52 protein-coding genes, 1 tRNA gene and 1 pseudogene are annotated in these 52,480 nt (G+C 43.0%); 52 read left to right on the forward strand and 2 right to left on the reverse strand.

Translation table 11 applies throughout. The features are described from left to right. Positions 1-36 precede the first annotated feature (36 nt). From HMPREF2832_RS00010 to purH, 19 genes are all read left to right on the forward strand, one after another. A tRNA-Ser gene (locus HMPREF2832_RS00010) sits at positions 37-124 on the forward strand. 62 nt (positions 125-186) lie between these two features. Continuing rightward, positions 187-1,005: a rod shape-determining protein MreC gene (gene mreC / locus HMPREF2832_RS00015; RefSeq protein ID WP_070505185.1), complete on the forward strand. Its 819-nt coding sequence runs from the start codon at positions 187-189 to the stop codon at positions 1,003-1,005. Position 1,006: 1 nt separating this feature from the next. Further along, positions 1,007-1,507, forward strand: a complete 501-nt coding sequence (gene mreD / locus HMPREF2832_RS00020; protein ID WP_070505186.1) for a rod shape-determining protein MreD — start codon at positions 1,007-1,009, stop codon at positions 1,505-1,507. A 93-nt stretch (positions 1,508-1,600) separates the two neighbouring features. Then, a complete protein-coding gene (gene pcsB, locus HMPREF2832_RS00025; RefSeq protein WP_070505187.1) occupies positions 1,601-2,842 on the forward strand; it encodes a peptidoglycan hydrolase PcsB in 1,242 nt (413 codons plus the stop codon). Positions 2,843-3,021: 179 nt separating this feature from the next. After that, on the forward strand, positions 3,022-3,996 hold the full coding sequence (locus tag HMPREF2832_RS00030; RefSeq protein ID WP_003002322.1) for a ribose-phosphate diphosphokinase: 975 nt from the start codon (positions 3,022-3,024) through the stop codon (positions 3,994-3,996). 48 nt (positions 3,997-4,044) lie between these two features. After that, positions 4,045-4,185, forward strand: coding sequence for a hypothetical protein (locus tag HMPREF2832_RS10370; RefSeq protein WP_164905866.1), 141 nt, complete (start codon positions 4,045-4,047; stop codon positions 4,183-4,185). 279 nt (positions 4,186-4,464) lie between these two features. Beyond that, positions 4,465-4,869, forward strand: coding sequence for an LPKTxAVK-anchored surface protein (locus HMPREF2832_RS00035; RefSeq protein ID WP_070505188.1), 405 nt, complete (start codon positions 4,465-4,467; stop codon positions 4,867-4,869). Positions 4,870-4,960: 91 nt separating this feature from the next. Further along, positions 4,961-5,818: a class B sortase, LPKTxAVK-specific gene (gene srtB, locus HMPREF2832_RS00040; protein WP_070505189.1), complete on the forward strand. Its 858-nt coding sequence runs from the start codon at positions 4,961-4,963 to the stop codon at positions 5,816-5,818. Positions 5,819-5,973: 155 nt separating this feature from the next. Next, positions 5,974-7,155, forward strand: coding sequence for a pyridoxal phosphate-dependent aminotransferase (locus tag HMPREF2832_RS00045; RefSeq protein WP_070505190.1), 1,182 nt, complete (start codon positions 5,974-5,976; stop codon positions 7,153-7,155). Then, a complete protein-coding gene (gene recO, locus HMPREF2832_RS00050) occupies positions 7,139-7,918 on the forward strand; it encodes a DNA repair protein RecO (RefSeq protein ID WP_070505191.1) in 780 nt (259 codons plus the stop codon). The genes HMPREF2832_RS00045 and recO overlap by 17 nt, the downstream gene beginning before the upstream one ends. Then, positions 7,915-8,910, forward strand: a complete 996-nt coding sequence (gene plsX / locus HMPREF2832_RS00055; RefSeq protein ID WP_049498195.1) for a phosphate acyltransferase PlsX — start codon at positions 7,915-7,917, stop codon at positions 8,908-8,910. The genes recO and plsX overlap by 4 nt, the downstream gene beginning before the upstream one ends. A gap of 3 nt (positions 8,911-8,913) precedes the next feature. After that, positions 8,914-9,162, forward strand: a complete 249-nt coding sequence (locus HMPREF2832_RS00060) for an acyl carrier protein (RefSeq protein ID WP_049498196.1) — start codon at positions 8,914-8,916, stop codon at positions 9,160-9,162. A 150-nt stretch (positions 9,163-9,312) separates the two neighbouring features. Continuing rightward, positions 9,313-10,020 carry a phosphoribosylaminoimidazolesuccinocarboxamide synthase gene (gene purC / locus HMPREF2832_RS00065; protein ID WP_049475212.1) on the forward strand — a complete coding sequence of 236 codons (708 nt, stop codon included), beginning with the start codon at positions 9,313-9,315 and terminating at the stop codon, positions 10,018-10,020. A gap of 55 nt (positions 10,021-10,075) precedes the next feature. Continuing rightward, positions 10,076-13,801 carry a phosphoribosylformylglycinamidine synthase gene (locus HMPREF2832_RS00070; RefSeq protein WP_070505192.1) on the forward strand — a complete coding sequence of 1,242 codons (3,726 nt, stop codon included), beginning with the start codon at positions 10,076-10,078 and terminating at the stop codon, positions 13,799-13,801. A gap of 12 nt (positions 13,802-13,813) precedes the next feature. Continuing rightward, positions 13,814-15,253, forward strand: a complete 1,440-nt coding sequence (purF, locus tag HMPREF2832_RS00075) for an amidophosphoribosyltransferase (RefSeq protein ID WP_070505193.1) — start codon at positions 13,814-13,816, stop codon at positions 15,251-15,253. Between the two features lie 29 nt (positions 15,254-15,282). Beyond that, on the forward strand, positions 15,283-16,305 hold the full coding sequence (gene purM, locus HMPREF2832_RS00080; RefSeq protein WP_186823056.1) for a phosphoribosylformylglycinamidine cyclo-ligase: 1,023 nt from the start codon (positions 15,283-15,285) through the stop codon (positions 16,303-16,305). A gap of 184 nt (positions 16,306-16,489) precedes the next feature. Next, on the forward strand, positions 16,490-17,038 hold the full coding sequence (purN, locus tag HMPREF2832_RS00085) for a phosphoribosylglycinamide formyltransferase (protein WP_070505195.1): 549 nt from the start codon (positions 16,490-16,492) through the stop codon (positions 17,036-17,038). A gap of 85 nt (positions 17,039-17,123) precedes the next feature. Further along, positions 17,124-17,546: a GNAT family N-acetyltransferase gene (locus tag HMPREF2832_RS00090; protein ID WP_261674206.1), complete on the forward strand. Its 423-nt coding sequence runs from the start codon at positions 17,124-17,126 to the stop codon at positions 17,544-17,546. A gap of 1 nt (position 17,547) precedes the next feature. Continuing rightward, the gene (purH, locus tag HMPREF2832_RS00095) at positions 17,548-19,095 is read left to right on the forward strand and encodes a bifunctional phosphoribosylaminoimidazolecarboxamide formyltransferase/IMP cyclohydrolase (protein ID WP_070505196.1); all 1,548 of its coding nucleotides are present in this window, start codon (positions 17,548-17,550) and stop codon (positions 19,093-19,095) included. Between the two features lie 53 nt (positions 19,096-19,148). Here the strand turns inward: purH and HMPREF2832_RS00100 are convergent, their stop codons facing one another. After that, positions 19,149-20,168, reverse strand: a complete 1,020-nt coding sequence (locus HMPREF2832_RS00100; RefSeq protein ID WP_070505197.1) for a GBS Bsp-like repeat-containing protein — start codon at positions 20,166-20,168, stop codon at positions 19,149-19,151. A 181-nt stretch (positions 20,169-20,349) separates the two neighbouring features. Here HMPREF2832_RS00100 and purD point away from each other — a divergent pair, with 181 nt between their 5' ends. The 6 genes from purD to purB all read left to right on the forward strand — a co-directional run bounded on the left by purD (position 20,350) and on the right by purB (position 25,957). Continuing rightward, complete coding sequence (purD, locus tag HMPREF2832_RS00105; RefSeq protein WP_070505198.1) at positions 20,350-21,615, forward strand: phosphoribosylamine--glycine ligase; 1,266 nt, start codon at positions 20,350-20,352, stop codon at positions 21,613-21,615. A 234-nt stretch (positions 21,616-21,849) separates the two neighbouring features. Continuing rightward, a complete protein-coding gene (gene purE, locus HMPREF2832_RS00110) occupies positions 21,850-22,338 on the forward strand; it encodes a 5-(carboxyamino)imidazole ribonucleotide mutase (protein ID WP_014633767.1) in 489 nt (162 codons plus the stop codon). Further along, positions 22,325-23,416, forward strand: a complete 1,092-nt coding sequence (gene purK / locus HMPREF2832_RS00115; protein ID WP_070505199.1) for a 5-(carboxyamino)imidazole ribonucleotide synthase — start codon at positions 22,325-22,327, stop codon at positions 23,414-23,416. The genes purE and purK overlap by 14 nt, the downstream gene beginning before the upstream one ends. Next, entirely contained in the window at positions 23,417-24,367 is a 951-nt protein-coding gene (locus HMPREF2832_RS00120) for a ketopantoate reductase family protein (RefSeq protein WP_070505200.1), read from the forward strand. Positions 24,368-24,376: 9 nt separating this feature from the next. Continuing rightward, the gene (locus tag HMPREF2832_RS00125) at positions 24,377-24,604 is read left to right on the forward strand and encodes a phosphoribosylaminoimidazole carboxylase (RefSeq protein ID WP_070505201.1); all 228 of its coding nucleotides are present in this window, start codon (positions 24,377-24,379) and stop codon (positions 24,602-24,604) included. Between the two features lie 54 nt (positions 24,605-24,658). Beyond that, positions 24,659-25,957: an adenylosuccinate lyase gene (purB, locus tag HMPREF2832_RS00130; RefSeq protein ID WP_003013885.1), complete on the forward strand. Its 1,299-nt coding sequence runs from the start codon at positions 24,659-24,661 to the stop codon at positions 25,955-25,957. 184 nt (positions 25,958-26,141) lie between these two features. On the opposite strand, the gene HMPREF2832_RS00135 is transcribed toward purB, so the two are convergent. Further along, complete coding sequence (locus HMPREF2832_RS00135; RefSeq protein ID WP_049498209.1) at positions 26,142-26,858, reverse strand: GntR family transcriptional regulator; 717 nt, start codon at positions 26,856-26,858, stop codon at positions 26,142-26,144. A 132-nt stretch (positions 26,859-26,990) separates the two neighbouring features. On the opposite strand from HMPREF2832_RS00135, the gene HMPREF2832_RS00140 reads away from it, so the two are divergent. From HMPREF2832_RS00140 to HMPREF2832_RS00265, 27 genes and pseudogenes are all read left to right on the forward strand, one after another. Then, positions 26,991-28,778 (forward strand): glycoside hydrolase family 35 protein, encoded by a 1,788-nt coding sequence (locus tag HMPREF2832_RS00140; protein ID WP_049498210.1) that lies wholly within the window; start codon positions 26,991-26,993, stop codon positions 28,776-28,778. After that, positions 28,775-29,251, forward strand: a complete 477-nt coding sequence (locus tag HMPREF2832_RS00145; protein ID WP_003009322.1) for a PTS sugar transporter subunit IIB — start codon at positions 28,775-28,777, stop codon at positions 29,249-29,251. The genes HMPREF2832_RS00140 and HMPREF2832_RS00145 overlap by 4 nt, the downstream gene beginning before the upstream one ends. 26 nt (positions 29,252-29,277) lie before the next feature. Continuing rightward, the gene (locus tag HMPREF2832_RS00150; RefSeq protein ID WP_003013827.1) at positions 29,278-30,192 is read left to right on the forward strand and encodes a PTS mannose/fructose/sorbose/N-acetylgalactosamine transporter subunit IIC; all 915 of its coding nucleotides are present in this window, start codon (positions 29,278-29,280) and stop codon (positions 30,190-30,192) included. Continuing rightward, entirely contained in the window at positions 30,179-31,000 is an 822-nt protein-coding gene (locus HMPREF2832_RS00155; protein WP_003002374.1) for a PTS system mannose/fructose/sorbose family transporter subunit IID, read from the forward strand. The genes HMPREF2832_RS00150 and HMPREF2832_RS00155 overlap by 14 nt, the downstream gene beginning before the upstream one ends. 11 nt (positions 31,001-31,011) lie before the next feature. Beyond that, the gene (locus HMPREF2832_RS00160; protein ID WP_003002366.1) at positions 31,012-31,416 is read left to right on the forward strand and encodes a PTS sugar transporter subunit IIA; all 405 of its coding nucleotides are present in this window, start codon (positions 31,012-31,014) and stop codon (positions 31,414-31,416) included. 83 nt (positions 31,417-31,499) lie between these two features. Beyond that, entirely contained in the window at positions 31,500-32,669 is a 1,170-nt protein-coding gene (locus HMPREF2832_RS00165) for an SIS domain-containing protein (protein ID WP_049498211.1), read from the forward strand. Positions 32,670-32,750: 81 nt separating this feature from the next. Beyond that, positions 32,751-33,791 carry an aldose epimerase family protein gene (locus HMPREF2832_RS00170; protein WP_049498212.1) on the forward strand — a complete coding sequence of 347 codons (1,041 nt, stop codon included), beginning with the start codon at positions 32,751-32,753 and terminating at the stop codon, positions 33,789-33,791. 420 nt (positions 33,792-34,211) lie between these two features. Further along, complete coding sequence (gene ruvB, locus HMPREF2832_RS00175; RefSeq protein WP_021154208.1) at positions 34,212-35,210, forward strand: Holliday junction branch migration DNA helicase RuvB; 999 nt, start codon at positions 34,212-34,214, stop codon at positions 35,208-35,210. Between the two features lie 6 nt (positions 35,211-35,216). Next, a complete protein-coding gene (locus HMPREF2832_RS00180) occupies positions 35,217-35,783 on the forward strand; it encodes a nucleotidyltransferase family protein (RefSeq protein ID WP_070505202.1) in 567 nt (188 codons plus the stop codon). A 173-nt stretch (positions 35,784-35,956) separates the two neighbouring features. After that, positions 35,957-36,382 carry a low molecular weight protein-tyrosine-phosphatase gene (locus tag HMPREF2832_RS00185; protein ID WP_070505203.1) on the forward strand — a complete coding sequence of 142 codons (426 nt, stop codon included), beginning with the start codon at positions 35,957-35,959 and terminating at the stop codon, positions 36,380-36,382. A gap of 28 nt (positions 36,383-36,410) precedes the next feature. Continuing rightward, positions 36,411-36,815, forward strand: coding sequence for an MORN repeat-containing protein (locus HMPREF2832_RS00190; protein WP_070505204.1), 405 nt, complete (start codon positions 36,411-36,413; stop codon positions 36,813-36,815). Then, positions 36,805-38,607 (forward strand): acyltransferase family protein, encoded by a 1,803-nt coding sequence (locus HMPREF2832_RS00195; RefSeq protein WP_070505205.1) that lies wholly within the window; start codon positions 36,805-36,807, stop codon positions 38,605-38,607. Before HMPREF2832_RS00190 ends, HMPREF2832_RS00195 begins: the two co-directional genes overlap by 11 nt. A 402-nt stretch (positions 38,608-39,009) precedes the next feature. Beyond that, on the forward strand, positions 39,010-41,661 hold the full coding sequence (gene adhE, locus HMPREF2832_RS00200) for a bifunctional acetaldehyde-CoA/alcohol dehydrogenase (RefSeq protein ID WP_070505206.1): 2,652 nt from the start codon (positions 39,010-39,012) through the stop codon (positions 41,659-41,661). Positions 41,662-41,974: 313 nt separating this feature from the next. Continuing rightward, positions 41,975-42,556 (forward strand): hypothetical protein, encoded by a 582-nt coding sequence (locus HMPREF2832_RS00205; RefSeq protein ID WP_014712637.1) that lies wholly within the window; start codon positions 41,975-41,977, stop codon positions 42,554-42,556. A gap of 13 nt (positions 42,557-42,569) precedes the next feature. Further along, on the forward strand, positions 42,570-42,875 hold the full coding sequence (locus HMPREF2832_RS00210; RefSeq protein WP_049498136.1) for a hypothetical protein: 306 nt from the start codon (positions 42,570-42,572) through the stop codon (positions 42,873-42,875). Further along, positions 42,875-43,198 carry a hypothetical protein gene (locus tag HMPREF2832_RS00215; protein WP_003009394.1) on the forward strand — a complete coding sequence of 108 codons (324 nt, stop codon included), beginning with the start codon at positions 42,875-42,877 and terminating at the stop codon, positions 43,196-43,198. Before HMPREF2832_RS00210 ends, HMPREF2832_RS00215 begins: the two co-directional genes overlap by 1 nt. Positions 43,199-43,405: 207 nt before the next feature. After that, positions 43,406-43,523 (forward strand): annotated as a pseudogene (locus tag HMPREF2832_RS10440) (alcohol dehydrogenase); the annotation flags it as partial. A 79-nt stretch (positions 43,524-43,602) separates the two neighbouring features. Continuing rightward, on the forward strand, positions 43,603-44,505 hold the full coding sequence (locus tag HMPREF2832_RS00220; protein WP_049498135.1) for a helix-turn-helix domain-containing protein: 903 nt from the start codon (positions 43,603-43,605) through the stop codon (positions 44,503-44,505). Positions 44,506-44,733: 228 nt separating this feature from the next. Then, a complete protein-coding gene (locus tag HMPREF2832_RS00225) occupies positions 44,734-45,120 on the forward strand; it encodes a hypothetical protein (RefSeq protein ID WP_049498134.1) in 387 nt (128 codons plus the stop codon). 170 nt (positions 45,121-45,290) lie between these two features. Further along, the gene (locus HMPREF2832_RS00230; RefSeq protein WP_049498133.1) at positions 45,291-45,989 is read left to right on the forward strand and encodes an N-acetylmannosamine-6-phosphate 2-epimerase; all 699 of its coding nucleotides are present in this window, start codon (positions 45,291-45,293) and stop codon (positions 45,987-45,989) included. Positions 45,990-46,128: 139 nt separating this feature from the next. Beyond that, positions 46,129-47,445, forward strand: a complete 1,317-nt coding sequence (locus HMPREF2832_RS00235; RefSeq protein ID WP_013904413.1) for an extracellular solute-binding protein — start codon at positions 46,129-46,131, stop codon at positions 47,443-47,445. Between the two features lie 182 nt (positions 47,446-47,627). Next, entirely contained in the window at positions 47,628-48,515 is an 888-nt protein-coding gene (locus HMPREF2832_RS00240; RefSeq protein ID WP_003009412.1) for a carbohydrate ABC transporter permease, read from the forward strand. Between the two features lie 15 nt (positions 48,516-48,530). Further along, positions 48,531-49,370, forward strand: a complete 840-nt coding sequence (locus HMPREF2832_RS00245) for a carbohydrate ABC transporter permease (protein ID WP_003002334.1) — start codon at positions 48,531-48,533, stop codon at positions 49,368-49,370. 74 nt (positions 49,371-49,444) lie between these two features. Continuing rightward, entirely contained in the window at positions 49,445-49,897 is a 453-nt protein-coding gene (locus HMPREF2832_RS00250) for a NanQ anomerase/TabA/YiaL family protein (RefSeq protein WP_070505207.1), read from the forward strand. A gap of 21 nt (positions 49,898-49,918) precedes the next feature. Beyond that, complete coding sequence (locus HMPREF2832_RS00255) at positions 49,919-50,566, forward strand: DUF624 domain-containing protein (protein WP_070505208.1); 648 nt, start codon at positions 49,919-49,921, stop codon at positions 50,564-50,566. A gap of 31 nt (positions 50,567-50,597) precedes the next feature. Further along, a complete protein-coding gene (locus tag HMPREF2832_RS00260; RefSeq protein WP_070505209.1) occupies positions 50,598-51,515 on the forward strand; it encodes a dihydrodipicolinate synthase family protein in 918 nt (305 codons plus the stop codon). 15 nt (positions 51,516-51,530) lie between these two features. Then, the gene (locus HMPREF2832_RS00265) at positions 51,531-52,418 is read left to right on the forward strand and encodes an ROK family protein (protein WP_070505210.1); all 888 of its coding nucleotides are present in this window, start codon (positions 51,531-51,533) and stop codon (positions 52,416-52,418) included. Positions 52,419-52,480: the final 62 nt, after the last annotated feature.

A 52,480-nucleotide genomic window follows, 5' to 3' on the forward strand; every position in this document is an offset into this window, starting at 1 on the left:
TGAGGTCGGTGGTTCGAGTCCACTCGTGCCCATTTTGGAGAATTACTCAAGAGGCTGAAGAGGACGGTTTGCTAAATCGTTAGGTCGGGTAACTGGCGCGGGGGTTCGAATCCCCCATTCTCCGTATAATTTCGAAGTTTGAGATAACGTCTCAAACTATTTTTTATATTTTTGAAGGTTTTTTCTATGTTCTTGAATCGTTTCTTAAAAGTTTTTAGTTTGGTGTTTGTTTTGACTGTTTCAGGAATTTTATTTCTATTCCCATCTGTTAGAAATGCTATTGTTTCAAAATCTTCTGATCTATTAGCTATTGTTGATAAGGCTGTATCGGTACCATTTGTTCTTGTTGAAACTAAGGCAAATGATTTTAAGAATTTATCTAAATTAAGTGATGAAAATCTTTCTTTGAAATCTCGTCTTTATCAAAATGATATTGATCAGTCAAAACTTAGTCGTTTGGAATCAGAAAATAAGGAATTGAAAGACTTGATGTCAATCAAAAATTCTTCATCTGGTTCTAAGCAATTTGTTAGTGAAATTATTGACCGTAATTATAGTTCTTGGGATCAGGAATTTGTTATTGATAAAGGTAGTTCCGATGGCATTTCTGATTCCATGTTTGTTCTATCATCAGGTGGCGTCATTGGTGTGGTAGAAAGTATAGAGAAAAATTCTAGCAAAGTGAAATTATTAGTCGAAGATACTATTTCTTCACAACACCTGACGTTTAAAATTGAGAGTCAAGGTCAATCTATTTTTGCTTTATTAAATGGTTATGACGAGAAGACAGGTGAGTTTCGGTTGTTGCAAATTGGAGATCCAGTTGAAATTAAAAAAGGATCACTGGTTTCAACAAGTGGCTTAGGGAAATACAAGAGTAGTGACTTACCTCTTGGTACTGTGACTTCTACTCAAAAGGCATCTGATCAGTTAGGGCAAGAAATTCGTGTAAAACCAAAGGCTAATTTAGATGTCAATCGTTATGTACTATTGATTGGAGAGTAGTGTGAAAGTCATACGTAAGTACCATTTTTTCCCTTTAATCTTATTCTTATCTTTATTTGTTGATGGGCAAATCTCTTTTCTTATTTCTCGTTTCAGTCCAAGCTCCTTTGAACCTACTTCATTTTTATTTCTATATGGTTTTATGTTATTGAGTCTCTATTTCTCTGAGATAGCTAGTATTTGGTGGGGAATCCTTTTTGGTTTTTGTTTTGATGTGTATTTTTTACACACTATAGGAATTGCTTTCCTTGTCTTTCCTTTATTACAGGTGATTTTTTATCGGTGTAATCAGATTATTTTGGTCAATCGATTGACTCGTTTTTTTACATTTTTATTAACGATTCTATTATTTCAGATTTTAACAAACCTTCTTTTGATTCTTTTTATCGGTATAAAATTTAACTGGATTACATTAATTATTTACCAAATGACGCCTAGTTTAATTTTGAATGTGCTTCTATTAATAGTATTACAGCCTTTACTTGAAAAGATTTATTTATAAACTCGAAATAAAAATGTAACAATAGCGTAATATAAATTTTCAAAAAATTTGTTATACTAGTTAGTGTCTTATTAGAAAGGGAAAATTTATCTAATGAAGAAAAAATTATTTGCCACAATCTTATTGAGTACAGTTGCTTTATCACAAGGTGCTGTCGTAGCTGGTGTATCAGCTGATTCAACAGATGATAAGATTGCTGCTCAGGATAACAAAATCAATAGTATTAATCAACAACAACAAAGTGCACAAGGTCAGGTAGATCAAATTCAAGGTCAAGTATCTGAAATTAAAAAACAACAAGAAAATCTTCAAGCTGAAAACGATCGTTTGAATGAAGAATCTGAACGATTGTCAGCTGAGATCGATGAGTTGTCAAAAAATATTGTTGCTCGTCAAGAATCACTTGCAAATCAAGCACGTAGCGCTCAAACAACTGGGACTGCAACAAGTTATATTAATGCGATTGTTAGCTCTGGATCTTTGACAGAAGCTATCTCACGTATTTCTGCTATGAATGAAATTGCAGATGCTAACAACAAAATGTTGCAAGAGCAAAAACGTGATAAAGAAGATATTGCACAAAAACAAAAAGAAAACAACGACGCTATCAATACTGTTATCGCAAACAAACAGCAATTAGAAGATGATGCGCAAGCTTTGTCAACAAAAGAAGCTGAGTTGAAAGTAGCACAATTAAACTTGGCTGCTGAAAAATCGACTGCTGAAAACGAAAAGAATGCTTTGTTGCAACAAAAAGCTGAAGCTGAAAAAGCAGCAGCAGCGGCGGCAGCAGCTGAAGCAGCTTACCGTGCAAAACAAAAAGAACAACAAGCAGCTGTAAAAGCTTCTGCGAATACAACTCTTCAAGCACAAGTTCAGGCAGCGGCTCAAACATCTGCTGCAACACCAGCGGCTGCACAAACTCAAGCAGCAGCTCAACCTGCTGTTCAAACTCAAGCAGTGGCTGCACCGGTAGCAACTACTTCTCGTCCAACTTATAGTACATCTGCATCATCTTATCCAGTTGGTGAATGTACATGGGGTGCGAAGACATTGGCTCCATGGGCTGGTGATTACTGGGGTAATGGTGGACAATGGGCAGCAAGTGCAGCAGCAGCAGGATTCCGTACAGGATCTCAACCACAAGTTGGTGCCATTGCATGTTGGAATGATGGTGGTTATGGACACGTAGCTGTAGTTACAGCCGTTCAATCTACAACAAGTATTCAAGTCTCTGAGTCTAATTATTTAGGTAATCGTAGTATTGGTAACTACCGTGGATGGTTTAATCCAGTTAATGCTCAAGGTACTGTTACTTATATCTATCCAAACTAAGAATAACATCGAAGTAGAACATTGGTTCTGCTTCTTTTTTTGAGAGAAAATAGGTAGTGATAGATTTTGTAATTTCCATAAATTAATATTTGAATATTTGATTAAAAAGCGATAAAATGATTACAGGAGAAATTTGTGCTGACTGTACAATATGGTTTTAGATTTTACTGGAGGAAATCATGTCATTTTCTGATTTAATGCTCTTTGCTTTGTCGTCAAATCAAGAATTGGCTCAACGTGTGTCTCGTGAAATGGGACTACCGCTTGGAAAGTCAACGGTTCGTCAATTTTCTGATGGAGAAATTCAGGTTAATATTGAAGAATCAATCCGTGGGAAAGATGTTTATATTTTGCAATCCACTAGCTCACCGGTTAACGATAATCTAATGGAAATTTTGATTATGGTAGATGCGTTGAAACGTGCTAGTGCGCAATCCATTAATGTGGTGATGCCATATTACGGCTATGCTCGTCAAGACCGGAAAGCTCGAGCTCGTGAACCAATCACTTCTAAGTTGGTAGCCAATATGCTTGAGGTTGCTGGAGTTGATCGTCTGTTGACAATTGATTTGCACGCCGCACAAATTCAAGGTTTCTTTGATATTCCTGTTGACCACTTGATGGGTGCGCCTTTGATCGCCGATTATTTTGAACGTCGCGGGATGATTGGGAAAGACTATGTTGTTGTCAGTCCAGACCATGGTGGTGTGACTCGTGCTCGGAAATTAGCTGAATTTTTGAAGACACCGATTGCGATTATTGATAAACGTCGAAGCGTCGATAAGATGAATACGAGTGAAGTGATGAATATCATTGGGAGTGTTGAAGGCAAGACTTGTATTTTGATTGATGATATGATTGATACAGCTGGTACAATCTGTCATGCCGCGGATGCCCTTGCAGAAGCAGGTGCTGTTGAAGTTTATGCGAGCTGTACTCACCCTGTTTTATCAGGCCCAGCGATGGACAACATCCAAAAATCAGCCATTAAGAAGTTGGTGGTATTGGATACGATTTATCTATCGGAGGATCGTTTGATTGATAAAATTGAGCAAATTTCGATTGCGAAACTTCTAGCTGAGGCTATTGTTCGCATTCATGAAAATCGTCCTCTTTCTCCTCTGTTTGAAATCGGAAATGCCAAAAAATGTTAACAATAAGGAGGCTGGAAACCAGCCTCTTTTGTATAGGAGGAAATACAAATGGAAATCAGAAAATGGTTGGAAAATCTAAAAAAAGAAAAGAAACGGAAAAAACTGGTTCAAGCAGCTAAAGAACTAGAAGCAAAGGCGGATCCTAGTTTGCCCAAGAAAACTCTGCCCAAAAATCGTGCGGTAAAATAGGAAATAATTGAAGTGGAAAAAAAGTTAGGATTAGTGAAATTAGAAAGTTCTATGTATATAATAGAGGAACGATTCAGTAAAAGTGTCCAAAAACCGAATAGTTCTAATAGATGAGTATAATATATCTCTAATTCGTAATTATAGGGATCAAATAGGAAGAAATCTTAAACTTTTTTTAAAAATTTGATGAAAAAGTCTTGACATAGGAAGAATATCCTAGTATACTTATCATAGTTACGAAGTAACGAATATTTTTAAAAATAAAAAGGAGATAAAACAATGAAAAAAGTTTTATTATCATCAGTAGCAGCACTTGCTGTATTTGCAGCAACACCAGTTTTTGCCAATAACACTGGTCAACACAACTCAGCAGACGACAATGCTACATCACTTAAAGGTGCAGACTTGTTCACAAACGATAAAGATGGTCTTACTCAATACGGTAAAGACGGTCTTAACAATGTTGATGCTGAATCAACTGAAGCTAAATTCAATGAAAATGGCGAAAAACTTGTACCTGTACCAGGTAAACCAGGTGAATTCGTAGTTGAAGGTTCAGCTAAAGACGTAGCTAAAGCAGATAAAGCAGATAAAAAAGATGACGCTAAAGCTCCAGCAGCAACTAAAGCTTCAGCAGCAGCTGCAGGTCAAAAAGCTCTTCCAAAAACAAGCGCAGTTAAATAATTTGATTATTAATTAGCTCATAAAAATATCACTGGGTCCTTGGGCTCAGTGATATTTTTTAGAGAAAATACCTAATAGGAGAATTTATTTTATGAAACGTTCTGCAAAAAAAACATCTTCTGGAGGGAAGATGTTTGGAATTTTATTTGCTCTTTTAGCGGTCATTGTGATCGTAGTTGGATTCCTTTTCTTTAATCCATTTGGTGGAAAGGCCTCTAATACGGCTAAGAAAACAAATGGTTCTTCAACCAGTGCTTCATCACAGACTGTAAAGTATGAACCTAGCCAAGAAGAAAAAGATTACCTAAAGAATCGTTTTGATCAATTGATTGCTGTTAACCCTGAAGCAATTGCTTATGTCTACGCACCTGGTACGGAATTGGATGAACCTGTTGTGCAAACAACAGATAATGAAACCTACTTGAATAAGACTTTTGATGGTGGGAATGTACCATATTTAGGGACTGTTTTCATGGATATGGATAATAAGAAAGATTTTAGCGATCGTTTGACTTGGTTGTTTGGTCATGCTCGTGGTAGTAAGGTCGGTGATCATCGTATGTTTAACGATGTTAACTTCTATGATAAACAGGATTACTTTGATCAACATCCATATGTTGTCATTGAAACACCAGAGCGTAAGTATTATTATGAAGCTATGTGCTTGGTCATTGTTCCTGAAACAACTGCTTTTTATCGTACTAGCTTTAAAGACGATAAAGACTTTACGACTCAGCTGAAGAAGGTATATGAAGATGGTCAAACTAAGAATCCAAATATTAAGATCAAAGCATCTGATAAATACTTAGTATTGTCAACTTGTCGGGAAGAGGATGAAACGATTCGTTCTAACCTCTACCTTCGTCAAATTCCTGATTCCGAAATGAAGGATTTTGTGGCGAAACATGCTGATCAATTGAACTATGTGGCAACACGTGGTCAACAATAATGACTTGAAAGACTTAGCATTGCTAAGTCTTTTTTGTATGGAAGGATTTTTGAAATGTCCTTTGCTGGTAAGCAAAAGGTGGGGATCTGGCTTGTTCTTTTGCGATGGGGTCCTATTTATAGTATAATGAATATAAGTGTTTTTGGAGGTGTTCTATGGATTTAACGAAACGTTTTAATAAAAATCTGAATCGGATTGAAGTATCTTTGATTCGTCAGTTTGACCAATCAATTTCTTCCATTCCTGCTGTCTTGCGTTTGACTTTAGGGGAACCGGATTTTACAACTCCTGAACATGTAAAAGAAGCAGGAAAGGCTGCCATTGATGCGAACTTTAGTCATTATACAGGAATGAGCGGCTTGCTGGCTTTGCGTGAGGCTGCGAGTCAGTTTGTGGCTGATAAATATGGTCTTCACTACCGTCCTGAGGAAGAGATATTGGTGACGATCGGTGCGACTGAAGCCCTGTCTGCAACCTTGACAGCAATCTTGGAACCTGGAGATGTAGTATTACTCCCAGCACCGGCCTACCCTGGTTATGAACCGATTGTGAATTTGGTTGGGGCGGAGATTATTGAAATTGATACGACAGCAGATCGTTTTGTCTTGACTCCTGAAAAGTTGGAAAAGGCCATTTTAGAGCAGGGTGAAAAATTGAAGGCTGTTATTCTCAATTATCCAGCTAATCCAACGGGTGTCACTTATTCGCGCGAACAGATGGCAGAATTAGCTGCTGTCTTAAAAAAATATGAAGTCTTTGTGATTTGTGATGAAGTCTATTCAGAGCTGACTTATACTGGAGAAGCGCATGTCTCTATGGCCTCCTTCATTCCTGAGCAGACCATTGTCATTAATGGCTTATCTAAGTCTCATGCCATGACAGGCTGGCGGCTTGGCTTTATCTTTGCGCCTGCTACATTGACGGCCCAACTCATCAAGAGCCATCAGTATTTGGTAACGGCTGCTGGAACCATGAATCAGTATGCTGCGATCGAAGCTTTGACGGAAGGTCGGGATGATGCGGAGCCAATGAAGAAGGAATATGTGAAGCGTCGGGATTATATCATCGAAAAGATGTCCGCGCTTGGGTTTGAGATTATTAAGCCAGATGGAGCCTTTTATATTTTTGCTAAAATCCCAGCTGGTTTTAATCAAGATTCCTTCGCTTTCTTGCAGGATTTTGCGCGTGAAAAAGCGGTTGCTTTTATTCCTGGTGCTGCTTTTGGTCAATATGGTGAAGGTTATGTGCGTTTGTCGTATGCAGCCAGCATGGAGGTTATCAAGGAAGCTATGAAACGCTTGAAGGAGTATATGGAAGAACATGCTGGAGTCAATTGAGACCCGGGGAATTGTCCTGTATAATCGGGAGTTTCGTGAGGATGACAAGCTGGTCAAAATCTTCACGGAGAAGTCAGGTAAGCGGATGTTTTTTGTGAAACATGTGGGAAAATCACGGTTGAATCCCATGTTGCAACCATTGGTAACGGCAGATATGTTGCTGAAAATCAATGATGATGGGTTGAGTTATATTGATGATTTTCAAGATGTGCAGGTTTATAAGAAAATCAACGCAGATCTTTTTGCCCTTTCTTATGCGACCTATGTTCTGGCGCTTGCAGATGCAAGTATTCAGGATAACCAAGTGGATCCGGCCTTGTTTGCTTTTTTGGAGAAGACCTTGTCTTTGATGGAAGAAGGACTGGATTATGAGGTTTTGACCAATATTTTTGAGATTCAGCTTCTATCTCGGTTTGGGGTTGTCTTGAATCTGCATGAATGCTGTTTCTGCCATCGGGTTGGTCTTCCTTTTGATTATTCCTTCCGGTATAGTGGGGTCCTTTGTCCGGATCATTATGATCGGGATGAGAGACGTGCCCACTGGCATCCAAATGTTCTCTATTTATTGGATCAGTTTCAAGCAGTGCGACTCAGTGAGTTAGAGACGATTTCCCTACAAGCGGAGATGAAAGCAGCTCTACGTCAGGCAATCGATCAGTTGTATGAGGAGTATGTAGGGATCCATTTAAAAGCTAAAAAGTTTATCGATTCCTTGAGTGATTGGGGAGCGATTATGAAAGATTCATCTGGAGGTGAAACATGAAAAAAATTGCAGTAGATGCAATGGGGGGCGATAATGCACCTCAAGCCTTGGTTGAAGGCGTGAATCAAGCCATTCGTGATTTTGATGATATTGAGATTGTCTTGTACGGCGATGAGGCAAAAATCAAAGACTATTTAACCGCAACAGAACGTGTATCGATTGTGCATACGGAAGAAAAAATCGATTCAGATGATGAGCCAACACGGGCTATTCGTCGGAAGAAACAGGCTTCGATGGTCTTAGCTGCCAAGGATGTGAAGGATGGTGAGGTCGATGCCATGCTATCTGCGGGGAATACAGGTGCCTTGTTGGCGGCAGGTTTCTTTATTGTTGGCCGCATCAAGGGCGTGGAACGTCCAGGTTTGATGTCGACACTTCCGACGGTTGATGGTCGTGGGTATGATATGCTGGACTTAGGGGCCAATGCGGAAAATACACCAGAGCACTTGCATCAGTATGCTGTGATGGGATCCTACTATGCTGAAAATGTTCGTGGGATTCAAAAACCTCGCGTGGGTTTATTGAACAATGGGACAGAAGCTAGTAAGGGGGATCCTTTGCGCAAGGAAACCTACCAATTGTTATCTGAGGATGAGTCGATTCATTTTGTTGGAAACGTGGAAGCGCGTGACTTGATGGATGGCATTGCTGATGTCGTTGTGGCGGATGGTTTCACGGGAAACGCTGTCTTGAAAACGATGGAAGGAACGGCTTTTGGGATCTTGAAGCAATTGAAACAAGCGATTGCCACTGGAAACTGGAAGGCGAAATTGGGAGCTTTTCTGCTCAAGGATCGTTTGAAATCATTGAAGCAAACCTTGGATTTCTCAGATGTTGGAGGAGCGGTCTTGTTTGGCCTTCAAGCACCTGTTGTTAAAACGCATGGTTCGAGTGATGCCAAAGCTGTCTATAGCACGATTCGTCAGATTCGGACCATGTTAGAGACAGATGTTGTTGGAAAATCAGTGAAGGAATTATCGAAGGAAGGGTAATGTATGAGTAAACAAAACGAAATTTTAGCTACAATTGAGGAATTTCTCAAAGACCGCAAGGGATCAGATTTTCAAGTATCTTTGGAATCTGACTTACGTAAGGATTTACAAGCAGATTCTGTTGAATTAATGGAATTTATTATCAATCTTGAGGATGAATACCAAATTGAGATTCCAGACAAGGCTATCGATGAATTTAACACAGTAGGGGATGTTGTCGGCTATATCGAAAAACGAACTGCTGCTCACTAATGAAAAAGGGATCGTTCAGAGATTATTCTGGAGGGTCTTTTTTTCTGTCCTTTTTATTCGGATTTTGCTTATATTGTACGGGATTTTATTGAAAATAGACTTTTTATGTGATAGAATGAAGGTGATAAAATACGAAAGGCGAACAAAGTCATGACCAATCAACTGATTTATACTGGAAAAGCTAAGGATATCTATACTACTGAGGACGAACATGTGATTAAGTCGGTCTATAAGGACCAAGCCACTATGCTGAATGGGGCTCGTAAAGAGACTATTAAAGGAAAAGGTGTGCTAAATAATCAGATTTCGTCTCTTATTTTTGAAAAATTGAATGCTGCGGGAGTAGCTACTCACTTTATCGAACGTATTTCTGACACAGAACAACTCAACAAGAAAGTAAAAATTATTCCTTTGGAAGTTGTTCTTCGTAACGTGACGGCGGGTTCTTTCTCTAAACGTTTTGGCGTGGAAGAAGGTTTGGACTTGAAAACTCCAATCGTTGAATTTTACTACAAAAACGATGAGTTGGATGACCCATTCATCAATGATGAGCATGTGAAGTTTTTGGATATTGCCAATGATGAACAAATTGCTTATATTAAGGAAGAAACGCGTCGTATCAATGAATTGCTGAAAGATTGGTTTGCACAAATTGGTCTTCGCTTGATTGACTTCAAATTGGAATTTGGTTTTGATAAGGATGGTAAGATCATCTTGGCAGATGAATTTTCTCCAGATAATTGCCGCCTTTGGGATGCGGAAGGGCACCATATGGACAAGGATGTTTTCCGTAGAGATTTGGGCAGTTTAACGGATGTATATCAGGTTGTGTTGGAGAAATTACAGGGCTTGAAGTAACCTTTTACTTGGTCTTCACTATGATCTTTAAGAAGAAATAGATAAAGGAAATAAAATGGATAAACGTATTTTCGTTGAGAAAAAAGCTGATTTTCGTGTAAAATCAGACTCTTTAGTAAAAGAATTACAACATAATCTTCAGTTGAAAACCTTGAATGATCTTCGTATTGTTCAGGTTTACGATGTCTTTAATTTGGCAGAAGACTTGTTTGCGCGTGCGGAAAAACATATCTTCTCTGAACAAGTGACCGATACTGTTTTGGACGAGGCTGCGGTTAAGGATGATCTTGAGAAGTATGCTTTCTTTGCGATTGAAAGTTTGCCTGGTCAATTTGACCAACGGGCGGCATCTTCACAAGAAGCTTTGCTGTTGCTTGGTAGTTCAAATGATGTAACGGTGAACACAGCAAAATTGTACTTGGTTAACAAGGATATTGATGCGAATGAGTTGGAAGCTGTCAAAAACTACCTTTTGAATCCAGTGGATTCTCGTTTCAAAGATATCACTGTTGGCATTGCGAAACAGGATTTCTCTGAGTCTGACAAGACCATTCCAAGCTTGGATTTCTTTGAAACTTATACGGCAGAAGATTTTGCACAGTATAAGGCTGAGCAAGGATTGGCAATGGAAGTGGATGACCTTCTCTTCATTCAAGATTACTTCAAATCCATTGGACGTGTACCAACTGAGACTGAGTTGAAGGTTTTGGATACTTACTGGTCTGACCACTGCCGTCATACAACTTTCGAGACTGAGTTGAAAAACATCGACTTCTCAGCTTCTAAATTTGAAAAACAATTGCAAGCGACTTATGACAAGTATATTGCCATGCGTGATGAGTTGGGACGTACAGAAAAACCTCAAACCTTGATGGATATGGCAACTATTTTTGGTCGTTATGAGCGTGCTAATGGTCGTTTGGATGACATGGAAGTGTCTGATGAAATCAATGCCTGCTCAGTTGAAATTGAAGTGGATGTCAATGGTGTCAAAGAATCATGGCTTCTCATGTTCAAGAACGAAACCCACAACCACCCAACTGAAATCGAACCATTTGGTGGAGCGGCTACTTGTATCGGTGGTGCCATTCGTGACCCATTGTCAGGTCGTTCCTACGTTTACCAAGCCATGCGTATCTCAGGTGCTGGTGATATCACAGCTCCGATTGCTGAAACACGTGCTGGCAAATTGCCACAACAAGTGATTTCTAAAACAGCGGCTCACGGTTATTCTTCATATGGTAACCAAATTGGTCTCGCAACAACTTATGTTCGTGAATACTTCCACCCAGGTTTCGTTGCTAAGCGTATGGAGCTAGGTGCAGTTGTCGGTGCGGCTCCTAAGGAAAATGTTGTCCGTGAAAAACCTGAAGCAGGTGATGTGATTATCTTGCTTGGTGGTAAGACTGGACGTGACGGTGTCGGTGGTGCGACAGGTTCTTCTAAAGTTCAAACGGTTGAATCTGTTGAAACAGCTGGTGCTGAAGTTCAAAAAGGGAATGCCATCGAAGAACGTAAGATTCAACGTCTTTTCCGTAATGGGGAAGTGACCCGTTTGATCAAGAAATCAAATGACTTTGGTGCTGGTGGTGTCTGTGTGGCTATCGGTGAATTGGCAGATGGTCTTGAAATTGATCTAGACAAAGTGCCATTGAAATACCAAGGTTTGAACGGTACAGAAATTGCTATCTCTGAATCTCAAGAACGGATGGCTGTCGTGGTTCGTCCAGAAGATGTAGATGCCTTCGTTGCTGCATGTAACAAAGAAAATATTGATGCTGTTGTCGTTGCGACAGTGACGGAGAAACCAAATCTTGTCATGCACTGGAATGGTGAAACAATCGTTGATTTGGAACGTCGTTTCCTTGATACAAACGGTGTACGTGTTGTCGTAGATGCTAAGGTGGTTGACAAGGATGTCAAGCTTCCAGAAGAACGTCAAACATCTGCCGAAACCCTTGAAGCAGATACTCTTGAAGTTTTGGCTGACCTGAACCATGCCAGTCAAAAAGGGTTACAAACCATCTTTGATAGCTCAGTTGGTCGTTCGACAGTTAATCACCCACTCGGTGGGCGCTATCAACTCACACCAACGGAAGCTTCTGTACAGAAATTGCCAGTCCAACATGGCGTGACAACAACTGCTTCTGTTATGGCGCAAGGATTCAACCCTTATGTGGCAGAATGGTCTCCATATCATGGTGCGGCTTATGCGGTCATTGAAGCAACAGCTCGTTTGGTTGCTGCTGGTGCAAACTGGTCTAAGGCTCGTTTCTCTTATCAAGAATACTTCGAGCGGATGGATAAACAAGCAGAGCGCTTTGGTCAACCAGTAGCTGCTCTCCTTGGATCCATCGAAGCTCAGATTCAACTTGGTTTGCCATCTATCGGTGGTAAAGACTCTATGTCTGGTACCTTTGAAGAATTGACAGTACCACCAACCTTGGTTGCTTTTGGGGTCACAATTGCGGATAGCCGTAAGGTTCTTTCTCCAGAATTTAAAGCTGCTGGTGAAAACATCTATTATATCCCAGGTCAAGCTTTGACACAACAAATTGACTTTGATCTCATTAAATCTAACTTTGCTCAATTTGAAGCTATCCAAACTAACCACAAAGTGACAGCGGCATCAGCTGTTAAATATGGTGGTGTGATTGAAGCTCTTGCTCTTGCAACATTTGGCAACCATATCGGTGCTAACATTGAATTAGATGACCTTGACACTAGCTTGACAGCCCAATTGGGTGGATTCGTCTTCACATCGCCTGAAGAAATTGCAGGTGTTGCCAAGATTGGACAAACAGCAGCTGACTTTACACTTACTGTCAATGGTGTAACGCTTGATGGACACAAACTTGACAGTGCCTTCCAAGGCAAATTGGAAGCAGTTTATCCAACAGAATTTGCACAAGCAACTGAGTTGGAAGAAGTACCGGCCGTAACAACAAATGCTGTGATTAAAGCTAAAGAAACAGTTGACACACCAGTAGTTTACATCCCGGTATTCCCAGGTACCAACTCAGAATATGACTCCGCTAAGGCCTTTGAAAAAGAAGGTGCAAAAGTCAACTTGGTACCATTTGTAACACTTAATGAAAAGGCGATTGTCAAGTCTGTTGACACCATGGTTGACAATATCGAAAAAGCGAATATTATCTTCTTTGCAGGTGGCTTCTCAGCAGCGGATGAACCAGATGGATCAGCTAAATTCATCGTGAACATTTTGCTCAATGAAAAAGTACGTGCAGCTATCGATCACTTCATCGAACGTGGTGGTTTGATCATTGGTATCTGTAATGGATTCCAAGCCCTTGTTAAATCAGGTCTTCTTCCATACGGTAACTTTGAAGATGCAAGTAGCACTAGTCCAACCCTCTTCTACAATGATGCCAACCAACACGTGGCTAAGATGGTTGAAACACGTATTGCCAACACGAACTCACCATGGCTTGCCGGAGTAGAAGTTGGTGACATCCATGCCATCCCAGTATCACACGGTGAAGGGAAATTTGTCGTGACAGCTGAGGAATTCGCAGAGCTTCGTGACAATGGTCAAATCTTTACCCAATATGTTGACTTCGAAGGGAAACCAAGCATGGATTCTAAATACAATCCAAATGGTTCTGTCCATGCGATCGAAGGTATCACAAGTAAGAACGGTCAAATTATTGGGAAGATGGGTCACTCAGAACGTTTCGAAGATGGTCTCTTTCAAAATATTCCAGGAAATAAAGACCAACATCTCTTTGCATCAGCGGTTAAATACTTTACTGGAAAATAAAAGGTATACAAAATGACATACGAAGTTAAATCTCTTAATGAAGAATGTGGTATTTTTGGGATCTGGGGACACCCAGATGCTGCAAAACTGACTTATTTTGGATTACACAGTCTTCAACACCGTGGTCAAGAAGGGGCGGGGATCCTTTCGAATGATGCGGGTCAATTAAAACGGTATCGTGACACGGGTCTTCTCTCAGAAGTGTTTCGGAATCCTACTAACTTGGATAAGTTGACGGGGACGGGAGCGATTGGCCATGTTCGCTATGCGACAGCTGGGGAAGCTTCGGTGGATAACATCCAGCCCTTCCTCTTTCGCTTTCATGATACCCAGTTTGGACTGGCCCACAACGGGAATTTGACCAATGCCAAGTCCCTCAAACGGGAGTTGGAAAATAACGGGGCGATCTTTAGCTCAACTTCTGATTCAGAAATCTTGGCCCACTTGATTCGTCGGAGCCACAACCCATCCTTCATGGGTAAGGTGAAAGAAGCCTTGAATACGGTGAAAGGTGGATTTGCTTACCTTCTCATGCTGGAAGATAAGCTGATTGCAGCCTTGGATCCAAATGGTTTCCGTCCTCTTTCAATTGGGAAAATGGCCAATGGCGCTATCGTGGTTTCATCTGAAACCTGTGCCTTTGAAGTGGTTGGAGCAGAGTGGATCCGCGATGTAAATCCAGGTGAAGTTGTGATTATTGATGATAACGGGATCACTTACGATAACTATACAACGGACACCCAATTGGCTGTTTGTTCGATGGAGTATATCTACTTTGCTCGTCCCGACTCCAATATCCAAGGAGTCAATGTCCATACAGCACGTAAACGTATGGGGGCTCAATTGGCACGTGAATTCAAACATGAAGCAGATATTGTGGTCGGTGTACCGAACTCTTCACTTAGTGCAGCCATGGGATTTGCGGAAGAATCCGGCCTACCAAATGAAATGGGCTTGATTAAAAACCAATACACCCAACGGACCTTTATTCAACCAACACAAGAACTACGGGAGCAAGGGGTTCGGATGAAGCTCTCTGCCGTATCCGGTGTCGTGAAAGGAAAACGGGTTGTCATGATTGATGATTCTATCGTACGTGGGACAACATCACGTCGGATTGTGAAGTTATTGAAAGAAGCAGGAGCTACAGAGGTCCACGTAGCAATCGGTAGCCCAGCCCTTGCCTACCCATGTTTCTACGGGATCGATATTCAAACACGTAAGGAATTGATTGCTGCCAATCACACAGTAGAGGAAACACGCGATATCATTGGTGCAGATAGCTTGACGTATTTGTCAATCGATGGCTTGATTGATTCTATTGGAATTGATACAGATGCCCCAAATGGCGGTCTTTGTGTGGCTTACTTTGATGGAAAATATCCAACGCCTTTGTATGACTACGAAGAATGCTATGTGGAAAGTTTGAAAGAACATACTTCTTTCTATTAAGAGCAGTGCAGAAGAAAAAAGAGGAAAAAATTATGTCTAAAAATGCTTATGCCCAATCGGGTGTGGACGTTGAAGCAGGTTATGAAGTTGTTGAACGTATCAAAAAACACGTAGCTCGTACGGAACGTGCAGGTGTCATGGGAGCTCTCGGTGGCTTCGGTGGTATGTTCGACCTTTCAAAAACAGGTGTCAAAGAGCCCGTTTTGATCTCAGGTACAGATGGTGTTGGTACCAAGTTGATGCTTGCCATCAAGTACGACAAACACGATACCATTGGTCAAGATTGTGTCGCTATGTGTGTTAACGATATCATCGCTGCAGGTGCGGAGCCCCTCTACTTCCTTGACTATATCGCAACTGGTAAAAATGAACCAGCTAAATTGGAACAGGTCGTTGCTGGTGTTGCAGAAGGCTGTGTGCAGGCTGGTGCAGCCCTTATTGGTGGCGAAACAGCTGAAATGCCTGGTATGTATGGTGAAGATGACTATGATTTGGCCGGGTTTGCTGTCGGTGTGGCTGAAAAATCTCAAATCATTGACGGTTCAAAAGTAGCTGAAGGCGATGTGATTCTTGGACTTGCTTCAAGCGGTATCCACTCAAATGGTTACTCACTCGTTCGTCGTGTCTTTGCTGATTACACAGGTGAAGAAGTTCTTCCAGAATTGGAAGGCAAAAAACTTAAAGACGTTCTTTTGGAACCAACTCGTATCTACGTCAAAGCAGCTTTGCCACTCATCAAAGAAGAATTGGTTAACGGTATTGCCCACATCACAGGTGGTGGTTTCATCGAAAATGTACCACGGATGTTCTCAGATGACTTGGCTGCTGAAATTGATGAAAGCAAAGTGCCAGTTCTTCCAATTTTCAAAGCCCTTGAAAAATATGGTCAAATCAAACATGAAGAAATGTTTGAAATCTTCAACATGGGGGTTGGTCTCATGCTTGCGGTGAAACCAGAAAATGTTGAACGTGTCAAAGAACTTCTTGACGAACCTGTTTATGAAATCGGTCGGATTGTGAAGAAAGATGGCGCAAGTGTGGTGATTAAATAATGGTGCTATCACCATTTTATACGGAGAAATTGTAGAAAGGAGTGTTTAGTTAGCAAGCCTAACTGAACACGGGACTCATTTTCTAGGAAAAAAGAGAAATCATTTTGTGGGCAAGCCCCCAGCAATGATTTCCTATTTTTCTACGAAACTGTTCGGCTAGCCGAAACGTCCCTTTGTATCGAATATGAAGATTGCTGTTTTTGCCTCTGGCAACGGCTCAAACTTTCAGGTGATTGCGGAACAATTTCCAGTAGAATTTGTTTTTTCAGATCATCGTGATGCCTATGTCTTAGAACGTGCCAAAAACCTTGGTGTGGTGAGCCATGCCTTTGAACTCAAGGAATTTGACAATAAAGCAGCTTATGAAGAAGCTATCGTCAAACTCTTGGATGAACACCAGATTGATTTGGTTTGTTTGGCGGGTTATATGAAAATCGTTGGCCCAACCTTGCTAGCAGCTTATGAAGGCCGTATCATCAATATTCACCCAGCTTATCTCCCTGAATTTCCAGGTGCTCATGGTATTGAGGATGCTTGGAATGCGGGTGTTGCTGAGAGCGGTGTGACCATTCACTGGGTGGATTCGGGCGTTGATACCGGTAAGGTCATCAAGCAAATCCGTGTACCGCGCCTAGCAGGGGATACCCTTAATACTTTCGAAACTCGCATCCACGAAACAGAGTATAAGCTCTATCCAGAAGTGTTGGAACGTTTGGGAGTGGAGAGAAGGTAAGAAGGAAATCGAGTTTTGATAGTGTAATCTTGGTAGGAGAAAAATGATTAATCTGAAATTGGTAGATGAGAGCAGTTTTTAGGCAGTGCTGGATTTGAAAATATCTGGAGCTGATGAACGAGCACGTTTTGTAGCTCCCAATGTGCGTTCTTTAGCTGACGCATGGCTCTACCGAGAGAATGGGGATGTGTTTCCAATGGCAATCCATTGGAATGAGCTAGTAGTTGGTTTTCTACTGTTGGAAATAGATAAGGATGAGGCAGAATACTTTATCTGGCGGATAATGATTGGCCAGCAGTACCAAGGAAAAGGTTATGGACGAAAAGCCTTGGAAGCTCTGATCAAAGAGGCTCAGATGGATAGAGCTTGCAATCATATTATCGCAGATTATGTAGTTGGAAATGAAAAAATGAAGTACCTGCTGACTAGTTTGGGTTTTCAGGAAACAGGATTTATAGAAGAAAATAACGAAGTCGCTATGCGCTTGGATCTAAAGAAAGAGGAATAGAATGACTAAACGCGCACTAATTAGTGTTTCAGACAAAGCGGGCATTGTTGAATTTGCTCAAGAACTAAAAAAACTCGGTTGGGACATCATCTCGACAGGTGGAACTAAAGTTGCCCTTGACAATGCTGGGGTGGATACCATTGCTATCGACGATGTGACTGGTTTCCCAGAAATGATGGACGGTCGTGTGAAGACCCTTCACCCAAATATTCACGGTGGTCTTCTTGCTCGACGTGATCTCGATAGCCACCTGGAGGCTGCTAAGGACAACAAGATTGAGTTGATCGACCTTGTGGTGGTCAACCTTTATCCATTCAAGGAAACGATTCTTAAACCAGATGTAACTTACGCGGACGCAGTTGAAAATATCGATATCGGTGGGCCATCCATGCTTCGTTCAGCAGCGAAAAACCACGCTAGCGTAACAGTTGTGGTAGATCCAACTGACTATGCTGTGGTTTTGGACGAATTTGCAGCCAACGGCGAAACAAGTTACGAAACTCGCCAACGTTTGGCAGCGAAAGTCTTCCGCCACACAGCAGCCTATGATGCGTTGATTGCTGAATACTTCACAGCTCAAGTGGGTGAAGAAAAACCTGAAAAACTCACTTTGACTTATGATCTTAAGCAACCAATGCGTTACGGGGAAAACCCTCAACAAGATGCAGACTTCTACCAAAAGGCCTTGCCAACGGATTACTCCATTGCATCAGCGAAACAGCTGAACGGTAAAGAATTGTCCTTCAACAATATCCGTGACGCTGATGCCGCTATTCGGATCATCCGTGATTTCAAAGATCGTCCAACCGTTGTGGCTCTTAAACACATGAACCCATGTGGGATTGGTCAAGCTGACGATATCGAAACTGCTTGGGATTATGCTTATGAATCTGATCCAGTATCGATTTTCGGTGGAATAGTAGTCCTCAACCGTGAAGTTGACGCTGCGACAGCTAAAAAGATGCACGGTGTTTTCCTTGAAATCATCATTGCACCAAGCTACACAGACGAAGCGCTTGAAATCTTGACTACCAAGAAGAAAAACTTGCGTATCCTTGCCTTGCCATTTGACGCTCAAGATGCTAGCGAAGTGGAAGCAGAATACACAGGTGTTGTTGGTGGTCTCCTGGTTCAAAACCAAGACGTGGTGAAAGAAAGCCCAGCTGACTGGCAAGTGGTGACGAAACGCCAACCAACTGAGACAGAAGCGACAGCTCTTGAGTTTGCTTGGAAGGCTATCAAGTACGTCAAATCAAACGGGATCATCGTGACCAACGACCACATGACACTTGGTGTTGGCCCAGGTCAAACCAACCGTGTGGCTTCCGTCCGCATCGCTATTGACCAAGCTAAAGACCGTCTGGATGGCGCTGTTCTTGCTTCCGATGCCTTCTTCCCATTTGCGGATAACGTGGAAGAAATTGCCAAAGCAGGTATCAAGGCTATCATCCAACCAGGTGGCTCTGTCCGTGACCAAGAGTCCATCGAAGCGGCTGATAAATACGGCTTGACCATGATCTTCACAGGAGTGAGACATTTTAGACATTAATCAAAAAAGGCACGCATCAATGGATGGTGCCTTTTTTGTTGGTTAAGAAGACCTTAATCTGGGTAGATGTAGGTGACGGTTCCCCAAACGGGGTTGGTTGGATCGAACCAACCACGGAAGTTGTCGATATAGCGATGGCCGTTGTAGTTAGACTCTTGGATCTGAATTTTTTGTTCATGTTCGACATCCGTAACCAAGGCGACGTGCCCATATCCCCCATTGTCCCAACATGCGATGGCACCGACCTCTGGAGTGTCTCCTGTCCGGAATCCCGCAGCGCGTGCACTGGCTGCCCACATGCCACCGTTTCCCCACCAGTTGTGGGCCCAAGGGGCTAATTCTTTGGCTCCCCAGGTGCACTCACCAATGGGGTAGGTGTTTCCCGGGTGTGTTGCGAGTGGAGTGAGCTTTTGCTTTGCCTTTTCCACTTGAAAGGTAGTGGGGAATAGCCCTTTTAGTTGTCCCTGGCTTTTCTGGTAGACGTGGAGATGAAATAGCCCGCTTCCCTTGTGTTTTTGAGCCTGAAAGCGCAGTTGGAAATGTCCAGGTGCTACCTTCTTTGCGGGATACCAGACCAGATCATCCTGCCCATTTTCTTCAGACCAGATGGGGAAGACAATTTCGTCAACGTCTTCGAATAACTTCAGGTCTACCTCGAATTCTTGTGAGGAGATGGGTGTAATCGTGATTTTTGGCTGGGAAGAAGCCAGGTCTTTTTGCTGGACGCTGGTCGTGAGAGGGTAAAGACCGGTTATCTGTTCATTTGCCTCCACCCCATAGACATGGACATGATAAAGTCCAGCTTGATCAGAATGATTGGTCAATGGCACTTGTAGGTCAAATCCCTTGTCACTGCGTTCCACAGGATACCAAATCAAGTCATCTTGGCCATTTTGGTCAGACCAGACGGGAACTTGGATCTTTTGATACTTATCCGGGACGTTTCCAAGATGAATCACCAGCTGCCCTTTTTCGGCATAGATAGCATTGGTCGCTTGATTTGCATGGGCAATAGAGGCTTGCATCCCCCATGTCGCACAAGTCAGTACAACAAATTTTTTGATTGTTTGCATAATACTCCTTTTCGTCAATTAGTAGGTCTCACCTATACTATTCGGAAAAAAATGAGAAATAGGAGAAAATAGCAAAAATGTTTGGATTCTACTGGAAATAGGAGACTTTTGCTGAAATCATTAGAATAAAACGAACGATTATGATATAATTTAATAAAATAATTCGCAAAAGAGGTTCGATATGAAACTTTTGGTTGTTGGATCTGGCGGTCGTGAGCATGCGATTGCTAAGAAATTGTTGGAGTCTACAAACGTTGAGCAGGTTTTTGTGGCTCCTGGTAATGACGGGATGCGATTAGATGGTCTGGATTTGATCAATATCGGAATTTCCGAACATTCTAAGCTGATTGACTTCGCAAAAGCGAATGATGTTGCTTGGACCTTTATCGGTCCAGATGATGCCCTTGCAGCTGGTATCGTGGATGATTTCAATGCAGCTGGTCTCAAGGCTTTTGGCCCAACCAAGGCTGCGGCTGAGCTGGAGTGGTCTAAGGATTTTGCTAAGGAAATCATGGTCAAATACGACGTTCCGACAGCAGCCTATGGCACATTTTCAGATTTCGAAGAAGCCAAGGCCTACATCGAAGAAAAAGGAGCTCCAATCGTCGTCAAGGCAGACGGCTTGGCCCTAGGGAAAGGTGTCGTCGTTGCGGAGACAGTTGAGCAAGCAGTTGAAGCCGCTCACGAGATGCTTTTAGACAATAAATTCGGTGATTCAGGTGCGCGTGTGGTCATCGAGGAATTTCTTGACGGGGAAGAGTTTTCTCTCTTTGCCTTTGTCAATGGAGATAAGTTCTACATCATGCCAACAGCGCAGGACCACAAACGTGCCTATGATGGCGACAAGGGTCCCAACACTGGTGGGATGGGTGCCTATGCGCCGGTTCCTCACTTGCCACAGAGCGTGGTTGACACAGCGGTTGACACCATTGTCAAGCCGGTTCTTGAAGGTATGATTAAAGAAGGCCGTCCCTACCTTGGTGTCCTTTACGCGGGGCTCATCTTGACAGCTGACGGCCCGAAAGTCATCGAGTTTAACGCTCGTTTTGGAGATCCTGAAACACAAATCATCTTGCCTCGTTTGACATCTGACTTTGCACAAAACATCACTGATATTTTGGAAGGCAAAGAGCCAGCCATCACTTGGACGGACAAGGGTGTGACACTGGGCGTGGTTGTAGCATCAAACGGTTACCCACTCGCTTATGAGAAGGGTGTCAAACTTCCAGCCAAGACAGATGGGGACATCATCACTTACTATGCTGGTGCCAAATTCGCTGAAAATAGCCAAGACCTCCTCTCAAACGGCGGACGTGTCTACATGCTGGTCACAACCGCAGACACCGTCAAAGATGGTCAAAATATCATCTATAACCAACTCAACAAACAAAACACAGAAGGCCTCTTCTACCGAAACGATATTGGTAGTAAGGCGATAAAAGATTAACAGATACTAACTTTGTCATGGCGAGCGAAAGCGAGTCAAGCTAAGATAATGGTCGCTTAATTTGCGAGCGTTAGCGAGCTAGTTTAGGATAATCGTCGCAGTAGTGGAACTCCTAGTAGCTTTGCTACTAGGAGCGGAAAACTGGAGACTCAGGCTCCAGTTTTAGTAATGGAACGCCACAGGCGGTCGCTTACGTCCGCACTACAATAGACGATTATCAAAAAAGGAGAATAAATGAAACCAGTAATTTCCATTATCATGGGCTCAAAATCCGACTGGGCAACCATGCAAAAAGCCGCTGAAGTCCTCGACAACTTCGGTGTCGCTTACGAAAAGAAAGTTGTTTCCGCCCACCGTACACCGGACCTCATGTTCAAACATGCCGAAGAAGCACGTAGCCGTGGCATTAAGGTCATCATCGCTGGTGCGGGTGGCGCAGCTCACTTGCCAGGGATGGTTGCTGCCAAAACAACCCTTCCAGTCATCGGTGTACCAGTCAAATCGCGTGCCCTTAGCGGTGTGGATTCACTCTATTCTATCGTTCAGATGCCAGGTGGTGTACCTGTCGCAACTATGGCTATCGGTGAAGCTGGTGCGACTAACGCTGCCCTCTTTGCCCTTCGTCTCCTCTCAGTAGAAGACAAGGCCATTGCGGATGCGCTTGCTAACTTTGCTGAAGAACAAGGAAAAATCGCAGAGGAGTCTACAAATGAGCTCAACTAAAACCATTGGAATCATCGGTGGTGGTCAACTCGGTCAGATGATGGCGATCTCAGCTATCTACATGGGCCACAAGGTTATCACCTTGGACCCAGCAGCTGATTGTCCAGCTTCCCGTGTGGCGGAAATCATTGTGGCTCCTTACGACGACGTGGATGCACTTCGTCAGTTGGCAGATCGCTGTGATGTTCTCACTTATGAATTTGAAAATGTCGATGCTGACGGTTTGGATGCTGTTATCAAAGATGGTCAGCTTCCTCAAGGGACAGACCTGCTTCGCATTTCACAAAATCGTATTTTTGAGAAGGATTTCCTCTCAAATAAGGCTAAAGTAACAGTTGCCCCTTACAAGGTCGTGACATCTAGCCTTGATTTGGAAGATATTGACCTTTCTAAAAAATACGTTCTCAAGACAGCGACAGGCGGTTACGATGGCCACGGTCAAAAAGTCATCACATCAGCTGACGATTTGGAAGAGGCAAATGCCCTCGCTAATTCAGCAGACTGTGTCTTGGAAGAATTCGTCAACTTTGATCTGGAGATTTCTGTCATCGTGTCTGGAAATGGCAAGGACGTGACAGTCTTCCCCATTCAGGAAAATATCCACCGCAACAACATTCTTTCAAAAACCATTGTGCCCGCTCGCATTTCAGAAAGTCTAGCTGAAAAAGCCAAAGCCATGGCAGTACGAATCGCAGAACAACTCAACTTGTCTGGAACGCTTTGCGTAGAAATGTTTGCGACAGCAGATGACATCATTGTCAACGAAATTGCGCCACGTCCCCACAATTCAGGGCATTATTCGATTGAAGCCTGCGACTTCTCCCAGTTTGACACGCACATCTTGGGTGTTCTCGGAGCACCACTCCCAGCAATCCACCTCCATGCGCCTGCTGTCATGCTCAATGTACTTGGCCAACACGTCGAGGCTGCTGAAACATATGTGACAGAAAATCCAAGCGCCCACCTCCACTTATATGGTAAACTAGAAGCAAAGCATAACCGCAAAATGGGACATGTGACCTTGTTTAGTGATGAACCAGATAATGTGGTTGAGTTTGGGAAAGGAATTGATTTTTAGATGAAAATAGCGATTCTAGGACTTGGAGTCATCGGGACCACTTATGCCTACGCTTTTCAAAAAGCAGGCCATCAAGTAGAGCACGTACTGAGAGATAGTAAGAAAAGCACTGCTCAGAAGGAGTTGTCAGTTGATCTGCTAGATGGTCGCTATCATTCCAAAGGTGAAAACAAGCATGATACCTATGAGGTTCATGTGGCGGAAGCTGATTCGGAATACGATTTTATTTTTCTAAGTGTTCGTCATGGGTTTGTCAAAGAAGCTGTGGAGACCTTGCGAAAAAATAATATCAAAGGTACCCTTGTTTTCTTCTGCAATTTCTGGGATACTCGAAAAGAGGTCCAAGAGTGGGCAGGGGATTACGACCATATTCTGGCATTTCCGACAGCGGGCGGTCACATGCAGGAGGACCATTTGGATGGTGTTTTGTTTGACCATTTAATGCTGGAAGGTGAGCAAAAAGCACAGATTTCTAACTATGCTGATCTGACGGCTTTACTGACTTCTGCAGATTTGAAGTGGGAAGTGCCTCATGATATGGTCGAGTGGATTTGGATTCACATGGCGATTAACGCAGGTGTTACTTCGACAGCTGCGCGTTCGGGAAATCTGGAAAATCCAGAAGAATTGGCTTTAAACTTGATGAATAGTTCTTCGGAATTATCATTGGCCATCAAGGCCATTCGAGAAGCTTTGAAAGTTGTAGAAGCGCGTGGCGTGAATTTGAAGCTTTATAAGGCAGAACTCTTACCCTACAAAATTCCAGCTTGGATAGCCGGCAAAGCCATGAAAGTCATGTTTGCAAAAAATGAGCTAACCCGAAAAATCATGACCTTGCACAATGACAAACAGGACATCTTCTATTGTTGTCAAAGTGTTTATCAGACTGGTCAGAAGTTAGGTGTCAAGATGCCTATTCTGGAAGCAAATATGAAGGGCATTTCGATTTAGGAGGTTTTTATGATTCAACTCATTGTCAATGCTTTTGTTGAGAAGGACAAGACAGGAGCAGTCGTCGAAGTCTTATATGCTAGTAGCGATCATGAAAAAGTGAAAGCTAAGTATGAAGAGCTAGTTGTACAGTATCCTGAAAACTATTTAGCCATCTATGATCTGCCTCTGGATACGGATTTGAATATACTCGATCACTATCCGTCAGTGTGGATCGGGAAAGAAGAATTTAAATAAAGCGACAGTCGGTTGCTAGCTGATGTGAAACATCAAAAGAAAGGAAAATTAAACATGATCGAACGTTACTCTCGCCCTGAAATGGCGAACATTTGGACTGAAGAAAATAAATACCGTGCTTGGCTTGAGGTGGAAATCTTGGCCGATGAAGCATGGGCTGAATTGGGAGAAATTCCTAAGGAAGATGTGGCTTTGATTCGTGAAAAAGCGGACTTTGACATCGACCGTATTTTGGAAATCGAGCAGCAAACTCGTCACGATGTGGTTGCTTTCACACGTGCGGTTTCTGAAACGCTTGGTGAAGAACGTAAGTGGGTTCATTATGGGTTGACTTCTACTGACGTGGTCGATACGGCCTATGGTTACCTCTACAAACAAGCCAACGACATCATCCGCAAGGACCTTGAAAACTTCCTCAACATTATCGCTGACAAAGCCAAAGAACACAAGTTCACTATCATGATGGGTCGTACGCACGGTGTGCACGCTGAACCGACAACTTTTGGTCTTAAATTGGCCACTTGGTACAGCGAAATGAAACGCAACATCGAGCGTTTCGAGCATGCAGCTGCTGGTGTGGAAGCTGGTAAGATTTCTGGTGCGGTTGGTAACTTTGCCAATATCCCACCATTCGTTGAAAAATACGTCTGCGATAAATTGGGTATCCGTGCTCAAGAAATCTCTACACAGGTCCTTCCTCGTGACCTTCATGCTGAGTACTTTGCAGTTCTTGCGAGCATCGCAACTTCTATCGAGCGGATGGCAACTGAGATCCGCGGTCTTCAAAAATCAGAACAACGGGAAGTGGAAGAGTTCTTTGCGAAAGGTCAAAAAGGGTCTTCAGCAATGCCTCACAAACGCAACCCAATCGGTTCTGAAAACATGACAGGTCTTGCGCGTGTGATCCGTGGTCACATGGTAACAGCTTATGAAAACGTAGCCCTTTGGCACGAACGTGATATCTCTCACTCATCAGCTGAGCGTATCATCGCACCAGATACAACTATCTTGATTGACTACATGCTCAACCGTTTCGGAAATATCGTTAAGAACTTGACGGTCTTCCCTGAAAACATGATCCGCAACATGAACTCTACATTTGGTTTGATCTTCAGCCAACGTGCCATGTTGACTTTGATTGAAAAAGGGATGACACGTGAACAAGCTTACGACCTTGTTCAACCGAAGACTGCCCAATCATGGGATAACCAAGTAGACTTCAAACCACTTCTTGAAGCAGATCCAGAAGTAACTTCACGTCTCACTCAAGAAGAAATCGACGAAATCTTCAACCCAACTTACTACACCAAACGGGTGGATGAAATCTTCGAACGCATTGGTTTGGGTGACTAATCGCAACGAAAAAGGGAATTTGAAAAATAGACGAAAAGAAGCAGAGAAATCTGCTTCTTTTTAAACTTTTTATAGCTAAATTATCACTAATTATATATATTTTTAAAGAGGTCTTTAGAAATCGTTTTCAACATGCTATAATGGAGTTATAAAAAAGACCGAGATGTCTCAGTCTTTTTGGTTCTTAGTGATCGCGGTCACAGGAGATGAACTTGATCTTGTAGTAATCACCGCGTTTATAAGTTTCCGTGTATTCAAGGATTTGGCCAGTCGCTTCTAGCTTGGTCATCTTCACTTGTTTGACCGTTGGGAAATTTTCGTCGATCTTCAATACCTTAGCAATCTTGCTTGGTGTAGGAAAGACGATTTCGTTGACTTCTTCGAAGTGCTCGTCATTCATATGAATGTGGTAGTCTTCTTTGAAGCGATCATAGATAGAGCTGTAGTATTCCAAATTTGGATAGTTTGGATTGATGTATTGTTCGGGAACATAGGTTTGGTGGAAGATATAGGTATCATCCCCTGTATGGCGAGTCCGTTCGATTTTATAATAGAATTGCGTTGGGTTGAGGCCTAGTTTGTCTAGGATGCTCAAGGTATTTCCACGTTTAATAGAGAGAACTTTGACTTTGGCCTTTTGGATTGGGAAGGTTTCAACATCTGAAAATTCTACCAGTTTGTGTTTTCGAGCACGAGAAACAAAGGTTCCTTTTCCTTGCTGACGGACAATGTAGCCATCAGCAGCGAGGTCGTTCAAAGCACGGACAACGGTGATAGAGCTGACATCATAAATTTTGATGAGTTCAGCTTCAGTATAAAATTTATCTCCATTTTCAAATTTTCCGGAGATAATTTGCTGCTTCAATTCATCTTTGATGTGTTGGTACTTTGGAATTGCCATAGTGCTACCTCTCTTTAGATTTCTCTTATTTAACCCTATTTTAACATATTTTTTATAAAAGTGTTGACATTTTTTAAATAATTTATTATATTAATAAATGAAAAGGGTTACATATAAGAAAGGGGGGCGTTTATGGGAGTTTTTGAGATTCGCGATGCTTTCTATTTAAAAGATCAACCCTTCAAGATTTTATCCGGAGCGATCCATTATTTCCGAATTGACCCAGCAGACTGGTATCATTCCTTGTATAATCTAAAGGCTTTGGGTTTTAACACGGTTGAGACCTATGTCCCTTGGAATGCGCATGAACCCCGCAAAGGGCAGTTTGACTTTAGTGGTCGATTGGATCTAGAGCGTTTCATTCAAACAGCCCAGTCCCTAGGACTTTACATGATTGTAAGGCCGTCGCCCTTTATCTGTGCAGAGTGGGAATTTGGTGGATTACCAGCCTGGCTCTTGGAAGAAGACCTGCGAATCCGCTCATCAGACCCAGCCTTTATCGAAGCGGTGGATCGTTATTATGATCGCTTGCTTGGCTTGTTGACACCCTACCAAGTGGATCAAGGTGGTCCAATCCTCATGATGCAGGTGGAAAATGAGTACGGCTCTTATGGAGAAGATAAGGATTATCTGCGTGCCATTCGGGATTTGATGAAGGAAAAAGGCGTGACCTGTCCTCTCTTTACATCGGATGGGCCATGGCGAGCAACGCTAAGAACAGGAACCCTGATTGAAGAAGACCTCTTTGTGACGGGAAACTTCGGTTCCAAAGCAGCCTATAACTTTGGTCAGATGAAAGAATTCTTTGACGAATACGGCAAGAAATGGCCCTTGATGTGTATGGAATTCTGGGATGGCTGGTTTACCCGCTGGAAGGAACCCGTGATTCGAAGGGACCCAGAGGAGTTGGCAGAAGCTGTACATGAGGTCTTGGAGCTCGGCTCCATCAATCTCTATATGTTTCATGGCGGAACCAATTTCGGCTTCATGAATGGTTGCTCAGCTCGGGGTACGCTTGATTTGCCACAGGTGACATCCTATGACTATGGGGCTTTGCTCAATGAGCAGGGCAATCCGACGGAAAAGTATTATGCTATTCAAAAAATGATGGCGACCTACTATCCAGAGTATCCACAGATGGATCCGCTTGTGAAGTCGAGTTTATCTGAACGAACATTGGAGTTGACCAAAAAGACTAGTTTGTTCGGCAATTTAAACGAGATTGCTCAAGTCACAGAAAGTCTTTACCCACAGACCATGGAAGAAATCGACCACCCATTAGGCTATCTGCTCTATGAGACAGAAGTGGAAATGGATGCGGAAGAAGAGCGCTTGCGTATCATTGATGCGCGTGATCGGGTACAGGTGTATGCCAATGATCAGTTGATTGCCACTCAATACCAAGAAGAAATCGGTCAAGATCTTTTTTTAAACGGAAAAAAGAAAACGATTACAAACTTAAAACTCTTGATCGAAAACATGGGAAGAGTCAATTATGGGCACAAACTCTTAGCGGATACCCAACGAAAAGGAATCCGAACTGGGGTTTGTATCGATCTTCATTTCAAGCTTTATTGGAAACAATATGCGCTTGATTTTAGCCAACTGGACCGCTTGGATTTTTCGAAAGAATGGCAAGAAGGTCAACCAGCTTTTTATCAATTTGCTTTTCATCTAGATCAGGTTGAGGATACCTTCCTTGATATGACTGGATTTGGAAAAGGGATCGTTCTTGTAAATGGCCACCATATCGGTCGTTTCTGGGAAGTCGGACCGACCACTTCACTTTACGTGCCTCATGGTTTCCTCAAAGAAGGAGCTAATAGCCTGATCGTCTTTGAGACAGAAGGGCGTTACCAAGAGACACTTGAACTTGTTCAACAACCTACATTCAAAGAAGTAAAGGGGGAAAACTTATGACTATTGTAGGATGCCGTATTGATGGACGTTTGATCCACGGGCAGGTAGCCAATCTTTGGACTACCAAACTAAATGTTTCACGTATCATGGTGATCGATGATGAAGTCGCTCAAAATGATATCGAAAAAAGTGGCTTGAAACTAGCGACACCGCCGGGTGTTAAGCTCAGTATCTTGCCAGTCGCAAAGGCTGCGGAAAATATCTTGGCTGGAAAATATGATAGCCAACGACTCTTTATCGTAGCTCGCAAACCTGATCGTTTCCTTCGTTTGATCGAAGCAGGCGTTCAGCTTGAAACGCTGAATGTCGGCAATATGTCTCAATCCGATGAGACACGCGCGATTACCCGCTCGATCAATGTGGTGGATGCGGATGTGGAAGACTTCAACAAGATCCACGAAAAAGGTGTAAAGATTACGTCTCAAATGGTGCCAAACGACACTGCAGAAGACTTTATGAAGTTATTAAAGTAAAAGAAAATTTTTAGGAGGAAATTGTCATGATACAATGGTGGCAAATTTTACTACTTACTTTGTACTCAGCTTATCAAATCTGTGATGAGTTGACGATTGTTTCATCAGCAGGCTCACCAGTCTTTGCTGGTTTCATTACAGGACTTGTTATGGGGGATTTAGGAACAGGTCTCTTTATCGGAGCGTCTCTCCAATTGACAGTGCTCGGTGTAGGTACTTTCGGTGGAGCTTCTCGTATTGACGCCACTTCTGGTGCCGTTCTTGCAACTGCCTTTTCAGTAGCGCAAGGTATTAAACCAGAAATTGCGATTTCAACTATTGCCGTTCCCGTAGCTGCTCTCTTGACCTATGCAGATATCCTTGGCCGTATGAGTACTACTGCCTTTGCACACCGTATTGATGCGGCGATCGAACGCTTTGATTATAAAGGAATTGAACGCAACTACCTTCTTGGTGCTGTTCCTTGGGCTCTCTCTCGTGCCCTTCCAGTCTTCTTGGCTCTTGCCTTTGGTGGTGCTTTTGTCCAATCTGTTGTTGACTTTGTTGCAAAATATCAATGGTTCGCAAACGGCTTGACTCTTGCAGGACGTATGCTTCCTGGTCTTGGATTTGCGATCTTGCTTCACTACTTGCCTGTGAAACGTCACCTTCACTATCTTGCCCTTGGTTTTGGCTTGACAGCGATGTTGACAGTGCTTTACAGCAATGTTCAAAGTGTTGGTGCTGCAATTTCTGCTATGCTTGGAACAGATGCGTTTGCAAAACTTCCAAAAGAACAAATGGTTGCCTTCACAAACAACTTCAAATCTGTATCTATGATCGGGGTTGCCATCATCGGTATCTTCCTTGCAGTGCAACACTTTAAAAACAGCCAACGTACAGTTGTAGCTGCTCCAGCAAGCAATGTAGAAAGCGGGGAAATTGAAGATGACGAATTCTAATAACTACAAACTCACTAAAGAGGATTTTAAACAAATCAACAAACGTAGCCTCTTCACCTTCCAATTAGGTTGGAACTACGAACGGATGCAGGCTTCTGGTTACCTTTACATGCTTCTTCCACAATTGCGGAAAATGTATGGAGATGGCACACCTGAATTGAAAGAAATGATGAAATTGCATACGCAATTCTTCAATACTTCTCCATTCTTCCACACCATTATCACTGGTTTTGATTTGGCTTTGGAAGAAAAAGATGGTGTCAACTCTAAAGATGCGGTTAACGGGATCAAGACAGGTCTCATGGGACCATTTGCCCCTCTTGGAGACTCTATCTTTGGATCTTTGGTTCCAGCTATTATGGGATCTATTGCAGCAACCATCGCGTCACAAGGTCAACCATGGGGTATCTTCCTTTGGATTGCTGTGGCAGTTGCTTATGATATCTTCCGTTGGAAACAGTTGGAATTCGCTTATAAAGAAGGTACCAACTTAATCAACAACATGCAAAGTACCTTGACAGCTTTGATCGAAGCAGCTTCTGTACTTGGTATCTTCATGGTCGGTGCCTTGATTGCAACGATGATCAATGTGGATGTAACCTGGATGCCACACATCGGGGACAAAGCCATCGATATCCAAGACATGCTCAATTTGATCTTCCCACGCTTGGTTCCAGCTATTATCACAGGTGTGATTTACTGGTTGCTTGGACGTAAAGGAATGAACTCAACTAAAGCTATCTTGTTGATTATCGTCGCAGCGATTGCCTTCTCTGCCTTTGGTCATTTCTGCTTCGGCATGCAGTAATGGAGTAGGGTATGGCAAAAGAGTTAGTACTGGTCAGCCATGGTCGCTTTTGTGAAGAGCTTAAAGCTAGCACAGAGATGATTATGGGGCCACAAGAATCCATCCATACGGTTGCACTCTTACCAGAAGAAGGGCCAGAAGACTTTACCGCTAAATTTGAAGCAACAGTCCAAGGTCTAGAAGACTATATTGTATTTGCCGATCTCTTGGGAGGAACTCCTTGCAACACTGTGAGTCGCTTGATCCTTGAAGGACGTGCGATTGACTTATACGCAGGGATGAATCTTCCGATGGTCATCGAATTCATCAATAGTAGCCTGACTGGTAATGAAGGGGACTACCCTGAACGTGCAAAAGAAAGTATTGTCAAGGTAAATGACCTCTTGTCAAACCTTGATGATGATGAAGATGAGTAGGTTGGTAGGGGAGTCTGGGAGCATCATCTCAGACTCCTTTCCCATTTATCAACGTTAGATTGTAGAAAGGAACAACAGGTTCTATGTTAGACTATACAAAAGAAGACTTGCAGGAGCTAGGAGCAGAGATCACAACACGTGAGATTTACCAACAACCAAGGGTTTGGAAAGAAACGGCTCGCTTGTACCAAGAAAGAAAAGCGGAAATAAAAGCTTTCTTAGAAAAGATTGGACAAGAGCATGACTATATCAAGGTCATCTTGACAGGGGCAGGGACCTCAGCCTATGTGGGTGATACCTTGGTTCCTTACTTGCAGGAAGTGCATGATGAACGCCACTGGAATTTCCAATCCATTGCGACGACGGATATCGTAGCTCATCCTCAAACCTATTTGAAAAAAGAGGTTCCGACGGTTTTAGTATCCTTTGCCCGGAGTGGTAATTCGCCAGAAAGTGTCGCCACCGTGCAGTTGGCCCAAGACCTGGTCGATGAGCTCTATCAGATCACCATTACCTGTGCTGAAGAAGGAAAACTGGCTTTGCAGGCGCATGGGGATGAGCGCAATCTCTTGCTTCTCCAACCTAAAGAAACCAATGATGCCGGCTTTGCCATGACATCCAGCTTCACCTCCATGCTCTTGACAGCTCTCTTGGTCTTTGATCCAAGCGAGGAAGAGATCAAGGAAAAACGAGTAGAAGAGCTGGTTCATCTATCTGAGCAAATCTTGGAGAAGGACCGTGCGGTCAAAGAAGTGGTCGATCTAGACTTTGAGCGCGTGATCTATCTGGGGGCAGGACCTTTCTTTGGTCTAGCTCATGAAGCCCAGCTCAAGATTTTGGAATTAACAGCAGGCAAAATCGCAACCATGTATGAGAGTCCTGTCGGTTTCCGTCACGGTCCAAAATCCCTCATTAATGACCAAACTCTCGTCTTGGTCTTTGGATCCATTGATCCTTATACCCGTCAGTATGATCTGGACTTAGTTCGCGAAGTTGCAGGAGATCAGATTGCCCGTCAAGTCGTCCTCTTGACCGATCAAGCTGCAGGGATCGAGCATGTACGGGAAGTGTTAGTGGAAGCTTCTGCAGACTCACTAGATATCTACCGTGCCTTCCCTTACATTATCTACGGTCAATTGATTTCTCTCTTGACTTCGCTCAAGGTGCAAAATCGCCCAGACACACCTTCACCGACTGGTACCGTCAATCGGGTTGTTCAAGGGGTGATCATTCATCCATTTCATAAAGAATAGCCACTAATTTTCTATAAAAAGTGGAGTGTTTCTTCTTGTGAAACTGATACAATGGAGAAAAACAGTGAGAGGAGAAGGTTTGTGAAACAGTATCAAGAAAGCGTGTTTGGAGAATGGCAGAATCAAGAGGTTCGGGCTTATCGCCTCGAAAATGACAAGGGCTACCAATTATCTGTCATGACCTATGGGGCGACGATCTTAGAATATGTGACACCGGATAAAGAAGACCAGTTTACGAATATTATTCTAGGCTTTGATCGCTTTGAGGACTATGTGGGCAATAGCCCTAAATATGGGGCTAGTATTGGCCCGGTAGCAGGCCGGATTGCAGGGGCAAGTTTTGAACTCAATGGAGAGACCTATCATTTGGAAGCTAATAACGGTGCTAACTGCAACCACAGTGGATCAACAGGCTGGGACAGCGCTTTGTTTAGCGTGGAGTCGGTAACGGATCAGGAAATTACCCTATACACAGAACGTGCAGATGGAACCGGTGGTTTCCCTGGAAATCTCAAGGTCTGGGTAACCTATGGTTTGACGGAAGATGGTGAACTTGAGATTGCCTATCGGGTAGAAACGGATCAAGATACCTTGGTCAACCCGACCAACCACAGCTATTTCAACCTATCAGGCAACTTCACCCAGCCGATCAATGACCATGTCTTTCAGATCAACCATCAAGGGCTTTACCCTATCCATCCAGACGGTGTTCCTCTTCAGACCGTGGATAGAGAAAGTCCTGTTGTCCAGCATCTCTACCAAGCAATGCTCTTGGAGGATCTTTTTAAGGACTCTGATCCGCAAATCCGTCTGGTAGAAGGATTAGACCATCCATTTGCTCTTCCAGAAGGGCATGAAAATGCCGGCTTTCTTTACCATCAGCCATCTGGACGTTTTTTGACCTTTAAGTCAGAAGCCCCAGCCTTGGTAGTTTATTCAGCCAATTTCGTAGACGAAACTGTTCATCTGCAAGGCCAACCAATGGTTCAGCACAATGGCTTGGCTCTAGAATTCCAAACAGTGCCAGACGCCATTCACAGTGACCAAGCTGAAAAGGTCATCTTGAGAGCAGGTCAAGTCTTCACCAGCAAGACTAGCTACCATGCCATCGCTAAGAAATAAGGAGGAAAGGGGAGTGGCCAAACAAGGATGTGAAATCCTTGCTTGAGACCTCCTCTTTTTCTCGAAAAAAATTTTTTAGAAAAACTATAAGGAAAGTTTAAGCTTCCTATCGTATACTAATACCATCATCAAAGACCTCCTAACTTTGAATGATAAAACTCCTAAAACTTTTTCATAATAATCTCCCTATAAGAGCCACCAAAACCGGTGGCTTTTTTCTATGTACCTTAGCGAACGTTAGTGAGCTTAGGTACATTGATGCAGTTTGAGCGGAGTGAAAACTACGTTCCTTATTTCTTAGCAAACGTTAGTGAGTTTAGGTATGTTGACGCAGTTCGAACGCTAGTGAGAACTACGATCTTTAAAAAACACATTCTATTTATGGTACCGAAGGTATCATTTTTTGCTATAATAGACTGTATGAGTAGAATTTTAGACAATGAAATCATGGGCGATGAAGAGGCCGTTGAACGGACGTTGCGCCCGCAATATTTACATGAATATATCGGTCAAGATAAGGTCAAGGACCAGCTGAAAATCTTTATTGAGGCGGCTAAGCTTCGGGATGAGGCGCTGGATCATGTCCTTCTTTTTGGCCCTCCGGGGCTTGGGAAAACCACCATGGCCTTTGTCATCGCTAATGAACTGGGCGTCAATCTCAAGCAGACTTCTGGTCCTGTCATTGAAAAGGCCGGTGACTTGGTAGCTATCCTCAATGATCTAGAACCGGGGGATGTCCTCTTTATCGATGAGATCCACCGTCTTCCTATGTCAGTCGAAGAAGTGCTTTACAGCGCCATGGAAGATTTTTACATCGACATTATGATTGGCGCTGGGGAGAGCAGCCGGAGTGTCCATCTGGACCTTCCTCCTTTCACTCTGATTGGGGCGACGACTCGAGCGGGTATGCTGTCCAATCCCTTGCGTGCTCGCTTTGGAATTACGGGGCACATGGAATACTATGAACAAGATGATTTGACAGAGATTGTCGAGCGGACCGCCGAGATCTTTGAGATGGAAATTACCCACGAGGCTGCCGAAGAGCTTTCTCTTCGTAGTCGTGGGACTCCTCGGATTGCCAACCGATTGCTGAAGCGGGTGCGCGATTTTGCTCAGATTATGGGCGATGGCTTGATTGACGATACCATTACCGACAAGGCCCTCTCTATGCTAGATGTGGACCATGAAGGACTGGACTATGTCGATCAAAAGATCCTGCGCACCATGATTGAAATGTACGGCGGTGGCCCGGTCGGGCTTGGGACTCTATCGGTCAATATTGCCGAAGAGAGGGAGACCGTAGAAGATATGTATGAGCCTTACTTGATTCAAAAAGGCTTTATCATGCGGACTCGGACAGGGCGCGTGGCGACCCGCAAGGCTTATGAACACCTGGGTTATCCCTACAATGGAGACTAGAAGAAGATGCTGACGGAAGAAACATTAGTAGAACAGATCAAAGCGGATCCGGAGATGATGACTGTCTTGGCCATTATTCGAGATCTAGACTTGGCAGATGCCTGGTTAGCGGCGGGCGCGGTGCGCAATTTCATCTGGAACCAGCTCTCTGGAAAACCAGGGTTTGACGCGACAACCGATATGGATCTGGTCTTTTATGACCCTACGATCAGCTATAAGGAGACTCTGCAGATCGAGCAGGAATTAAAGAAGACCTATCCTCAGTACGCTTGGGAAGTCAAAAATCAAGTCTATATGCACCAGCATAGTCCTGGGACGGCTCCTTATCGCAGTGCTTGTGACGCGGTTTCTAAATACCCCGAGCAGTGTACGGCTCTTGCGGTTCGCTTAAGGAAAGATGGTCAGCTAGAGCTCTTTCTCCCTTATGGGACAAGGGATATCGAAGACTTTATTGTTCAGCCAACTCCGCATTTTTTAGCCAGTCCAGAGCGTTTAGCGGTTTATACAGAGCGTATGAAAAAGAAAAATTGGCAGAGTAAATGGCCTCCATTAGAGGTTCGTTTTCCAAAATAGAGAAACAGATCAGATTTGAAAAAGGAATCTGATTTTTCTTTAAAATGATGGAGCCACTTTGTCATCTTTCTGTCACATTTTTGTTATAATAGTAATAGTATGCTGGTTTTCCATAGTGGAAAGCCAAGAGCTCAGCTAGGTTGGGCAGTCCGAACAAGGAGTTAGGTGGAATCATGAAAAAAATCGTCTTTGTCTGCTTAGGAAATATTTGTCGGAGCCCCATGGCGGAGTTTGTCATGAAGGACTTGACGGATCAGTATGAGATTGAAAGTCGGGCCACTTCTAGCTGGGAACATGGCAATCCCATCCATCGGGGAACCCAGAAAATCTTTCAACAACACCAGGTCCCGTATGATCCAGCCAAGACTTCCTTACAGATCAAGGAAGAGGATTTTTACAACTTTGATTTGATCCTAGGGATGGACGAAAACAATGTAGCAGATCTAAAGCAAATGGCTCCTGCAGGGACAGAGCACAAGATTCATCTTTTTGCTACAGAAAGTGTGCCAGATCCGTGGTATACCGGTGATTTTGAGGAAACCTATTCCAGAGTCCTGAGCGGCTGTAAGGCTTGGTTAGATCAGTTAGCAACTTCTTAAGAGTTTGATATGTGAGAGAATACAGAATATGAAAGAATTTTATGAGACTTATAAGGTCTATCTGACGCGAAAAAATTTAGAAATAGCAGCATTAGTCGTGATTGTTCTATCTGCTTTGCTGGTTTTCCTTTCAGCCGTTCCAGGTCAGGGCGTCTTGACCTTGGATAAGGGGGCGATCCGTTACGACGGAAGTTTGGTCCGTGGCAAGATGAATGGCAAGGGAACCGTCACCTTTAAAAATGGGGATACCTATACAGGTAACCTCGTCAACGGCTCTTTTAGCGGCTATGGTAAGTTTAAGTCCAAGGATGGTTGGACCTATGAAGGGCAGTTTGTTAACGGCCAGCCGGAGGGCAAAGGCACCTTAACCACAGAAGCCAACGTCGTATACAAAGGAACATTCAAGCAGGGGATTTATCAAAATGCGCATTAAATGGTTTTCACTAGTCCGTGTTACAGGACTCTTATTGGTATTGCTTTACCATTTCTTCCAAAAAGCCTTTCCTGGAGGCTTCATTGGGGTAGATATTTTCTTCACCTTCTCAGGATTTTTGATTACAGCGCTCTTGATCGATGAATTTGCGCGCAAGCAAGGAATCGACTACCTGGCATTCTTGAAACGGCGCTTTTACCGGATCGTACCACCCCTTGTCTTTATGGTCTTGGTCGTGATGCCCTTTACCTTTATGGTCCAACGGGACTACGTGGCTGGTATTGGGACTCAGATTGCGGCGGTCTTCGGTTTTGTGACCAATTTCTTTGAGATGGCAACGGGTGGTAGTTACGAAAGTAACTTCATTCCACATCTCTTCCTTCATACCTGGAGTTTGGCCCTAGAAGTGCATTACTATGTGCTCTGGGCACTTTTGGCATGGTTCTTGGCTAAGCGGGCTAAGACGGTTGGGAAATACCGAGGTATGCTCTTCCTGGCATCCAGCGGGCTCTTTCTCTTCCCCTTCTTGTCCATGTTCATCCGTGCCTTTCTGACAGCCAATTTCTCTACCATCTATTTTTCTAGCTTCACTCACATCTTCCCCTTCTTTGCAGGATCATGCCTAGCAACGGTGACAGGGATTGCCAATGTCAGCCCGAACTTTACAAAGCTGGTGCAGTCTTGGAGCATGAAAAAGACCTTATCGGTCTTGGGTGGAAGCTTTGCCTTCTTGTTTGTGCTCAGTCTTTTCTTGCCATTTGATAGCTTGTGGACCTATCTGTTTGGCTTTTTAGCAGCGACAATCGCAGCTTGTGCCATGATTCTGTCGGCCCGCATTCTCCATGAGAAGACGCCAGATAAAAAAGAACCAGCCATCCTCAATTTCTTGGCAGATACCAGTTATGGTGTCTATCTTTTCCACTGGCCTTTCTTTATCATCTTCTCTCAACATTTGGGAAATATGATGGCAGCCCTTGTGACGACGATCGTTTCCTTGATTCTAACGGCTCTGTCCTTCTATATTTTGGAGCCAACCATTGCAGGCAAGGAACCTCGGGTCTTTGGTATGAAGATGGATCTCAGTTTTTTGACCAAGCCGATCTTTTACCTCATGATTCCACTGGCTCTCTTGATGGTCGGAATCTCCGCCTTTGCACCAACCGTCGGAGCTTTTGATGAGAGTTTGGTGGTGAGTGGGCTCAATCAAGCAGACAGCAAAATGCAGGTTACACGGACGCAGGTGGACAATGCAACTGCAACAGACTATAACGTCTCAAATGGTGTGACCATGATTGGTGATTCGGTTAACTTGCGAGCGCAGGACTACCTAACCAAAGCGATCCCGGGCATCCAGATCGATGCAGTGGTGAGCCGTCAGTTGGAAAATGGAATGAAGGTCTTTGAGACCGATATCTCCAATAAAGTTCTCCTAAAAAATGTAGTCATTGCTCTAGGAACTAATACCGTGAGCAACTACAAAGAGTTGCTGGATCAGTACGTTGAAAAACTTCCAAAAGGCCGTCGCTTGATCCTTGTGACACCATATGATGGTCGATATGCCAACGATCAGTCCAGTGAATCGGTTCAAACCCGACTTTATGAGTTGGAACTAGCTAAGAAATACGACTATATCACCATTGCGGACTGGTACCAAGTAGCAATTGAAAATCCAAATATTTGGGTGGGAACAGACTCTGTTCACTTCAATATGGAAACCAATGGTGGAGAACTCTATGCTCTAACAGTCAAAGAAGCTCTTGACAAGGCTGAAAAAGGTCCAGTTAAGAAGTAAAAATGCTTCTCTGAAACTGAAACAAAACAAATCCTAACAAAATAAAACAAAAAGCAACTTTTTACTTGTAAAAAGCTGCTTTTTTTAGTAAGATTAAGAAAACGCTTACAAAAATCAATTGAAAATATCACTTTGTGAAGAAAAAATTTTTTTAATTATTTTTTCACAATTTTGCTAGATAATTGCTTTCACAGCAATAGGATTGATAAAATTTTTACAAACTTCAAAAAAATCTTTGTGAAAGTTGCTTGGAAGTGTTTACAAAAATCTCAAAATAGAGTACAATTATATTGTGAAATAATTAACAAATCGAAATTTCTTACACTATTCTTGAAAATTTCCGAAAACATGAAAAAGTTCTAGAAAAGGATAAGGGTTTCAAACATTGGAGGAAAGCATCAAATGGCTGATAAAAAAACTCTCTCACCTGAAGAAAAGAAACTCGCTGCTGAAAAGCATGTAGACGAGTTGGTGCAAAAAGCGCTTGTGGCGCTTGAAGAGATGCGCAAATTGAACCAGGAGCAAGTGGACTACATTGTAGCGAAAGCATCTGTGGCTGCTCTTGACGCACACGGTGAGCTCGCTCTTCATGCTTATGAAGAAACTGGTCGTGGTGTCTTTGAAGACAAGGCGACTAAGAACTTGTTCGCTTGTGAACACGTAGTAAATAACATGCGTCACACCAAAACAGTTGGTGTCATTTCAGAAGATGACGTCACTGGTTTAACTTTGATTGCTGAGCCAGTCGGTGTTGTCTGCGGGATCACACCTACAACCAACCCTACTTCAACAGCAATCTTTAAAGCATTGATTTCCTTGAAGACACGGAACCCTATCGTCTTTGCCTTCCACCCATCTGCTCAAGAATCATCTGCTCATGCGGCACAAATCGTACGCGATGCGGCAATTGCAGCTGGAGCACCTGAGAACTGTGTGCAATGGATTACCCAACCTTCTATGGAAGCAACCAGTGCCCTTATGAACCATGAAGGAGTTGCTACGATCCTTGCGACCGGTGGGAATGCCATGGTTAAAGCGGCATACTCATGTGGGAAACCAGCTCTTGGGGTAGGTGCCGGAAACGTACCTGCTTATGTTGAAAAATCAGCTAACATCCGCCAAGCAGCACACGATATCGTCATGTCTAAATCATTTGACAACGGAATGGTCTGTGCGTCTGAACAAGCGGTCATCATCGATAAAGAAATCTACGATGAGTTTGTTGAAGAATTCAAATCTTACCACACTTACTTTGTCAACAAAAAAGAAAAAGCCCTTCTTGAAGAGTTCTGCTTCGGCGTAAAAGCCAACAGCAAGAACTGTGCAGGTGCGAAATTGAATGCGGACATCGTTGGGAAACCAGCAGCATGGATCGCTGAACAAGCTGGCTTCTCTGTACCGGAAGGAACCAATATCCTTGCGGCAGAATGTAAAGAAGTTGGCGAAAAAGAACCGTTGACTCGTGAAAAATTGTCACCAGTCATCGCTGTTTTGAAATCTGAAAGCCGTGAAGACGGAATTAACAAAGCTCGCCAAATGGTTGAATTCAACGGTCTTGGTCACTCAGCAGCCATCCATACTGCTGATGAAGAATTGACCAAAGAATTTGGTAAAGCAGTCAAAGCTATTCGTGTTATCTGCAACTCTCCTTCGACTTTCGGTGGTATCGGGGATGTTTACAATGCCTTCTTGCCATCATTGACACTTGGATGTGGTTCTTACGGACGCAACTCTGTTGGGGACAACGTTAGTGCCATCAACCTCTTGAATATCAAAAAAGTCGGACGCCGGAGAAATAACATGCAATGGATGAAACTTCCTTCAAAAACATACTTTGAACGTGATTCAATTGAATACCTACAAAAATGTCGTGACGTTGAACGTGTCATGATCGTTACAGACCACGCTATGGTAGAGCTTGGTTTCCTTGATCGTATCATCGAACAGCTTGACCTTCGTCGCAACAAGGTGGTTTACCAAATCTTTGCAGACGTAGAACCAGATCCAGATATCACAACCGTTGAACGTGGTACTGAGATCATGCGTGCCTTTAAACCAGATACCATCGTCGCTCTCGGTGGTGGATCTCCAATGGATGCGGCTAAAGTAATGTGGCTCTTCTACGAACAACCAGAAGTGGACTTCCGTGACTTGGTTCAAAAATTCATGGATATCCGTAAACGTGCCTTCAAGTTCCCATTGCTTGGTAAGAAGACCAAATTTATTGCGATCCCAACTACATCTGGTACAGGATCTGAAGTAACCCCATTTGCCGTTATCTCTGATAAAGAAAACAACCGTAAATACCCAATCGCTGACTACTCATTGACACCAACTGTTGCCATCGTAGACCCTGCCTTGGTATTGACAGTTCCTGGATCTGTTGCAGCAGACACTGGTATGGACGTTTTGACGCACGCGACTGAAGCTTACGTATCACAAATGGCAAGTGACTACACTGATGGTCTTGCTCTTCAAGCTATTAAACTTGTCTTTGAAAACTTGGAAAGCTCAGTGAAGAATGCGGACTTCCATTCACGTGAAAAGATGCACAATGCGTCAACCATCGCAGGTATGGCCTTCGCCAATGCCTTCCTCGGTATTTCTCACTCCATGGCCCACAAGATCGGTGCGCAATTCCACACCATCCACGGACGGACCAATGCCATCTTGCTTCCATACGTTATCCGCTACAACGGTACACGCCCAGCCAAGACAGCTACATGGCCTAAGTACAACTACTACCGTGCAGATGAAAAATACCAAGATATCGCTCGTATGCTAGGACTTCCATGCTCTACTCCAGAAGAAGCCGTTGAAGCTTACGCAAAAGCTGTATACGAACTCGGTGAACGCGTAGGTATCGAAATGAACTTCAAAGCACAAGGCATCGATGAAAAAGAATGGAAGAAACATTCTCGTGAATTGGCCTTCCTTGCTTACGAAGATCAATGTTCACCAGCTAACCCACGTCTTCCAATGGTAGACCACATGCAAGAAATCATCGAAGATGCATACTATGGTTACAAAGAACGTCCAGGACGTCGTAAATAAGACACTAGAGAACAACTGATGTTTATCAGCTACCCCCTACTCTTTCGAGTGGGGGGATTTTTGATGGTATTTTCAAATTTTATGCTGACTATGGAAATTGTAAAATCGACTTTATCTTGGCGATTTAGAGTTGGAATTCTCTTTCTTTCATAGAAAATTAGACTTTTTTCAAAAATCTGTGCTATTTTTATAGCATTGCGAGCTAATTTATGTTACCCTATAATGTGTGAATCTGCTTGTAGTTGAAGGGTTATGATAGCTTTTCAGTTATAGGAAACAAATAATAAGGAACTTAGAAAGGAGGCCATCTCATATGGAGTTAGAAGGTGAAGTGCAAGGAAGACAAGATCAGGCACAGAAAATTATTGACATGCCCCAACGAGATCAGGGAACTTCCACTTCAGAAAATCAGCCATCATCTGCTTCGGTGGTCTCCATGTATGGGCAGGAAAGGCCTGGTCAAAGTAGTGGGCATTCGTCTAGTATTTCTAGTCTCCATCAGCAACTGGCAGGAGCATCTGGGACCCAGACTATTCAATTGCGGGAGGAATTGGTGCTGGCAGTAGCACAGAATGCTTCAGCGCAAGCCACTGTCTTTGAGGCAGAGGTCAAGGATAAACTGGAAGAGGCCAAGGAGATGGTTTCCCATAAAGTCGCTGAGGTGTCTCAAATGGCCCACAGTATGGCTCAATTTTTAACAGACGCAGAAGTGGAGCAACTATTAGGGGAGTTCTCCATGGATACTTGTTGGGACCAAGCAGTAGAGGCGGAGAACCTCGCCCAAGCAAAGGCCTACTCTACTCGCTTGTCAGATTTGGCGGGTCAGTTGGAGGCTGCATCAGCTCAATTGGTGGACTTGGACAAGGGACAAGCGACGGCCTTTGATTTTTCATAAGTAGGAGAAAAAAATGTTAGAGATCCTGGGAGAGGACAGAGAACGAATTGAGGAGCTCCATCGAGAGATTAAAAAGGAGCAAGAGCGGATTGCGATCCGAAGTTTGATTGCAACGCAAAAAGCCTTGATGATGTTGGAAGGGATGAGTTTGCAGGTAACCTTGGGCGGTCAATCCGAAAAGATGCGCTCTTTTGCTACAACGACCCTGGTTAGTGATTTGAAAGATGGATTTACAGGAGGAGCAGCGGACGCGGTAGAAATAGCACTGAAATCAGTGAAGAAGCCGATTTTATTGAGTCCGATTAAGGGAGGTATGTGATGTACCATTCAGGAAATAGTGAATTAGAACAACTAGAAGATCGACATTACCGCTTCAACCAGAAACTGAGCGAGTTGGAGTGGGATTATGCGGATATGCGTATGGATGTCCGCCAACATACAGAAAATTTAGTGGACTGGCTAAGTGCTCTGCATTTTCAAGCGCCAAGTGCGGAGGCCCAAAGTGGCTTGGAGCGTTTATTTGCCTTGCAAGAAGAGTTTGAGGCAGAACTCAAGCGATATGAAGAGCGCTTAGAAGAAGAGCGTGAGCGCGAACAGCAAGAGTACTACAAGCAACGTCAACAATTAGAACAAGGTGATTGAAACATTCCTCTGGTAGAGATAAGAGGAATGTTTTTGTTTGCTCAAAAAACTTTTTAAAATATGCTTCGAACCATTGTAAACGCTTACTCTATATGTTATAATATCACAAAGAAATATACAGAACATGGTTTTATCAAACCAACAAAAAGGAGTCGCTTATGAAAGCTGCAACCTATGTATCTGCAGGCAATCTGCAACTGCTGGATCAAGCTCATCACCCACTACTTCAAACTCTCAGAAGTTAAAAAAAGCCTATGATGTCTTTAAACATGTAGGTGAAAGCCATGCACTCAAGGTCATTATCGAAAATGATATCAGTGAATGAAGTGGCAACTAATGTTTGTTCATAGTTTTTTTAGTAGGGCTGGGAGGTAACTTCTAGCCCTTTTTCAGAGGATTAAGAGATGAGAGATATAAAAAGTGAAATTGGGAAAAAACTAAGACGATTAAGAGAAGAAAAGGGGATGACGAGAGAAGTACTTTGTAATGATGAAAGTGAATTAACAGTTCGTCAGTTAGTACGTATTGAAAAGGGAGAGTCTTTGCCTAGCTTAAAAAAATTAGAATATATTGCGAATATGTTGGGTATTCCAGTGTCGAATATTGTAGATCATGAAAAAGCGGTATTGCCTCGTAGATATCTAGAATTGAAATTTCTAGTTACTCATTTTATGACATATGGGGATGAAGAACGGATAAGACTGAAGGAATCTTATTTTGATGAGATTTACGAATCGTATTTTGAAGATTTACCAGAAGAGGAACAAGTTGCTATTGAAGCTGTAGATGCAGCGTTAAATGTTTTTTCAACTGAGAAAGCTGAATATGGAGAAAATTTGATTGAGGAATATTTTGGGCAATTGATGACTAAAAAAGAATTTTCTCAAAATGATCTATTAATCATCAAATTATTTTTGTTCAAATGTCTCGCGAGAGCCAAGGATAAAAGAGATGCTATGGTTTTAGTTGATAAAATGATTGCTACCAAAGATTCATCTGATAAAACGAGCCTATATTTAATAACCAGAAATTTAATAGCGATGACTTCTATTTTATATCAAGATGAAGATTATGAGCAGTTGGGTCCATATATAGATGAATTGGATAAATTGGTACAAGAAACTCAATATTTTCAACAAAAGCCGGGTATAGATATGATGAAAGGAACCTATGCATTCTACGTGGAAAAAGACATAGAAAAGGCAAAAGTATTTTATCACCAAGCAATGGTTTGCGCTCATTCATTTGGCGAATTTGATCTTGAAAATAAAATAAAAAAAGAAATGGAAAAACATTTTAAAAAATGAGGACGTGACATTTATGTCATGTCCATTTTATTTTTAAAGTGATACCATTGTTATTGAAGGTGAAGTGGGAATAATAATTAGGTAGGGAAGATAATTATAACTATTACAGGAGGATGAAATTATCATGTATAAATTATAATTTTCACTTCATATTTCTTGTAAATAGCCTATTATAGTCTTATAATATAAGTGCAGAAAACGATTACATAAAGAGAAAGGTGTGATCTTATGAAACGGTTTTGTTATCATCGTGAATTCTGGATGGACTTCCATTTCTGGATCTTGGTCTTGCTTTTAGCGGCTGTAGCTTTGACGATGCGGTCTCCGCTTTCGGTAGTTAGCCTGGCTTATCTTGCTTTTGTTGGGATTTTGATCCTTCTTCAGGTCTTTCAACCAGCTGTATCGACACGTCAGTATCCAGAAGGTAGCTACCACTTCAATTGGACCTTTTATCGGGATACCCGACTGTATATCAATCTCTTTTTATTAGCAGGTCTCTTGGCGGGCCCAATGGCTTCATCGGATATGGTCTATTGGATCTTGCTTGGAGCCGTCGTCGGTTCTATCGGCTTTGTATTTGTCGTAAAGGAAAAAGCGACTCAAAAGATGGCCTAGGGAATCACCATGTGTTAGATCTCTGAAACTAGTTTCAGAGATCTTTTTATTTTGCCCTAAAATGTGAAACTATAATCCGATTGCACGATTAATATTGTAAGCGCTTTAAAAATAGATTATAATCAATTTACAAGTACTCGAGTTGCCTTATTTTCAAAGGAGAAGGAGTTATGTCAAAGATTACAAAAGATGAACTGATTGAACAAATCAAAGATGGCATCATTGTTTCTTGTCAAGCTCTCCCTCATGAACCGCTCTATACAGAAGCAGGAGGAGTCATTCCTCTCTTGGTCAAAGCGGCTGAGCAGGGTGGAGCTGTCGGAATCCGAGCCAATAGTGTCCGGGATATCAAGGAAATCAAGGAAGTGACCAAGTTGCCGATCATTGGGATTATCAAGCGTGACTACCCACCGGAAGAACCCTTTATCACGGCTACCATGAAAGAAGTCGATGAGCTGGCAGCTTTGGAAATCGCGGTTATTGCGCTTGATTGTACCAAGCGGTCGCGTCATGATGGGCTTTCGATTAGTGACTTTATCCATCAAGTCAAAGAGAAATATCCAGACCAACTCTTGATGGCTGATATTTCGACTCTGGAAGAAGGATTGACAGCTGTCGAAGCGGGAGTGGACTTTGTCGGAACGACCCTTTCGGGCTATACGGACTACAGTCCAAAGGTTGATGGTCCAGATTTTAAACTGATCCATAGTCTCTGCCAAGCAGGAGTAGATGTCATCGCAGAAGGCAAGATCCACTACCCTGATCAGGCCAAGAAAATCCATGATCTCGGGGTTCGTGGTATCGTCGTAGGTGGCGCCATTACCCGACCAAAAGAGATTACAGAGCGCTTTGTCGCAGCCTTAAAATGAGAAAACAAAATAGTAGATTGAAGGAGGAGGAGACCGAATAGAGAGTAGTCGAATCTGAAACATGAACAAGAATAGGCGTCCTCATTGAGGATAACCCCCTGTAAGAGTAATCTTACCGTAAATTGTGAGGAGAAATCACATGAAAATGAAAAAAGTATTGTGCTCGTTGGTAGCTGGTGCAGCTCTTCTAGCACTCGCAGCTTGTGGCTCTGGCGGAGGATCAAAATCAGAATCTTCTGGTGGAAATTCTGGTAAAACAGAAATCACTTGGTGGGCCTTCCCAGTCTTTACTCAAGAAAAAGCAGAAGATGGTGTCGGAACCTACGAAAAATCAATTATTGCAGCTTTTGAAAAAGCAAATCCAGATATCCACGTGAATTTGGAAACGATTGACTTCAAGTCAGGTCCTGAAAAGATCACAACGGCTATTGAAGCAGGAACTGCTCCAGATGTGCTCTTTGATGCACCTGGACGGATCATTCAGTATGGTAAAAATGGAAAATTGGCTGATTTGAACGATCTCTTTACAGAAGATTTTGTCAAAGATGTCAATAATGAAAATATCATTCAAGCCAGCAAGGCAGGCGACACAGCTTACATGTATCCAATTAGTTCAGCACCATTCTACATGGCGATGAATAAGAAGATGCTCAAAGATGCAGGCGTGTTGGATCTTGTCAAAGAAGGCTGGACGACAGACGACTTTGAAAAAGTATTGAAAGCTTTGAAAGACAAAGGTTACACACCAGGATCACTCTTCAGTAATGGTCAAGGTGGAGACCAAGGAACTCGTGCCTTCATTGCCAACCTTTATGGCGGTTCTGTTACTGATGAAAAAGTAACCAAGTATACAACCGATGATGCGAAATTTGTCAAAGGTTTGGAAAAAGCTTCTAAATGGATCAATGATGGCTTGATGATGAATGGTTCTCAATTCGATGGAGGAGCAGACATCCAAAACTTTGCGAATGGTCAAACTTCTTACACCATCTTGTGGGCGCCTTCACAAAACGGTATCCAAGCTAAATTGTTGGATGCAAGTAAGGTCGAAGTAGTAGAAGTGCCATTCCCATCTGACTCAGGCAAGCCAAAATTGGAATACCTTGTCAATGGATTTGCAGTCTTCAATAATAAAGATGAAAAGAAAATTGCTGCTGCTAAGAAATTTGTACAGTTCATCGCAGACGACAAAGAATGGGGTCCAAAAGATGTTGTGCGTACAGGAGCCTTCCCAGTTCGTAGTTCATTTGGTAAGTTGTACGATGACAAACGGATGGAAACCATCAGCACTTGGACAAAATACTACTCACCATACTACAACACAATCGACGGTTTTGCAGAAATGCGGACCCTATGGTTCCCAATGTTGCAATCTGTTTCAAACGGGGATGAAAAAGCAGAACCAGCTTTGAAGACCTTTACTGAAAAAGCAAACGAAACCATTACGAAAAAATAATCAGTCTATGAAGCAAATCTAAGTCTTTCATAGAAATGAGAATATGCAGGCCCTTTCGAATCCGTAGCTCTCTATTTGGAATGGAACGAAGGGGTCTTCATTCTTTCTGAATCTTCTTTTCTTAAATCGTAAGATATGTTTAGAAAAGAAAATAGAAAAAGAACACTAGGAGGTGCCTTACTGTGAAGGTAAACAAAATCCGAATGAGGGAGACACTCGTTTCCTACGCATTCCTAGCACCCATTTTAATCTTCTTTACGGTCTTTGTCCTAGCACCCATGATCATGGGCTTTGTGACAAGTTTCTTCAACTATTCTATGACATCCTTTAAGTTTGTCGGTTTAGAAAATTATTCCCGCATGTTTGCGGATAAGGTCTTTGTGAAGTCCTTGATCAATACCGTCATCATCGTTATCGGATCGGTTCCGATCGTCGTATTGTTCTCCTTGTTTGTGGCTTCTCAGACCTACCATCAAAATGCGATTGCGCGTTCCTTCTATCGTTTCGTCTTCTTCCTTCCAGTTGTTACAGGGAGTGTAGCGGTAACGGTTGTATGGAAATGGATCTATGATCCACTATCAGGGATTTTGAACTTTGTATTGAAATCTGGACATGTCATCAACCAAAACATTTCTTGGTTGGGGGACAAACACTGGGCTTTGATGGCCATCATCATTATTTTGTTGACCACTTCAGTCGGTCAACCGATCATCCTCTACATCGCAGCTATGGGAAATATTGATAATTCTCTCGTAGAAGCAGCGCGTGTGGATGGTGCGACAGAATTTCAAGTTTTCTGGAAGATCAAATGGCCAAGCTTGTTGCCAACAACTCTTTATATCGCGATCATTACGACCATTAACTCTTTCCAATGTTTCGCCTTGATCCAATTGTTGACATCCGGTGGTCCGAACTATTCAACGAGTACCCTTATGTACTACCTCTATGAAAAAGCCTTTAAACTCTCTGAATACGGTTATGCCAACACCATGGGTGTCTTCCTTGCGGTGATGATTGCCATTATCAGTTTTGCGCAATTCAAGATCCTCGGAAACGACGTAGAATACTAAAGAAAGGAGCCTCAGATGAAACCAACACAAAAGAAACCCATCACTGCCTTTACAGTGATTTCAACGATCATTTTGCTCCTTTTGACTGTCTTGTTCATTTTCCCATTTTATTGGATTTTGACAGGGGCCTTTAAATCTCAGCCAGACACTATTATGATCCCACCTCAATGGTGGCCAAAGACACCAACCATGGAAAACTTCCAACAGTTGATGGTACAAAACCCAGCCCTACAATGGTTGTGGAATAGTGTCTTCATCTCCCTTGCAACCATGCTTTTGGTGTGTATGACCTCTTCCTTAGCTGGCTATGTCTTGGCTAAGAAACGCTTCTATGGGCAACGAATTCTCTTTGCCATCTTCATTGCAGCTATGGCCCTTCCGAAACAAGTTGTCTTGGTCCCATTGGTACGCATTATCAACTTTATGGGAATCCATGATACCCTTGCAGCGGTTATTCTACCATTGGTTGGATGGCCATTCGGGGTCTTCTTGATGAAGCAATTTAGTGAAAACATCCCAACAGAACTCTTAGAATCTGCTAAGATAGATGGTTGTGGAGAGTTGCGGACTTTCTGGAGCGTTGCTTTCCCAATTGTCAAGCCGGGATTTGCAGCCCTTGCCATCTTTACCTTTATCAACACCTGGAACGACTACTTTATGCAATTGGTAATGCTGACCTCTCGGCAAAACTTGACTATTTCACTAGGGGTTGCGACCATGCAGGCTGAAATGGCCACCAACTATGGCTTGATCATGGCTGGGGCAGCCCTAGCTGCAGTGCCAATCGTTACGGTCTTCCTCGTGTTCCAAAAATCCTTTACACAAGGGATTACCATGGGAGCGGTCAAAGGATAAGTCGTCTGTTTGGACAAATGATAGTTGTGTACAGATCGGTTTTCTAGGCTGAGAAGTATCGAAAGGATGAGAATATGATATTTGATGATTTAAAAAACATCACCTTTTACAAAGGAATCCACCCCAATCTAGATCAGGCCATTGACTTTCTCTATGAGCATCGGAAGGATTCTTTTGAATTGGGGAGATACGATATTGATGGGGATAAGGTCTTTCTCGTCGTTCAAGAAAATACCCTCAACAAAGCAGAAAATGATCGCTTTGAACACCACAAAAGATATGCCGATTTGCATTTATTAGTAGAAGGGCATGAGTTTTCGAGTTATGGATCTCGTGTGACAGGTGAGGCTATCGCATTTGATGAAGTATCGGACATCGGTTTTGTCCATTGCCAGGAGTCTTATCCGCTTCATCTAGGCTATCATAATTTTGCGATTTTCTTTCCAGGGGAGCCTCACCAACCCAATGGCTATGCAGGGAAAGAAGATATCGTGAAAAAATATCTATTTAAAATTGCGATCGATTGATCACGTTAGAAAGGAGTGCCTATGTCATCTAAGGGGGCAGGATTGATCAAAACCGTTTTTAACACGGACAATGTAGTGATGCGTATCAGTGAGAAAGTCCTCGACTTGGTAACTGTTAATCTTTTATTTGTGCTAAGTTGTTTACCAGTTCTCACGATTGGAATTGCGAAAATTAGTTTGTATCAGACCTTATTTGCCATTAAGCACCAGCGTCGAGTTCCGGTGATTCGTAGTTATGCGAAGGCTTTTCGGGACAATTGGAAAATAGGCTTGCAACTAGGAAGTTTAGAACTGATTGTTGCAGGTATTTGTCTCTTTGATTTATTCTTATTTTGGGGGCAAACTTCCCTAGCTTTCCAAGCTTTGAAAACCATTTGTTTAGGCCTCTTTCTCTTTCTTGTGTTGATCTTATTGGCTGCTTATCCGATTGCAGCCCGCTACCAATTGGATTGGAAAGAGTGTTTGCAAAAAGCCATGATTGTGACAGGCTTGCATTTTCCTTGGTTCTTTGTCATGGGAAGTGCTCTCTTGCTTCTATATATGGCTCTTGCAAGCTCAGTTTTAGCTTTCCTATTGGGGCTTATGATCTTTTTCTTGTTCGGCTTTTCAAGCTTGGCTTTTGCACAAGTTGGATTAATGGAAAAGATTTTCGCCCAGTACCAAGAATAAAATGAATTTATTAGTGACAAAAGGAGAAAAAATGTCAGATTTAAAAAAATATGAAGGAGTCATCCCCGCTTTTTACGCCTGCTATGATGACCAAGGAGAAATTAGCCCGGAGCGGGTACGTGCGCTGGTAGAATATTTTATCGTGAAAGGTGTGCAGGGCTTGTATGTCAACGGATCCTCTGGCGAATGTATTTACCAGAGCGTGGCCGATCGCAAGCTGATCTTGGAAGAAGTGATGGCAGTAGCTAAAGGGAAATTGACCATCATTGCTCACGTAGCCTGCAACAACACCAAGGATAGCGTAGAATTGGCACGACATGCGGAAGAACTAGGAGTGGATGCCATTGCGGCCATTCCGCCGATCTATTTCCGCTTGCCAGAATATAGTGTTGCCCACTACTGGAATGAAATCAGTGCAGCCGCACCCAATACAGACTTTGTTATCTATAATATCCCGCAATTGGCAGGGGTTGCTTTGACACCGAGCCTTTACAAGGAAATGTTGAAAAACCCACGGGTGATTGGGGTCAAGAATTCTTCGATGCCTGTTCAGGACATTCAAACCTTTACTTCTTTAGGAGGCGACGACCACATTGTCTTTAATGGTCCAGATGAACAATTCTTAGGCGGCCGTCTCATGGGAGCCCATGCTGGGATCGGTGGTACCTATGGTGCGATGCCAGAACTTTTCTTGAAGCTCAATCAGCTGATTGCTGAGAAAGACTTAGAGACTGCGCGTGCCTTGCAGTTTGCCATCAATGACATTATCGGAGTCTTGACGTCTGCTCATGGCAATATGTATGCGGTCATCAAAGCGGTTTTGCGCATCAATGAAGGTTTGGACTTGGGATCTGTTCGCTCCCCTTTGACGCCAGTAGTAGAAGCGGATCAAGAAGTGATTCAACGTGCTGCTCAACTCATTCAGGACACAAAAGCCAGATTCCTTTGATCAAAGGAGGTCTAGATGAATCCATATGTTGTAATTGATATCGGAGGGACCAGTATCAAGTATGGTCTAGCCGATGCAAAAGGGCAACTCCTAGAGACCCATGAAATGCCAACGGAGGCCCAAAAAGGAGGACCTCACATTCTTAACACAACAAAGGAAATCGTAGCCCGTTATTTGAAGAAGCATCCCTTGGCAGGGGTTGCGATTTCTTCGGCCGGAATGGTCGATCCTGATAAGGGAGAAATCTTTTATGCTGGCCCGCAAATTCCCAACTATGCAGGTACCCAATTCAAAAAGGAAATTGAAGAGACATTTCAGATCCCTTGCGAGATTGAAAATGATGTCAACTGTGCTGGTCTCGCAGAGGTCACTACAGGCCATGCAAAAGGATCTAACAATGCTGTTTGCCTGACGATTGGGACAGGGATCGGTGGTTGCCTCTTGCTTGATGGTCAGGTCTTTCATGGCTTTAGTAATTCAGCTTGTGAGGTTGGCTATCTTCATTTGCCAGACGGTGCCTTTCAGGATCTGGCTTCAACGACGGCTTTGGTCGAGTATGTGGCAGAACATCATGGAGATCCTGTGGAACAGTGGAATGGTCGCCGGATCTTCAAACAGGCAACTGAAGGAGATAAAATCTGTATGGCTGGAATTGATCGAATGGTGACCTACCTTGGCAAAGGACTGGCCAATATCGTTTATGTGCTCAATCCAGAGGTCATCGTTCTTGGAGGGGGGATTATGGCTCAGGAAGCCATCCTGAAACCTAAAATCTATCAAGCCCTGTGTGCCGAACTGGTTCCTAGCCTAGCAGATAAGATTCGTTTGGAATTTGCCCACCATCAAAACGCTGCGGGTATGTTGGGGGCCTACTACCACTTTAGACAAAAACATGAAACATAAAACAAGTCGCGCTGGCGACTTGTTTTTGATTATGTGACTTTCAGTCCGTCTCGCTCCGTTAG

The sequence above is a fragment of the Streptococcus sp. HMSC073D05 genome, from assembly GCF_001812015.1.
Classification (GTDB): domain Bacteria; phylum Bacillota; class Bacilli; order Lactobacillales; family Streptococcaceae; genus Streptococcus; species Streptococcus parasanguinis_D.

What these genes read in the sequence shown, in the direction of transcription:
- HMPREF2832_RS00185 (WP_070505203.1), top strand. Translation starts at nt 35,957, where the DNA reads ATGAAAAAAATCGTCTTTGTCTGCTTAGGAAATATTTGTCGGAGCCCC.
- HMPREF2832_RS00120 (WP_070505200.1), top strand. Translation starts at nt 23,417, where the DNA reads ATGAAAATAGCGATTCTAGGACTTGGAGTCATCGGGACCACTTATGCC.
- HMPREF2832_RS00165 (WP_049498211.1), top strand. Translation starts at nt 31,500, where the DNA reads ATGTTAGACTATACAAAAGAAGACTTGCAGGAGCTAGGAGCAGAGATC.
- purC (WP_049475212.1), top strand. Translation starts at nt 9,313, where the DNA reads ATGACCAATCAACTGATTTATACTGGAAAAGCTAAGGATATCTATACT.
- purK (WP_070505199.1), top strand. Translation starts at nt 22,325, where the DNA reads ATGAGCTCAACTAAAACCATTGGAATCATCGGTGGTGGTCAACTCGGT.
- HMPREF2832_RS00160 (WP_003002366.1), top strand. Translation starts at nt 31,012, where the DNA reads ATGGCAAAAGAGTTAGTACTGGTCAGCCATGGTCGCTTTTGTGAAGAG.
- HMPREF2832_RS00150 (WP_003013827.1), top strand. Translation starts at nt 29,278, where the DNA reads ATGATACAATGGTGGCAAATTTTACTACTTACTTTGTACTCAGCTTAT.
- HMPREF2832_RS00125 (WP_070505201.1), top strand. Translation starts at nt 24,377, where the DNA reads ATGATTCAACTCATTGTCAATGCTTTTGTTGAGAAGGACAAGACAGGA.
- srtB (WP_070505189.1), top strand. Translation starts at nt 4,961, where the DNA reads ATGAAACGTTCTGCAAAAAAAACATCTTCTGGAGGGAAGATGTTTGGA.
- purD (WP_070505198.1), top strand. Translation starts at nt 20,350, where the DNA reads ATGAAACTTTTGGTTGTTGGATCTGGCGGTCGTGAGCATGCGATTGCT.
- HMPREF2832_RS00220 (WP_049498135.1), top strand. Translation starts at nt 43,603, where the DNA reads ATGAGAGATATAAAAAGTGAAATTGGGAAAAAACTAAGACGATTAAGA.
- recO (WP_070505191.1), top strand. Translation starts at nt 7,139, where the DNA reads ATGCTGGAGTCAATTGAGACCCGGGGAATTGTCCTGTATAATCGGGAG.
- purN (WP_070505195.1), top strand. Translation starts at nt 16,490, where the DNA reads ATGAAGATTGCTGTTTTTGCCTCTGGCAACGGCTCAAACTTTCAGGTG.
- HMPREF2832_RS00035 (WP_070505188.1), top strand. Translation starts at nt 4,465, where the DNA reads ATGAAAAAAGTTTTATTATCATCAGTAGCAGCACTTGCTGTATTTGCA.
- HMPREF2832_RS00030 (WP_003002322.1), top strand. Translation starts at nt 3,022, where the DNA reads ATGTCATTTTCTGATTTAATGCTCTTTGCTTTGTCGTCAAATCAAGAA.
- adhE (WP_070505206.1), top strand. Translation starts at nt 39,010, where the DNA reads ATGGCTGATAAAAAAACTCTCTCACCTGAAGAAAAGAAACTCGCTGCT.
- HMPREF2832_RS00235 (WP_013904413.1), top strand. Translation starts at nt 46,129, where the DNA reads ATGAAAATGAAAAAAGTATTGTGCTCGTTGGTAGCTGGTGCAGCTCTT.
- ruvB (WP_021154208.1), top strand. Translation starts at nt 34,212, where the DNA reads ATGAGTAGAATTTTAGACAATGAAATCATGGGCGATGAAGAGGCCGTT.
- HMPREF2832_RS00140 (WP_049498210.1), top strand. Translation starts at nt 26,991, where the DNA reads ATGGGAGTTTTTGAGATTCGCGATGCTTTCTATTTAAAAGATCAACCC.
- HMPREF2832_RS00255 (WP_070505208.1), top strand. Translation starts at nt 49,919, where the DNA reads ATGTCATCTAAGGGGGCAGGATTGATCAAAACCGTTTTTAACACGGAC.
- HMPREF2832_RS00260 (WP_070505209.1), top strand. Translation starts at nt 50,598, where the DNA reads ATGTCAGATTTAAAAAAATATGAAGGAGTCATCCCCGCTTTTTACGCC.
- purE (WP_014633767.1), top strand. Translation starts at nt 21,850, where the DNA reads ATGAAACCAGTAATTTCCATTATCATGGGCTCAAAATCCGACTGGGCA.
- HMPREF2832_RS00265 (WP_070505210.1), top strand. Translation starts at nt 51,531, where the DNA reads ATGAATCCATATGTTGTAATTGATATCGGAGGGACCAGTATCAAGTAT.
- HMPREF2832_RS00245 (WP_003002334.1), top strand. Translation starts at nt 48,531, where the DNA reads ATGAAACCAACACAAAAGAAACCCATCACTGCCTTTACAGTGATTTCA.
- HMPREF2832_RS00210 (WP_049498136.1), top strand. Translation starts at nt 42,570, where the DNA reads ATGTTAGAGATCCTGGGAGAGGACAGAGAACGAATTGAGGAGCTCCAT.
- HMPREF2832_RS00190 (WP_070505204.1), top strand. Translation starts at nt 36,411, where the DNA reads ATGAAAGAATTTTATGAGACTTATAAGGTCTATCTGACGCGAAAAAAT.
- HMPREF2832_RS00045 (WP_070505190.1), top strand. Translation starts at nt 5,974, where the DNA reads ATGGATTTAACGAAACGTTTTAATAAAAATCTGAATCGGATTGAAGTA.
- HMPREF2832_RS00225 (WP_049498134.1), top strand. Translation starts at nt 44,734, where the DNA reads ATGAAACGGTTTTGTTATCATCGTGAATTCTGGATGGACTTCCATTTC.
- HMPREF2832_RS00230 (WP_049498133.1), top strand. Translation starts at nt 45,291, where the DNA reads ATGTCAAAGATTACAAAAGATGAACTGATTGAACAAATCAAAGATGGC.
- HMPREF2832_RS00250 (WP_070505207.1), top strand. Translation starts at nt 49,445, where the DNA reads ATGATATTTGATGATTTAAAAAACATCACCTTTTACAAAGGAATCCAC.
- HMPREF2832_RS00100 (WP_070505197.1), bottom strand. Translation starts at nt 20,168, where the DNA reads ATGCAAACAATCAAAAAATTTGTTGTACTGACTTGTGCGACATGGGGG.
- mreC (WP_070505185.1), top strand. Translation starts at nt 187, where the DNA reads ATGTTCTTGAATCGTTTCTTAAAAGTTTTTAGTTTGGTGTTTGTTTTG.
- HMPREF2832_RS00135 (WP_049498209.1), bottom strand. Translation starts at nt 26,858, where the DNA reads ATGGCAATTCCAAAGTACCAACACATCAAAGATGAATTGAAGCAGCAA.
- HMPREF2832_RS00215 (WP_003009394.1), top strand. Translation starts at nt 42,875, where the DNA reads ATGTACCATTCAGGAAATAGTGAATTAGAACAACTAGAAGATCGACAT.
- HMPREF2832_RS10370 (WP_164905866.1), top strand. Translation starts at nt 4,045, where the DNA reads ATGGAAATCAGAAAATGGTTGGAAAATCTAAAAAAAGAAAAGAAACGG.
- purF (WP_070505193.1), top strand. Translation starts at nt 13,814, where the DNA reads ATGACATACGAAGTTAAATCTCTTAATGAAGAATGTGGTATTTTTGGG.
- purB (WP_003013885.1), top strand. Translation starts at nt 24,659, where the DNA reads ATGATCGAACGTTACTCTCGCCCTGAAATGGCGAACATTTGGACTGAA.
- plsX (WP_049498195.1), top strand. Translation starts at nt 7,915, where the DNA reads ATGAAAAAAATTGCAGTAGATGCAATGGGGGGCGATAATGCACCTCAA.
- HMPREF2832_RS00180 (WP_070505202.1), top strand. Translation starts at nt 35,217, where the DNA reads ATGCTGACGGAAGAAACATTAGTAGAACAGATCAAAGCGGATCCGGAG.
- HMPREF2832_RS00060 (WP_049498196.1), top strand. Translation starts at nt 8,914, where the DNA reads ATGAGTAAACAAAACGAAATTTTAGCTACAATTGAGGAATTTCTCAAA.
- HMPREF2832_RS00195 (WP_070505205.1), top strand. Translation starts at nt 36,805, where the DNA reads ATGCGCATTAAATGGTTTTCACTAGTCCGTGTTACAGGACTCTTATTG.
- HMPREF2832_RS00155 (WP_003002374.1), top strand. Translation starts at nt 30,179, where the DNA reads ATGACGAATTCTAATAACTACAAACTCACTAAAGAGGATTTTAAACAA.
- HMPREF2832_RS00205 (WP_014712637.1), top strand. Translation starts at nt 41,975, where the DNA reads ATGGAGTTAGAAGGTGAAGTGCAAGGAAGACAAGATCAGGCACAGAAA.
- HMPREF2832_RS00070 (WP_070505192.1), top strand. Translation starts at nt 10,076, where the DNA reads ATGGATAAACGTATTTTCGTTGAGAAAAAAGCTGATTTTCGTGTAAAA.
- HMPREF2832_RS00145 (WP_003009322.1), top strand. Translation starts at nt 28,775, where the DNA reads ATGACTATTGTAGGATGCCGTATTGATGGACGTTTGATCCACGGGCAG.
- pcsB (WP_070505187.1), top strand. Translation starts at nt 1,601, where the DNA reads ATGAAGAAAAAATTATTTGCCACAATCTTATTGAGTACAGTTGCTTTA.
- purH (WP_070505196.1), top strand. Translation starts at nt 17,548, where the DNA reads ATGACTAAACGCGCACTAATTAGTGTTTCAGACAAAGCGGGCATTGTT.